Source organism: Subtercola sp. YIM 133946, assembly GCF_036553535.1.
Lineage (GTDB): Bacteria > Actinomycetota > Actinomycetes > Actinomycetales > Microbacteriaceae > Subtercola.
On the sequence record NZ_JAZHPE010000011.1, the window covers coordinates 1 to 55,849 of the forward strand.

Here is a 55,849-nt window from a genome sequence, read left to right on the forward strand (position 1 = left end):
AGTCGGTTTCGATACGCGTGACGCTGCGCGTCGCGCTACTCAACCGGCGGGGGTAGCGCAGTCGGTTTCGATACGCGTGACGCTGCGCGTCGCGCTACTCAACCAGCGGGGGTATGGCCGCCGCCGGTCGAGTAGCAGCGCAGCTGCGTATCGAGACCAGCGCAGCGGAGACGTCAGGCGCTGCGAGCCGCGCGTCGCGCAGCCAGCTCGTCCATGGGGTCTGCGACGTCGGTGCCCAGTTCGACCAGGCTCGACTCGACCTCGCGCAGCACTTTTCCGACGGCGATGCCGAACACGCCCTGCCCGCGGCTGACCAGGTCGATGACCTCGTCGTTCGAGGTGCAGAGGTAGACGCTGGCGCCGTCGCTCATCAGCGTGGTCTGGGCGAGGTCGGTGACCCCTGACTCGCGAAGCTGGTCGATGGCGGTGCGGATCTGCTGCAATGAGATGCCCGTGTCGAGCAGGCGCTTGACGAGCTTCAGAACGAGGATGTCGCGAAAACCGTAGAGCCGCTGCGAGCCCGATCCGGCCGCGCCGCGAACGGTCGGCTCGACGAGCCCGGTGCGGGCCCAGTAGTCGAGCTGGCGGTAGGTGATGCCGGCAGCGCGTGCCGCGACCGCGCCGCGGTAGCCGGCGGCGTCGTCGAGCTCGGGCATACCGTCGGTGAAGAGCAGACCCTGGTCGAAACGAGCTTGCTCGTCGTGCACACGCTCATTCATCGGATTTCAGCCCTTCTGGTTCGGCGCGCGGCCGAAGTTCTACAACTCTGCCCACGCTACCGAGGTGAGCAGTCACGATCAATCACATTCGCCCAAGTGCCCCCGGCGTGTCGTCACAACCGCCGGCAGATCGTGCGCCGGCGGGCGTTCTTCTACCCTACGGTGCCAAGGTGCCCAGTGCCGACCGGATGAGGCTGGCCCGCACCACTTCGAGCTGCGCGGCAATCTCGGCGGCCCGTTCGGCCACCTGCGCACGGCTCGACACCGAGTTGCGCCGGGCGACCGGAAGCAGCGCGCTCTCGATCAGCCCCACCTCACGCTCGGCCGCCGCACGAAAGCCGCGCAGGTGCCGCGGTTCGATGCCGACCTTCTGCAACTCCACCAGCGAGGTGAGCACCGCCATGGCGTCGTCGCCGTAGACATCGGATGCCGCGATCAGCGATGCGCTGATGGCGTCGTTGAGCAAACCGGCGCCCGCGCGCGCCCCGCGCAGCAGATCGTCGCGCGAATAGCGCCGTGCCCCGCTCAGCATCGACGGCGAACCCGAGATGAAGGCCCCGGGCATGACGGGGTTCAGCCCGGCGTCGACCTCGACGAGGTACTGCTTGATGACGTTCAGGGGCAGGTAGCAGTCGCGCTGCAGGGCGAGCACGAGACGCAGCCGCTCGACGTCGTCGTGCGAGAACTTGCGGTAACCCGACTGCGTGCGGGCGGGTGTGACCAGGCCGCGCTCTTCGAGGAAGCGCAGTTTCGAGGGGCTGACCTCGGTGAACTCGGGCTGCAGAATCGACAGCACCTGGCCGATGCTGAGCAGCGAGGCGGCCTGGCGTGCGCTGGAGTCGGCGCCCGAGGCAGACGGCGCTGAAGCCGACGCGCCCGACGCAGATGACGCTGACGAAGACGACGCTGAAGCAGAGGATGCAGAACGGGAGTGCGGGGCGCGGGCTGACGAGGCCGCCACTAGACAGACACCCTACAGTTCGGCGTTCGCCGCCACGTCGCGACGTGACGGGTAGAAGGTGAGCCGGAACTTGCCGACCTGTATCTCTGAACCGTCGCTGAGCAGGGCATCGTCGACCCGCACACCGTCGAAGTAGGTTCCGTTCAGCGAGTGCAGGTCTCGCACGACGAAGGTCTTGCCCACTCGCGCGAACTCGGCGTGGCGCCGAGAGACGGTGACGTCGTCGAGAAAGATGTCGGCGTCGGGGTGACGGCCCACGGTGGCGGTCATGGTGTCGAGCAGGAACCGGGCGCCGGCGTTGGGGCCACGGCGAACGATCAGCAGCGCCGAGCCCGACGGCAGGGCCGCGATCGCGTCGATCTCCTCGGTCGAGACGCCGCCCTCGAGGGCCGCGAGCTGGGCCGCGAACTCACCGGTCAGGTTGACGGTCGTGTCGTTGTTGGCATCGAAGGGGGGCGTGTCGAACGGCCGGGCGTGTGACCCGCCCTGCGTCACTCCAGCGTTATCGTCTGACATTGTCGACCTCCTTACCTCCCCCAGCGTAGCCGATTCGGCAGGCGCGAAAACCAGCCTTGTGGGTAACTCCCACGATACGATTTGCGCTATGAACCCCCTGTTCTGGTGCCTCGTCGTGTTCGGGGCGATCTGTGTCGTCGTGTGGGTGTTGTCGGTGCTGACGAACGAGCATTCCTGGGTCGATCGCATCTGGTCGGTGGTGCCGGTCGTGTACGCGTGGATCTTCGCCGGCGCCGCAGGGCTGAACGACGCTCGCCTCGACGTCGTCGCCGTGCTGATCACCCTGTGGGGCATCCGTCTGACCTTCAACTTCGCACGCAAGGGCGGGTACCGGCCCGGTGGCGAAGACTACCGCTGGCAGGTGCTGCGCTCGCGCATGCCCGGCTGGCAGTTCCAGCTCTTCAACGTGTTCTTCATCACGATCTACCAGAACATCATCCTGTTGCTGATCACGCTGCCGATGCTCACCATGTGGCAGAACCAGCGGCCCTTCTCGGCGCTCGACGTGGTCGCCGCCCTCGTGTTCGTCGCGTTTCTCGCCGGCGAGACCACGGCCGACCAGCAGCAGTGGAACTTCCACTCCTGGAAGCGGGCCGAGACGGCGGCGGGCCGTGAGCCCGATCCCCGCTTTCTGCAGACGGGGCTCTTCTCGGTGTCGCGTCACCCGAACTTCTTCTTCGAGCAGGCCCAGTGGTGGGTGGTGTTCTTCTTCGGCGCCATCGCCGCGGCATCGGTGCTGCAGTGGACCGTGCTCGGCGCGGTTCTGCTCAGCACCCTCTTCATCGGCTCGACGGTGTTCACCGAGAGCATCTCGAAGTCGAAGTACCCCGAGTACGCCGACTACCAGGCGCGCACGTCGGCGCTTGTGCCCTGGTTCGCGAAGCGCGGTGCGGCGGCACGAACGGCCTGAGCCCGCGCGGTAGCGTCGGGGGGTGACTTTTGATCGCTACGGTTCAGATGTGCTCGCCGACTTCTCCCGGCGGCCGGTTCGCCGCGAGGTGCCGAAGATGGAGGCCGTGACCGACCTCGTCGTCGAAGAGGTGGGCAGCGACTTCTGCGGCTCTGTGGTGGGCGTCGACGGCAAGCTGGTGCAGCTCGAAGACCGGCACGGCAGACGGCGCACCTTCGCGCTCGGCGGCGGGTTCCTCTACGAGGGCACGCCCGTCGTTCTGGTGGCGCCCAGCGCGAGCCGGGCATCCGCGGGCCCGGCCCGCACGGCCTCGGGGTCGGCGAAGGCGCCGGATGCCCGTGCCAGGGTCGCCCGGGCGAGCCGCATCTTCGTCGAGGGGCGGCACGACGCCGAGCTCGTCGAGAAGGTCTGGGGTGACGACCTGCGCGAGGAGGGGGTGGTCGTGGAGTACCTCGAGGGCGTCGACCATCTCGACGCGGTGCTGCGCGACTTCGCTCCGACCCGCGAGCGGAGGGTGGGCGTACTGGTCGATCACCTCGTGGCGGGGTCGAAGGAGAGCCGCATCGCGCAGCAGGTGATGGCGGGCAGCTACTCGGGGGCCGTGCTGATCGTCGGGCATCCGTATGTCGACGTGTGGCAGTCGGTGAAGCCCGCACGGCTCGGCATCGAGGCCTGGCCCGTGGTTCCCCGCAGCATGGAGTGGAAGCACGGCATCTGCGAGGCGTTCGGCTGGCCGCACGACGATCAGACCGACATCGCGAACGCCTGGAAGCGCATTCTGGGGCGAGTGCGCAGCTACACCGACCTCGAACCCGAGCTGCTCGGCCGGGTGGAGCAGCTCATCGACTTCGTGACGGGCGACGCGGCGGCCGGTCGATAATGGTCAGCATGACTTCACCTGTGCTGCTGCTTCTGCGTGACCCCTCTGGCGCAACCGGCCACGACGCCGTAGCCGCCGACCAGCCCGTGGCCCTGGCCACCGACCTCGGCATCACCCGGGGCGACGGCATCTTCGAGACCATCACGGTGGTCGACGGCATTCCGCAGGCGCTGGATGCCCACCTCACCCGCCTCGCCCACTCTGCCGCGCTGCTCGAGTTGCCCCGGCCGCACGAACCCGCCTGGCGCGAGGCGGTGTTCGCAGCCATCGACGCACACGACGAGGTGGCGGAGGCGTTCATCAAGCTGGTGTACAGCCGTGGCATCGAGGGCTCCGGCGTACCGACCGGCTGGGTGTGGCTGCAGCCGAGCGCCGACTTCACCCGCGAACGCACCGAGGGCATCGACGTGGTGCTGCTCGACCGGGGTTACGCCAGCACCATCGCGACGACTGCACCCTGGCTGCTGCAGGGGGCGAAGACGCTCTCGTACGCCCTCAATCGGGCCGCCATTCGCGAGGCCGCCCGGCGTGGGGCCGACGATGCGCTGTTCGTGAGCACCGACGGCTACCTGCTGGAGGGCCCCACCGCGAACGTGCTGCTGCGGCTCGACGGCCGCATCGTGACACCGAAGACCGACCTGGGGATTCTGGCCGGCACCACCCAGCAGAGCATCTTCGAGATCGCGCAGGTGAACGGCTACCCCACCTCGTACGAGCTGCTCACGCCGGCAGACCTGATGCGGGCCGATGCCGCGTGGCTGGTGTCGAGCGTGCGCAACGCGGCGCCGATCCGGTCGGTCGACGGGGTGGCTCGAGCCATCGACGCAGAGCTGACGCAGTCGATCAACGCCGGGCTCGCGGCTCGCACGGCCTGATGGCCGGGCGGGGCGGGCCGGGCGAGGGGGTCGGCCCCGCATCCGTCGATGGGCGGGGCGGGCCGGGCGAAGGGGTCGGCCCGGCATCCGTCGCCGGGCGGGCTATGGGGCCGGCATCCGTCGCCGGGCGACGGCTGTACTCGATCGCCGACCACGCGGCGACGCTCGTGTTCGCGGTGGAGGGTGCCAGCGCGGGGGTCGTGGCCGGGCTCGACGTGCTGGGCATCCTCGTCGTCGGGTTCTGCACCGCACTCGCCGGCGGCATTCTGCGCGACGTGCTGCTGGGCGAGGCCCCGCCGGCCGCGTTCCGGTCGCCGTCGCGCATCGTGGTGGCGCTGGCGGGCGATGCGTTCACGTGCCTGGTCGCGGGCGAGCTGGGCAGCGTGCCGGTCGGGGTGCTCGGCGCGTTCGACGCGGCCGGGTTGGCCCTGTTCGCGGTGACGGGGGCGCAGAAGGCTCTGGAACACCGGTCGAACGGGCTCGTCGTAGTGATTCTGGGCACGATGACCGCGGTCGGGGGTGGCGTCGTGCGCGACATACTGCTGAATCGGGTGCCCATCGTGCTGAGCAGCGACCTGTACGCGACGGCCGCGGCCGCCGGGGCACTGGTGGTGTACATCGCGACGCGGGCGAGGTTGACGCCGGTACTGGCGATGACGGCCGGATTCGTGGTGTGCTTCGTGCTGCGGGTGCTGGCTCTGGCATACGGATGGCAGCTACCGTCGTTTCGGTAGCTGCCATCCACTCGTGCGGGTGTTTCTGTGGGCTGCCTGATTCGGGTCAGGCAGCCCAGGCCGGCTCTGATCAGGCGGCGGGGCCTGCGACCAGCGTGACGGAGACCGACTGGGTGGCTCCGGTCGCGTCGGTGTAGCCGATGGTGACCGAGTCACCGGGGGCGAACGCCTTGAGGGCCGTCGTCAGCGCGGTGCCCGAGGCGATCGCGGTGCCGTTCACCGAGGTGATGGTGTCGCCGGCGACGAGACCGGCCGAGGCGGCCGGGGTGCCGTCGATCACGCCGGCCACAGCTGCGCCCGCCGTGCTGCCGGTGCCGCCCTGCGTTCCCAGGCCGCTGTCGGCGCTGCCGACCTCGATGCCGAGGAACGCCGGCAGACCGATGACGATCGAGTCGCTCGCGTTGCCCGCCAGAATCTGCTTGGCGATGTCTAGTGCGGTGTTGATCGGAATCGCGAAGCCGGTGACGTCGCTGGTGCCGCTCGAGGCGGCCGTGTCGATACCGACGACCTCGCCGTCGGAGTCGAGCAGCGGGCCGCCCGAGTCGCCGGCCTCGATGTCGGCCGAGATCTGGATCATTCCGCTGAGGGTCTCGCTCGCAGCGCTGCCCTCGGCCTCGGTGGTGACCGACTGGTTGAGCGCGTCGACGGTGCCGGCCGCAGCCGACAGGCTGCCGGTGCCGCCCGCGTTGCCCACACCGGTGACGGCGTCGCCCGCGGCGACGGTGTCGGAGGTGTCGAGCTTCGCGGTGGTGAGACCGGATGCCCCGTCGAGCTTCAGCACGGCGACGTCGTCTGTGGCGTCGGTGCCCACCACGGTCGCTGTGTAGGTCTTGCCCGTCGAAGCGACCGTCACGCTGATGCTGGTGGATCCTTCGACGACGTGGTTGTTGGTGAGGATCTCGCCGTCGGAGGTGAGCACGATGCCCGTGCCCGCGGCTGCCGCGTTCTCGTACTGCAGCTGGGTGTTGATGAGCACGATGCCGACAGACTGGGCATCCGTCGCCGCCGTCGCCGCGGAGGTGCCTGTGCCGCTGCCGGTCGAACCGGACTGGCCCGAACCGGACTGGCCCGAACCGCTGCCGTAGCCGTAGCCGCCGTAACCGAAGCCGTTGCCCGAGCCGGTGGAGCCGCTGGAGCCGCTGCCCGAGCCGTAGCCGTTGCTCGTACCGCCGTTGGTGGTGCCGGAGGTTCCGCTGTCGACGACCGAGCTCTTCGATGAGAGGGCGTTCAACGCGTAGGGGATGCCGGTGGCCATCGTGGCGCCGACACTGGCGCCGCCGACGAGCAGAGCTGCGGCGGCAGCGCCGAGAATCACGAACGTGCGGGGGCGCCAGATGCGGTCGGTGTGGGTGTGCGTGGGGGTGGGAGTGTGCGTAGAGGTGGGGTGCTGGGCGGTGACCTGCACCGGCGCGATGGTCTGGGGAGCCTCGGGCTGGGGGGCCGAAGCGTCGTGGGCCTGAGGTGCGTCAGGCTGCGGGGCCGCGGCGGTCTGCTCCGGCGACGGCTGGTCTGCGGGCTGTGGGGTTTCCATGTCTTCCTCTCGACGCCCGAAGTGGGCTGAGACAAGACAACGCCCCGAACTTATGAGCAAGCTATGTATGCGTCTTCTATTGTCTGGGAGTCACCTTGACGCCCGCTGAGCATTATTCGCCCCTTGATCGGCAACCCTCTCCCCAGGGCCCCGGCTGTCAAGTTATCCCCTCTCATTTGAACCCGCAGCCAAGGCCGTTAGGCTGGAAGGAGGGCAGACGACAACTCGCACCCGCTGAATTATCGAAGCCACGAGGAGCACCATGACTGACGACTCGACTCCAGAACGCGACGAAGCCCTCGACACCGACGCTGTCGCCGCGGCCCGAACCGACGTCATCGAGACGGCCGACGGCTCGGCGCCCGAGACCGAGGTCATCGGCATCGCACCGACATCGACGGCCGACGACCAGGCGACCGAGACCGACGTCGAGATCGGGGTGGTCGACCTCGCCGAGACCGACGTCGAGATCGGGGTGGTCGACCTCGCCGAGACGGATTCGGCCGCGACGGGTGCAGCCGCGACGGATGCGGATGCGGATGCGACGGATGCGGATGGGGATGCGGCCGCGACCGCCGCACCTGCGGCCGAGAGCGGGCCTGCGGCGGGCACGGGCGGTGCGGCATCCACCGGCTACGTGCTGACGCGTCGCGATCGCACCGCGGTGAAGCTCGTCGATTGGGCCGTTCGCTACGGTACGGCAGAGTTCCAGGCCATCTACCGGCCGGTGAGCGACGAGCTGTTCACGCACCACTTCATTGACCCCACCGCGAAGCCCGCGTTCGTTCCGCCGGCACTCGTGAGCGTGCAGGCGCTCGACGCCGAGAGCGACCCGCTCGAGGTCATCCGTTCGCACCTCGCACTCGTGATCGACGATCGCCAGGCCCGCGACAAGGCCCGGCTCGAGGCACAGGCCCACTTCGAGCAGGCGTCGCGCACCCTCGCCGAGGTGCAGGCCCGCGCCGACCAGCTGCAGGCCGACCTCACCGACACCACCGAGCGGTTGCGTGTCGCCGACGCCGAGATCGTCGCGCTCACTGACCGGCTCGAGGCCGAGGTGTCGGGGCTGCACTCGAGCTACACGGCCCAGATCGACGAGTTGCGCGCCCAGCTCGAGACCGACACCGCCAGCCAGCGCGCTGCCCACGAGGCCGAGATCGAGCGCCTCCAGTCGCAGCACGCCGTCGAAGCGGCCGCGCTCGTCGCCGCGCACGAGTCGACCGTGGGTGACCTGTCGTCGGGTCGAGATGCGGCGCTCAGCGACGCCGAGGCCCGGCACGCTGCCGAGCTCGCCGACATCGAGGCCCGGTACGCCGAGAGCCAGGATGCCCTGAAAGCCGTCCACGACCAGCGGCTGTCTGCACTGGGGCTCGAACTGGCGGCCGCGCTGGCCGCCGCCGAGGTGACGACGCACGAGCTCAAGGAGGCACGCCTCGAGGCCGGATCGCTGACGGCTCAGCGCGACCGCGCCATCGCCGAGGGGTCAGAGACGCGCAACCTCCTCGAGCAGGAGATCGCCGAATACGAGGAGTCGCAGCTCGACCTGGTGGCCCAGCTCGAGCTCGCCCAGGCCACCCTCGACGAGATCGAAGACGTGGCCACCGCCCAGCTCGTCGACGAGTCGGAGACCAGCGACTACGCCATCGGCGCGAACGACGCGGCCGTGCTGGTGCTGAACTCGCTCTACGGCGACGACGCGGACGCGGAGGCGGACGGCACCGACGCAGAGGCTGACGTCGCCGACGGCCCCTCGGGCGAGGGGGCCGGGGGTCTGCCGATTGCCGCCGGTGGTGCGGGTGCCGACGGTCTCGTGGCCACCGACGGCGGAGCAGGCGCCGACGAGGGCGACGCAGACGGTGACGGTGACGCTGAGGGCGACCAGCCCGACGGCGCACAGGCCGACAGCATCGAAGAGGGCGATGACGATAGCGGCAACGACGATGACGGCACCGACGACGAGGCGCCCGCCATCGACGGCACATCGCGTGCCGCCGGCGACGGCGCCACAGGCGCCGACGCCGAGTTCGAGGCGGCGCTCGAGGAAGACGTCGACGTCGACATCGATTTCGCGAAGCAGTTCGGCGCAGACGCCGAGGCTCGCCGCGCCTGATGCCCGCCACGCCCGCGCCGCCCGCGCCGCCTGCAGGCCCCGCTCTGCGCGGACGGCTGCACGCCGAGCACCATGGCTGAAGTCAACAGCGCCCGCGTCGACAGCTGGGCGTGGGCGGTTCGGCAGTTCAAGACACGGTCGGCCGCCACCACGGCCTGCCGGGCGGGCCACGTGCGTCTGAACGGCGAGAAGGTGAAGGCCGCGGCACCGCTGCACATCGGCGACGAAGTGCGCATCAGGCAGGGGGGCTTCGACCGCATCCTCGTCGTCGAAAAGCTCGTTGTGAAGCGGGTCGGTGCGACCGTGGCGGCACAGTGCTTCCGCGACCTGACTCCCCCGCCACCTCCCCGCGAGACCGTGCCGCAGGTGGCCGTTCGCGACCGGGGTGCGGGGCGCCCGACTAAACGCGAACGGCGAGACGTCGACCGCCTGCGCGGCCGCTGACTCCATCGAACGCTTCCGCCACAACCGCCGGGCCGGCATCCACCTCAGCCGAGAGCGCCGGGCGGGAATGCGTCACCGAACGGGCGCGGGCGATGCACTCGAGAACGCGGGCGCGCAGGGCGTTCGAGCGGGCGGCGAAGGCGCGTTGGCGGGCAGCGTACTCGACCTTTCCGGCTCGGGTCTCGATTGCGACCGGGGTGAGGCCGAACTCGGAGACGTCGTACGGCGACGCCTGCATGTCGAGCTGACGGATGTCGCGGGCGAGCTCGAACGAGTCGAGCAGCAGGTCGCCCGGCACCAGCGGGCCGAGCTTGATGGCCCACTTGTAGACATCCATGCCGGCGTGCAGGCAGCCGGCCTGCTCGGTGAACTCCTGGTTCTCGCGCGACGGGCTCATCGTGTTCAGGCCGACGGCGTCACGGGTGAAGAACCGGAACGCATCGAAGTGCGAGCAGGCGATGTGGTTCGCCTCGACCACCCGGTCGGTCTCATCAGCACTCAGGCGCAGGCCGAGGGCCTCGTGCCGCACCTCGCCGGGGGCGAGTCTGTAGACCATGGCCCACTCGTGCAGCCCGAAGCAGCCGAACTGCGCGGGGCGGGCGGCCGTCGAGCCGAGCAGACGCTCGATGAAGCCGATGGTCGAGCCGCGGGCATCCAGCATCCCGGCCGCGTCGACCAGGCTCGCGCCCGCATCGTCGGTGCGGTACCACTTGTAGATCGCGCGGTCGAGGGCGGCGGCATGCTCGAGGGCGACGCCCGCCCCCGGATGCCACCGCCGAAGCAGCGACGGTTTGTAGGGGTAGTAGGTGAAGAGAAAATCGTCGACCGCGTGCGTCTCGCCCGTGAGCCGGCGGCCGCGCCAGGCGGCGGTGAGAGCATCCGCGCGCTGCTGGTGGGCGCGCTCGAGTTCGGCCCACTCGGCGGCGGGAATGCGGATGATCGTCACCCTTCGAGCCTACGTGCCCGCGGCCGCACGCGCGTCTGCCTTGTCGAGCGGGGGTTTCGCGGGGTGCGCGACGCCGGCACCCCGATGCACGCGTCGCTCGTCGAACCGCCGTCTCAGGGCACGCGCAGTTCGCGCAGGGGCTCACGGGTGCTCGCGATCAGGGCCGGTGCAACGGATGCCGCCAGGGCGGTGAGCACCGAGAGCGGGGCGACGGCCGCGATGAACGAGACGGTGGGCAGCGGGTCGCCCGTCGCGAGCAGCGTGATCGCGGCGCCCAGGCAGCCGACGGCAGAACCGGCGGTGCCGAGCACCGCCACCTGCGCCAGCAGCAGCGCCACGATGAGCGACCGGGAGGCGCCGAGCGCGCGGCGGCGGCCGAAGTCGCGGCGGCGCAGCAGCACGAGGCCGTAGAGCACAGCCGCCACTGCCACTCCGCCGACGCCGAACACGAGCAGGGTGAACGATCGGCTGAACTCCCCCAGCTGCGCCTGCACCGAGCCGCGCAACGCGGTCAGGGCGGCACTGGTCGTGACCGTCACCCCGTCGCGACTCGTCACCCCGAGCACCGACGTGACGAGGGCGGCCACCGCCTCGACCTGCGCGCTCGACGTCGCGACCACGACCAGCACGCTGACGGGGTGCGGTGCGCTGCCGGCGGCAGGGGTAGGCACGTCATCGGTTCGCTCCGGAACGAGTACCACCGGATCGAGAAAGCGGAGGTAGTCGGGGAGAGCACGCACGCCGAGAACGTCGTAGGCCGCGCCGGTGGCGACCGATGCCACCGCACCGATGCCGTCGGCGAGGCCGAGTGCGCGGCCGGCCGCGGGCGACGCGCTGGCCGGGGCGTCGCCGCCGGCGGCGGTGGGTGGGGTGCCGGAGGCGACCGGCAGGGAGTACTCGGCGCGCAGCGAAACGCGCTGGCCCCCGGGGAAGGCGGCGTTGACGACGTCGTCTGCGGGCCCGAAGGCGGTCGCCGAGGCAACCCCACCGGAGTGTGCGAGGCGGTCGAGCACGGTGGTGTCGAGCCCAGACGAGGCCGGCGCCCGCACGATGACCGAGCGTGTGGCGGCGCTGTCGATGCTGGCGACGATGGCGTTCTGGGCGCCGACCGTGCGTCCGGTGGTGAGCAGCACGACAGCACAGAGCACCGCGACCACCGTCACCGTCAGCACCGACGCCACCCGCGCCGCGACCGCGGAAGCCACCGCCTCCCGCACGACCGCCCGCACCACACCCACGAACGCCGCCGTCTCCCGCACAACTGCGCGCCCCGCACCCGCTGACGCCGCCGTCTCCCGCACAACCGCGCGCGGCGGGCCGCCCGGCGCCGCGCCGCCCGTGTCTGTGCGTGCGCTCACAGGGCGAGCTCGCGATCGCACTGCGACACCAGCGCCAGATCGTGGGTGGCGATGAGTACGCACGCGCCGGCCTCTGCCCGCTCGCGGAATGCACCCAGCACGATGGCCGCCGACTCCCGGTCGAGGTTGCCGGTCGGCTCGTCGGCCAGTATCAGTCGAGGGTCGTTCATCAGCGCGCGGCAGAGGGCGATGCGCTGCGCCTGTCCACCCGAGATCTGGCCGGGCCGGGACTCCGCCCGCCGCTCGACACCGAACCGCTCGACGAGCGCCCGCGCGCGCGTCAGCGACCGCCGACGGTCGACCCCGCGGTACAGGCTGGTCTCGACCACGTTGTCGAGGATGCTGCGCGTGGGGTCGAGTGCGGCATCCTGAAACACGAAGCCGAGCCGGGTGGCGCGCAGCCTGGCACGCTGGGCATCGTTCAGGATGCCCGTGGGTTCGCCCTCGAACAGCACCTGCCCGGCGAGGGGCCGCACCAGCAGCCCGAGCAGGTAGAGCAGCGTCGACTTGCCGCGCCCCGACGGTCCGGTCAGCGCGACGAGCTCGCCCGGCTCGAACAGCGCCGTGAACCCGTCGATGATCGGAGAGGCGCGCTCGTACGCGAACCGCAGCCCGACCGCCTCGAGCACGGGCACGTTCGCCGGGTTCGCGGCGTTCGCCGAAGCAGCTCGCAGCGCCGGGCCGCCCGAGGTGACGCCGCTGCGGGCCCGGTGACCGGCCCCGGTCTGTGCCGCATTCGCGCCTGCGCGTCGAGTCACTGGGTCAGCGGAGGGGTGGTCGCGGCGTGCCAGGTCGGCCGCTGCCGCCGTCGCTTCCGCGTCTGCGCGGCGCGTCATGGAGCGATCGCAGGGGTCGTCGCGGCAGGCCCGGTGACGACGGATGCCGCATCACCCTGCCCCGCATCGATGGCCACACGCACCACCAGCCCGGGATCGATACCCGACACGACCGCGAGGCCCTGCGACGCAGTCGTCACGCGCACGGCATGCTCGCTGCCGCCGGCGTCGATGACGATGACGGTCTGATCGGCCGTCGAGCGGAGGGCAGCGGAGGGGACGACGGTTCCGTGCGCCGTCTCGACGGTGACCACGCGGGAGACGAACAGCGTCTGGCCCACCACCGGCACTGCGTCGCAGTCGGCGGCGCAGATCGGCCCCGCCTGAGCACCGTTCGCCGAGCCGGGCGGCTGAGCGGGCGCGGCGGCATCGGAGGGCGGGGTCGCGTCGGTCGGCGCCGGGACGAGCGCGACGACGACGGTGCCCGAGGTGCTCTCCGCGCGGCCGGCCGTGACGGCCTGCCAGGTGTCGCCGGAGCCGTCGTCGATCAGCACGCGGGTGCCCGTCGAAACCAGCGCCGACTGGTCGGTGCTCACGGGCAGGGTGAACACCGGCGACTCCCCGAGCCACTGCAGCACCGGCTCGCCGCCCGCGAGCGTGGCGCCCCGTGTCACGACGTCTGGCTTGAGAGCCAGCCGCGCCGGCAGCCGCGGAACGAAGATGACGTCGCCGAACGCGACGGTGGCGTTGGCACCTTCAGCGGAGGCGCTGGCACCTTCGGCGCCGGCATCCTCGCCGAGCGAGCGCTGCCACGCCGAGATGGCGGCCACCGTCGACGCACCGACGTGGCCGTCGGCGTCGCCCCCGTCGCCCGAGTCAGCCGCGCCACGCGCGCCGCCCGAGTCGCCCGCGCCACCCGCGCCACCCGAGTCGCCCGCTGCGCCCGCGTCACCCCCGTAGAACCCCAGCCGCGCGAGCATACGCTGCAGCTGCGCCACGTCGGCGCCCGAGTCGCCCGGCCCGATCGCCCGGTACGCCGGAACATCACCCTCTGCCACCACGACCGGCCGCTGGTTCACGGAGTAGAGGCGTGCACCCTCGTCGACCAGCTGCCCCGGGCCGAGGTCGACCGAGGTGACCACGCCGGCCGCTTCGTTCGTTCCAACGGCCTGCAGGTTCCACTGCGCGGCGACGTTCAGCGTGAGATGCGCCCCCACATCGCCCTCCACCGCCGTGACCAGCGTGAAGTCGTCTGACACGGACACGCCGGCGGCCGGCGACAGGATGACCGTCAAGGCCCACCCCGCTCCGGCCACCAGCACGACCGCCGCCGCGATGACCCGCGCGGCGGCGCCCCCGGGCATCCGTCTGAATCGGTGCGTCACTGCCCCACAGACCCCGCGCGCCGGATGATCGAGGCGAGCACCCACACCGTCTCGCTCTCAAGCCGGCCGACCTCGTCGAGCACGCGCTGGTCGAAGCGGCCGAGACGTACACCCGCCTCGGCGCAGGCCAGTATCAACGCGTCAGAGCCGCGCAGCCGGCCGCGCGACTCGGCCGCCCGCGCTTGCGCGAGCGTCTCGAAGGGCCCGTTCGGCATGGGTCAGAACGACCCGTTCGCGCACGAGAAGGCGTGGCCGGTCTCGGTGCCGGAGGGGTAGCTGATCTGCATGGTCACGACCCCGTTGCCGTACGAGAACCGGTGGAAGCCCGACCCGAAGGTCTGGCTGCCCCACGCGACGGCGTTCGCCTGGTGGTAGTGCACGCTCGTCGCGTTCACGTAGGCGGTCGAGGCCGCCGCGGGGCCACCGAAGCCGCACACCTGCGAGCCGATGTCGGTGGAGTTCGCCGAGGCGCCCAGGGCGCTGGTGAGCACCAGCCCGGAGGCCAGCACCGCAGCCGCGACCGACGAGGGGAGGAGTTTCATAGTGCATCCTTTCGCACCCCCCGAGCGCATTGACCTGAAGCCGTTTCAGTGGGATCGTTAGAGGTGATGAATCCTCACTATATGCCTCACGTTTTCAGACCACAACCCGCTGCGCCTCGTGTCGCGAGACTGCGCCCGGGGGCGCTGCCCCGGCCACCGAGGCTGTGGTCGGCGCTGCTCGGCGTGGTGCTCGCGACCGTCGTTCTGGCGGGGTGCGCTGCCACGTCGGCTCCGGATGGCCGGGGCGCCGACCCCGCTGCGAACCAACCTGCGCTCAGCCAGTCCCCCGTCGTCGACGCGCTCTACCGCTGCATCACCGCGCGCGGCTGGCAGGTCACGCTCACCGACGACGGCGCCATCCAGGCGACGAGCGACACGATTCCGGCGGAGCAGTACCAGCTCTACCTCGCCGACACGTGGGCCTGCAACGACCGGGTGAAGGCCGAGTTTCCGGTCGACGACAACCAGAAGCACCTGCTCTACCGGGCCGAGCTTGCTGAGCGGGCATGCCTTCAGGCCCAGGGCTATCAGGTCGACGAGCCGCCCAGCGAGCAGCAGTTCGTCGACGACTACGACAGCGCGCCATGGTCGGCGATGGCGTCGAGCGAGCTGGCGGCCCTCAGCCAGACCATGTCAGACGACGACTGGCGAGCCATCAACGAGGCCTGCCCGCAGCCGGTTCCAGGGGCACTGCACTGAGCCCGTCGTCAGTCGACGCCCAGTCGCACGCCACCTGGCCGAGCAGACGCCCTCGTGCGGCCCCACGGCACGGGTCAGCTGCTCTTGAGCGCGACGCCCTTCGCGTTCAGGAAGTCGATGTGGTCGTGCGTGCAGGTGTCGTCGAACGGCGCGAAGTTCGTCACAGAGGTCGACCCGCGGCACTCGGCCTGGCCGAGTCCGCTGCCGGGCGGTACGAGCGGGTCGAGCAGCGCGATCAGCTTGAGCGAATCCGAGTCGGCGCCGGTGAGCCCGTGGCCGTTCAGAATGTAGAAGTCGACCGCGTGGCCGCCGCCGTCGGTGTAGTGCGCAGACGCCGTTCCGGCGCCCTCGATCTGGCCCGTGCACTTGCGGTTGATGTCGCTGATGCCGACCTTGTCGAAGTTGTCGACGGCCACCTTGATGGCCTGCAGCACCCGATAGTCGACGCCGCAGCCGGGCACCACGATGCCCTGCGCGAGGTACTGGATCTCGACGATGTGGTTCGGCACCGAACCGACCAGCTTGCCCGAGGCGACGTCTGCCATCAGCTCTGAAGCGAGGGCCTGCACGGTGGGCGAGACGGTCGTTCCGGTCGTCGAGTCCATCGAGGCGATGTCGCCCGTGCTGGTGTAGCCGTCGCGCGGGGCGTCCTGGATCGCGCCGCTCGAGACCGTCAGGCTCTGGATGCCAATCTCGGCCGAGGCGGAGGAGTTCGAGTTGCCCAGCAGCCCCAGGTCGGAGTTGGCGTAGGCGGGGAGTGCGAAGGTGGCGACGAGTCCGGCTGTCGCGACCATGACGACCGTGTTCACGATGGTGCGCTTGCGGCTCTGCGGATGCGTGGATGCGCTGCGCCTTCGGCGCGCCGGAAGCACTCGGCGCTTGCCGGGGGCGGCGATCGACGAACTGGCGGCGCGCGGCTCGGGCCGGGCATCCGCTGCGGTGCGTGCGAACGACAGCGTGCCGACCGTGACCATGGGCGCCTCGTTCAGCGGGGCGCGCTCGAACGGTCGGTCGATCGCGACGACGTCGTCTGCCTCGGCGTCCCGCCCGGCGATGGCCGGATTGGCGGCGGCCGTCATGGCGGCGGCGGTCATGGCGGCCTCGTGCTGCGCATCAGACCGGGTCGGGATGATCGTGAGGGCGTCGGTGATCGGCTCGTCGTCGTAGGCGAACTGCTCGGCCAGGCTCGGCTCGTCGATCACGACAGACGCGGCGACAGCGGTGGTCGACTCGACGGCAGCGGCCGGTTCGGCGACGGCGACGAGCCCGGGGCCATCGGTGGGCTCGGGCGCATCGACGGACTCGGGCGCATCGACGAGCTCGGCAGAGGGCGAGACGCCCTCGGCAATGGCAGGCTCCGCCGTCTCGGGCTTCGCCGCACCGGCAGCCATCGCGGCGATCTGCTGGGCGAACAGTGAGGTCGACACGGTTCGCGGCGGGCGCTGGGCGGGAACGGAGGTCGGGGCGAGCTGCTCGGAGGCGGTCGACGAGGCAGCCAGGGCGGCGGCGAGCTCGCGCTCCCGGCGCTGGCGGCGGGTCTCGACTGCGGGATGAACGTCGGCGACCGACTCGCGCTGTCGCAGTTCACGACGGCTGATCGATTCGAGCGACACGGGCACCGAGAACGACACGGGCGCCTCATGCGCCGCGGGTGAGGACGACGGGCGGACCGACGACCGTCGCGGCGACGAGCCCGAGGACTCGCCGACTGAGTCAGCTGCGGCCTTCGATGTTCCGGGGTTCGGGCGGGGGTTCCCGGCGCCTGCTGCGCCTGGTTCTCGGCTCGAATCCGTCACGTGTCGTAGTCCTCCAGCACCGATCGGGTGCTCGCAGGCGCAGCGTCTTTCACTGGCCCGCACGTCGGGTTGGGGTTCACCCGACAACGCGTCTCGCTCTTCGGGTGAACAAGGCGACTTGTCGAGGTTATCCGTTCGTTACCAATTTGTCACATCCATGCCTAAACATTCAGGCTTTTCTGTGGTGACGTTGCAAGCGCGTGCAGGGTGAACGCACGACGAACAGATTCCGTCGATCAGACGAACTGGATGCCCGCCTGCAGCCGCGACCGCAGATCGAAGATGCGGTCGATGTTGACACCCTCAGAACCGCCGAGCCCCGACCGCAACAGCTGGGGCAGCACCGACCGGCGGATGACCACAGCACCGGCCTGCCGGCCCCGCTCGACCTGCTCGAAGGGCTGCGCCAGGTCGTCGTCGGGCACCACCACCACGATCGCCGTGAACCGCACGCCGAGCGCCCGACCCAGCGCCCGTGCGTTCGCGCCGAGCGTGCGCAGCGGCTCGTCGTCACCGATGGCGGCGGCGCCGGTGAGCTCACCCTTCGACACCCGCACCGGGCTCCCCCAGTCGTGCGACTGCAGGGCGAACAGCCCGGCCGGCCCTAGCACCACGTGGTCGATGTTGCCGCCCGTCTTTGCCACCGCGACGTTGTTCCACACCGTGAAGCCCATGCCGAGGGTCGACACGATGCGCGCCGTCTCCTCCTCGGCCATCGCTTTCGCCAGCCAGCGCCTGATCTCCTGTGGCGCCGAGCGCACAAGCGCGGGGTCGTACGGGTCTTTCAGCTCGACACCACGCCCCACCCACTCCCGCATCAGCGTCAGGTAGTGCTCCCGCTCTTCGCCGCCGGGGTGGCCGTACGAGCGGGCCTTCGGCGAGGTACCCGCCGCACCCTGGCCCGCGGATGCCCGGCCACCGGCCGCGTAGCTCGAGGCCCGGGCATCCGGAGCCGCACCCCGCACTCCCGACCCCGCATCGTAGGCGGCACGGTCGGCGGGGGTGCCCACCTGCTCCCACGCCTCCTGCACGGCATGGAACGCCTCAGGCGTACCACCCGTGTCGGGGTGCGCCTCGCGCAGGCGCTGGCGGTAGGCGCGGCGCAGCTCGTCTTCGGTCGACGACGGGCTGACCCCGAGCACCTCGTAGGGCGACGCCGCGGCGAAACTGCCGTTCATGCTCTCTCGTGTCTCGCTTTCGACGGGTGTGGCGCAACCGGTCGGCCGGCGCTCACAGAGATCTGTGTCGCAACGATAGCCGCCCAAGCTTGAAACATGACGAATGCCGTACTGCGGGGCCCCGGCATCACGGTCGGGCGACCGCGACACCGAACCGCAGCCCCGCGGCCGTGATGAAGTCGACGATGGCAGGGTCGGCCCGCACCTCGTAGTCGATGCCGGCCGGTATCCAGAGCAGCGTACTCACGAGTGACTCGACGGTGTCGGCGCCGATGGGCCAGCGCGTGGCGGGCGCAGTGGCCGCGACCCCGCGGGCGCCCCCACCGCCGGCACGCGTGGCGGGCGCGGGATCCCCCGTGAATTCCGTCGCGTCGCGGGCCCACGGGCCGAGCAGCTCGGCGAACCGCGCCGGGGAGACCTGCAGGATGACCTCTGCGTGGTATCGCCGCCGCAACGCCTGCGTGTTCGCATCGACGAAGGTCGCTGCATCCGGCACCGGCAGTGAGCGCTGCGCGAAGTGCACCCGCGTGCCGAAGAGCGACGACAACCGGTCGACGCGGAAGGTGCGCCAGTCGTCGCGCTGCAGATCCCACGCCACGAGAAACCAGCTTCGCCGGGCGGCCACGAGCGAGTGCGGCTCGACCACCCGGGCACTCTCGGTGCCGTCGCCGGCGGTGTACGCGAAGCGGATGCGCTCGCGGTCGCGGCAGGCGAGGGCGAGCTGGCCGAGCAGCTCCCCCGCCACCGGAGCACCGCGCGGCGTCTCGGGGCTGATGGTGGCCGCGAGTGCGTTCACTCGCTCACGCACCGCCGAGGGAAGCACCTGCTCGAACTTCGCGAGCGCCGTCTGCGTCGTGAGGGCTCCGTCGACCAGACCCTGCGCCGCGGCGAGGCGCAGCCCGATCGCCATGGTCACCGCCTCGTCGTTGGTCAGCAGCAGCGGCGGCAACTGCGATCCCGCCTCGAGCCGGTAGCCGCCCTGGGCGCCGCGCTCGGCGACGACGCGGTAGCCCAGCTCGCGCAGCCGTTCGATGTCGCGCCGCAGGGTGCGCCCGGTGACGCCGAGCCGCAGGGCGAGCTCGGGGCCGGCCCACTGCCGGTGCGTCTGCAGCAGGGTGAGCAGCTCGAGGGTGCGGGAGGTGGTCTCGGCCATGTCTCCAGTATGCGTTCAATCAGGACACGATTCGACCTGATTGACTCCTACGCTCGTCAGCAGAACTACTCCACACCTCACCCTGAATCGAAAGAAGCCGCTCATGCAATTCAGAATCGAACTCATCCTCGTGCCCGTCACCGATGTCGACCGGGCCAAAGCCTTCTACGTCGACCAGGTCGGCTTCACCGCCGACTTCGATTCGCGGGTCAACGAGCACGTGCGCTTCGTGCAGCTCACCCCCGAAGGGTCGGCGTGTTCGATCGCGTTCGGCGAGGGCGTCAGCGAGATGCAGCCCGGCACGCTCGACGCCATCCAGGTCGTCGTCGACAGTGCAGCGGATGCCCACCGGCACCTCACCGAACACGGTGTCGAGGCGACCGAACCCGACCTCCAGCCCTGGGGAACCTTCGTCACGTTCGCCGACCCCGACGGCAACCGCTGGATTCTGCAGGAGCTCCCGAAGCGCTGACCCGGTTCAGGCGAGCAGCCCCGCGACGATGCCGATACCCTCGGCGAAGCGCTCGGGGTGCGGCCCCGAGAAGTTCAGGCGCACGAACGATCCCGGAGGCTCGGCCGGAAACCACTCCGACCCCGGCGCCATCGTCACGCCGGCAGCGAGGCTTCGGGCGACGAGGTCACGAACATCCACTCGGTCGTCGAAGCGCAGCCAGAGATTGAGGCCGCCCTTCGGCAGGTGGGTCAGCGTCTCTGGCCCGAGCTGGGCCACGATCGCGCCCGCCAGCGCATCACGCCGCGCGCCGAGGCTCACCCGCAGTCGGGCGAGGTGTCGCCTCCAGCCCGGGTCGGTGACGACATCGAGCGCGGCCGCCTGCAGGGCTCCGCTGACGTAGAGGTCGGTGACGGTGCGATCGACCTGGATGCGCGCCAGGGCCGGACCACGCGCGATCACCGCACCGACGCGCAGCGACGGCGACACGCTCTTGCTCAGCGACCGCACGTACACCACGTGCCCGTCGGTGTCGTCAGCGACGAGCGGCCGCGGGTCGGCGTCGATGCCGAAGTCGTGCGCCCAGTCGTCTTCGATCAGAAACACGTCGCGCGAGCGCACCACAGCGAGAATGGCGGCGCGCTCGGCCGCCGACCAGAGTGCGCCCGTCGGGTTGGCGAAGTGCGGCTGCGCGTAGAAGAGCCGCGCGCCCGACGTCGCGATCGCGTCGTCGAGGGCGACGGCATCCGGAGCCGCCCCACCCCGTGCCACCGGAACGATGACGAGGCCGGCCTGGTGCGCCGCGGCGATGGCACCCCAGTACGTCGGCGACTCCATCACGATCGCGTCGCCCGGCTGGGCCAGCGCCCTGAAGATCGAGGCCAGCGCGCTCTGGCTGCCCGGAACGACGATGACGTCGTCGGCCGAGACGCCGGATGCCCGGGCGGGCGCATTGGCGTCGATCTCGCTCGCGAACCACGCCCGCAGGTCGGGCAGGCCGCCGATCAACGGGCGGTCGACGCTCGCGCCGCCGCGGGCCGCGCGGGCCAGGGCCGCACGCACGAGGCGCATCGGCAGCAGCTCTTCGCTCGGGTAGGCGCTGTGCATGACGATCGGGCTGTTCGCCTCGAGGGCCATCGCGGTTCCGACCGCCTGCATGCTGGTGCGGGCGGCGCCGAGAGCGGTGGTCTGCCAGGAGAAGTCGGAGCGGCCGAGCTGACGCCGCGCAGAGATGAACGAGCCGGTACCCGGCCGCGTCTCGATGAGGCCGTCGCGAACGAGTCGCTGTACGACCCGTTGCACGGTGAGCGGACTGACCGAGAACCGCGCCACGAGCGAGCGGGTGGAGGGCAATCTGGCGCCGGCCGGTCCGGCGGCGATGCGGCCGCGCAGCTCGCGCTCGATGGCCGACTCGGTGCTATCGTGGCCCATGAAAGATGAGAGTAGCGCTATCGCCGAGCCCCGTCTACCGATATCGAGTCCGGAGGCGAACATCGGGTCGGCGCAGGGTGAGCGGCCGGCCGGCCGGCCACAGCGCACTGCATCGGCCGGCCGCACGCGGCGTCCCGTCTCCGCCGGTCTCGTCTTCGGCTTTCTCGGGGTGCTGTCGTTCTCGTTCACCCTGCCGTTCACCCGAGTCGTCGTGGGTGAGCTCGATCCGCTGTTCGTGGGGGCCGGTCGGGCGGTCGTCGCGGCGGCGTTGTCGATCATCGTGCTGCTGGTCATCCGCCCCCGTCTGCCCCGTGGCCGGCAGTGGCTGCGCCTGCTGGTGGTGGCGGCGGGCGTCGTCGCCGGCTTTCCGCTGCTGACCAGCTTCGCCATGCAGAGCGCGCCCGCGGCGCACGGCGCCGTCGTGATCGGCGTGCTGCCCGCAGCGACGGCGGTCGTGGCTGTGCTGCGCGGCGGCGAGCGCCCGAGCCGCGCCTTCTGGCTGGCGAGCATCGCCGGGCTCGGCGCCGTGGTCGTGTTCGTCGCGGTCAGCGGCGGCGGCCTCACCGGCCTGCACCCGTCTGACCTGCTGCTTCTCGCGGCGGTCGTTCTGGCTGCCATCGGATACGCCGAGGGGGCGCTGCTCGCCCGCGAGCTCGGTTCGTGGCAGATCATCTGCTGGGCGCTTGTGATCGGGCTGCCCGTGATGCTGCCGCTTGCGCTCGTCGGAGCATCACATGGCCCCCTGACGGCCGGCCCCGGGGCCTGGCTGGCTCTCGCCTACGTCAGCATCGTCAGCCAGTTCATCGGATTCTTCGTCTGGTACCGGGGGCTCGCCATCGGCCCGATCGCCACAATCAGCCAGGTTCAGCTGCTGCAGCCGGTGCTCACCATCGTGTGGGCCGCGCTGCTCTTCGGCGAGGGTCTCGACCCCGTCGTGGTCATCGCGGCGACCGTTGTCGTGGTGTGCGCCGGCAGCGCCGTTCGGGCGCGGGTGTCGAAGCACGCTCCCGCGATTGTCAACCCCGTCGCAGGAGAAAATGCCCCGGCGTAGCGTCGAAGCATGACCGATTCAGAGACCACTCCGACCACCACCCATGCCGAAGACATCGCCACGCTCGACAAGCTGGTTCGGGCGTCGCGCGTCGCGCTGCTGACCACCGTCACGGGGTCGGGCGAGTTGCACTCCCGCCCGCTCGCCGTGCAAGACAACGGGTTCGACGGCGACCTCTATTTCTTCACGCAAGACCCGAGTCCGAAGACGGCGAACATCCGCGACAACCCCCACGTCAACGTCTCGATGGAGTCGGGCAAGGGGTTCGTGTCGATCGCCGGAACGGCGAGCATCGTGCGCGACGCGGCCAAGATCGACGAGCTGTGGAACACCCACGCCGAGGCCTGGTTTCCCGAGGGCCGCGAAGACCCGACCGTGGCACTGCTCAAGGTCGAGGCGTCATCGGCCGAATACTGGGCGACCGACGAACCGAAGGCTCTGACACTGTTCAAGGTGGCCAAGGCCGCCGTCACAGGGGGCCAGCCCGACGTCGGCGAGAGCCACACCGTCGAGCTCTGATGACCGATCGCACCCGCCGCAGCACGGCCCAGCCCGACACCGGCACCGCCCGTCTGCGTAAAGAGCGTACGACCGCGCACACGCCGGCCCGTATCACGCGCCTCGAGCCGAACGAAGTGTTCGTCTTCGGCTCGAACGCGGGCGGGATGCACGGCGGCGGTGCGGCCCGCACCGCGTACGAGAAGTTCGGTGCGGTGTGGGGCCAGGCCAATGGGCTGCAGGGTCAGAGTTACGGCATCGACACGATGAGCGGACTGCGGGTGCTGGCATCAGAGGTCTCGGGCTTTCTCGGCTTCGCGCGCGAGCATCCGCACCTCACCTTTCTCGTCACCGAGATCGGCTGCGGCATCGCCGGCTACCGCCCGAAGCAGATCGCCCCGTTCTTCGCCGACGTGCCGCCCAACGTCGTGCTGCCGGCCACCTTCGACCGCTGACCGGCGGGCTACTCGGCGAAGACCGACGCCGAGCTCTCGGCGAGCAGCTGCTGCACGCGCGGCACAACCTGGGTGCCGTAGAGCTCGATGTTCTTCATCATGCTCTCGTGCGAGAGGGTGCCGGCGCCGTACTTGAGGTCGAAGCGGTTCACGCCGAGCGTCTCGATGTTGCGGGCCATCTTCTGCGCGACGGTCTCGGGCGAGCCCACGTACAGCGCACCCTCGACGCTCGCCTCGGCGTCGAACTGCAGGCGGGTGAGGGGCGGCCAGCCGCGGCTCGCACCGATGCGGGCGTGCATCGCCTGGTAGTGCGGAAAGAACTCGTTGCGTGCCTCGTCGTCGGTGTCGGCCACGAAGCCGGGCGAGTGCACGCCGATCGCCTCGACCGGATGCCCGAACTGCGCCATCGCGCGCTGATACAGGTCGACGTAGGGAGCGAACCGGCTCGGTGAGCCGCCGATGATCGCGAGCATCATGGGCAGGCCGTACCTGGCGCTGCGCACCACCGACTCGGGGCTGCCGCCGACGCCGACCCACGTGCGCAGCGCACCGCTCTCGGTGGTGGGAAAGACGCGCTGGTCGGCGAGCGGCGCCCTGGTCGACCCGTTCCACGTCACCGGCTGCTCGGCGCGCAGGGCTGCGAACAGCTCGAGTTTCTCTTCGAACAGCGTCTCGTAGTCAGACAGGTCGTAGCCGAACAACGGGAACGACTCGGTGAACGAGCCGCGCCCGAGAATGACCTCGGCACGCCCGTTCGATACGGCGTCGAGCGTCGCGAACCGCTGGAACACACGCACCGGGTCGTCAGAACTCAGCACGGTGACCGCCGAACCGAGGTGGATGCCCGTGGTGCGCGCCGCGATGGCAGCCAGCACCACGTCGGGGGCCGACACAGCGAAGTCTTCTCGGTGGTGCTCCCCCACGCCGAAGAAGCTCAGCCCGACCTGGTCGGCCAGCACGCCCTCGTCGACGACGTTGCGAATGACCTGGGCTTGCGAGACGGGGGCGCCGTCGGGTGTCGCCGTCACGTCGCCGAACGTGTCGAGCCCGAACTCGATGGTGCGGGTGGGTGAGTCGTGTTCTGGCATGACAACCTCTTTCAGATCGAGCTTCTATGCGTTTGCATAAGCTACAACCTCGGCTGCTCTCCAGTATTCCCCGCTTCCTATCCTCCGCACACCGTCAGGGTGCTGCTGGCGTATACGCGATGCCGTCTGTCGAGATACGCTCCGCGTTGGCCTTCACCTTGTCGAGCGCCGCCAGCTCCTGGTCGAGGTTCTGCTGCAACAGTGCCGCCACATCTCCGGCACCCCGAGCATGTGCATTCGTCACCAAGACCTCGTAGACCGCCACCTCGTAGTGCTCGGTCTCGAGCGCACCCGCCAGTAGCACCGCGTCAACAATGCTCGGGTCGGTCTTCTTGACCGAGGCGGTCGCCTCTTTTGCGAGCCCCTTGGTGGTGGGCGACGGGGCCTCCACGATCTCTTCGCCCAGCAGGGCGAAGCACCTCCTGAGGTTCTCGATCTGCCCCCGCGTCTCTTCGGCGTGCGCGCTGAACGACTGCTTCAGCTCTGGCCGCGAGGTTGTCGCTTCCAGTTCGGCGAGCATGGCGAGGGTGTCGTTCTCCATCGTCAGTGCCGCCCCGAGTTTGAAGCTGAAGATCTCTTCGGGGGTGGTGAAGTGTTCGAACATCGTCTGTCTCTCTTCGTCTTCGTCTAATGTGCCGTGACTGCGTTCACGCTGTTCTGTTATGAGACTCGCTGTCGCGGTGCCCGCCGTCTAGGGCTTGCACGCAAGAGGTGCAATGCCTACACCGAGCCGCTGCCATCGAGTTTGCGAAACAGCCGGGTCGCTCAGGGTTTGTCGGGCAGGGGCTGCTTAGGCTCTGTCTCGATGACAACCCAGACTCCGCCCCATCAGCACCGCGTACTGACCCCCGAACAGCGCCGGCGTCGCCGCCGACGCCAGGTCGCCACGCGCTGGGCGGTCATCGGGGTCGTGCTGGTGCTGCTGGTCGCCGGCGGCTATGTCGTCTACAACTACCAGCGCTTCGTGAACGGCATCACGCACATCGACGCCATACCCGGCGGCAGCACGAACAACAAAGACCAGAACATCCTGCTCGTCGGCGACGACCACCGCCCCGACAATGCCACCCCCGAACAGCTCGCCCAGCTCGGCACCCAAGACGACGGCGGCGGCACGAGCACCGACACGATGATCATCGTGCACCTGCCGGCCGACGGCAGCTCGGCCACGATGATCTCGCTGCCGCGCGACTCGTGGGTCGACATTCCGGGCTTCGGTCAAGACAAGCTCAACGCCGCCTTCACGTACGGCACCGAGAACGGCGGGGGCGACGCCGGCGGTGCGCAGCTGCTGATCACGACCATCCAGAACCTCACCGGGCTGACGATCGACCACTTCGTGCGCGTCTCGCTGCTCGGTTTCTACAACGTGGTCGACGCGCTCGGCCCCGTGCAGGTGTGCCTGAACGAGGCCGTCGACGACCCGTTCTCGGCGGTGAACCTGCCCGCCGGGGTCTCGACGCTCAACGCCTCTGAGGCCCTGTCGTTCGTGCGGCAGCGGCACGGCCTGCCGAACGGCGACCTCGACCGCGAGGTGCGCCAGCAGTACTTCCTGTCGGTCGAGGCGCGGCAGATCCTGTCGGCCGGAACGCTGCTCAACCCGGGCAAGCTCGCCAGCGTGCTCGACGCCATCAGTTCGTCGATCGAGACCGACTCGGGGCTCAACATCATCGACTTGGCCACCCAGATGCGCGGGCTGAACGCCGACAACATCCACTCGGCGACCATTCCCATCAGCGGCACCCCGACCATCACCGTCGACGGAAACGACGTCTCGATCGTGCAGGTCGACACCGCCGCCATGCCGGGCTTCATCGCCCAGGTGCTCGGAACCTCGACGCCCGCGCCGGCCGCCTCCCCCTCGGCCTACGACAGCGCGACGGCCTCGCCCGTCGGCGAGGTGACGGTGACAGTGCTGAACGGCAGCGACTCCGACGGCGTGGCGGCCTCGAACACCGACGCGCTCAGCGGCTTCGGCTTCAAGACGGGCACGCCCGACTCGACCGACTCGACGAGCACCACGACCATCCAGTACCCCGCAGGCAACGAGGGCCACGCCAAGGCCGTCGCCGCCTACTTCCCCGGTGCCACGCTCGAGGTCGCCGACGTCGCCGACGTCACGGTCATCCTCGGCACCGACGGCATCAGTGCCGTCGACCCGAACGCTGCGCCGACGGATGCCCCCGCCTCCCCCGCCGACACGTCGACGCCGGCCGCGACCGACTCACCCACCACCTCGTACGCGCAGGGCGCCTGCATCAACTGACCCGGCGGTCTCAGCCCATCCCGGCGACGTAGGGCCGCAGCCCGACAGCCAGGTCTACGCACACGGCCAGCAGAACGTCGAGCCGACCGGCCGGCGGCGGCTCGCGCAACACCAGTCGGGTGCCGAGCACGGCGAGCTTCAGGGCCCCGCCGGTGTCGCCCACGAAATCAGACCAGTCGTCGAGCGCGAGCCCCGCGCCGAGCAGCCCGTCGAACGACAGCCGCCATCCGCTCGAGGCCCTGATCACGTCGAGCCGGCCGGCCTCGGCGCCGTCGGGGGTGCGGATGACCAGCCGGAACGCGTCGGCTGTGCGCACCGCCTCGGGGTCGCCGTCGATCACGTACAGCGGCTCACCCCGCGCGTCGAACACCGTCGACGTCGCACCCCGCTCGACCCGGGCCACGAGCTCGCCGGCCGTCGGAGCGCCCCCCGCGCCCGGAGCGTCCCGCGTGATCGCGGTCGGCACCCCGCTCGACGACGCCACCACGAACGACGAACCCGCCCGCGTGACGAGTGTGTGGCGCCCGCGCCCGCCGTTGGCGAAGCCGAACAGCACCCCGAGCTTCGAAGCGAACCCGTCGGCCCCGCCCTGCCTCGCCACCGCCAGTGGCTCGCCCGGACCGTCGACGAACGTCATCACCAGCCCGTTCGTCGCGCGCCGGGTGATTCGGCCTTCGACCTGCACCGTCGAGCGTCTGCCCACATCCATTCTCAGAGCATATCGTCTCTCTGAGCATTCGTCAGCTTCGTGCCACTGGCACGTCGAAGGCGTTCGGGCGCATGATGGGTGTGTTCCACTGACTCTCGACGATGAGGCACTCGATGACGCTGATGGCTTCTCTGGCTGAAGAACTCGCCGGCGAGTTCCGCATGACGCCGCTGCTCGAAAAGATCCTGGCCAACGCCGTGCGACTGCTCGGCTGCCAGAGCGGCTCGATCTGCACGATCGACCACGAGGCGCAGACCTACCGCAAAGAGGTCGACCTCGACGTGCACTGCCAGGCCGGGCACGTGTTCCGTCTCGACGAGGGCGTGACGGGCGCGGTCATCCGTGCCGGCCGGTTCGTCAGCTTCGACTCGTACTCGTCGGTTTCGAATGGGCACATCAGCCGCGACGACGTGCGCTTCGACAGCCCGGTCGTCGGCGTGCCGATCACGGTGAGCGAAGGCATCATCGGCGCCTTCGTGGTGTTCGGCGAGCCCGGGCATCCGTTCACCGGGGCCGACGCCGAACTGCTCGAACTCTTCGCCACCCACGCCTCGGTCGCCATCGTCAACTCGCGGGTGTACTCGGCCGACCTCGACCGCGCGATCGCCGAGGCGCTCGGCAGCAGGCGGCAGCCCGACCGCATGCCGGTGCGCCTGACCGCCCGCGAGAAGGAGGTGCGCAACCTCGTGGTCAAGGGCCTGCCCGACAAGCAGATCGCCACCCTGCTCGCCATCTCGGCAAAGACGGTCGAGAAGCACGTGGGCGCGATTCTGCACAAGTGCGGGGTGACGAACCGCACCGCACTGGCCGCCATGGCGCACTCGGAGGCGACGGCCCATGGGGGAAATCCCGCATAGCCACGGGCGGGGCGACTGCATAGATTCACTTCTGAGGTGGAGGAGATGCCGTGCCTGTCGTGTCGCTCAAAGAGATTGTCGATCGTGCCTTCGCCGAACGGTACGGGGTGCCGGCCATCAACATCGTCAACGACCTCACGCTCGAGGGTGTGCTCACCGGCGCGGTGAACAGCAACTCTCCGGTGATCGTGCAGACGTCGGTGAAGACCGTGCGGGCCATCGGCGCCCCGGTGCTGTTCGCCATGTGGCAGGCCATGACCGAGGGCATCAGTGTGCCGGTCACCCTGCACCTCGACCACTGCCCGTACCGTGACGTCATCAGCGAGTGCCTCGAGCTCGGCTGGAACTCTGTGCTCTTCGACGCCTCGCAGCTTCCGGTCGAAGAGAACCAGCGGCAGACCATCGAGGTCGTCGCGGAAGCGCGGCGCTATGGAGCCCACGTCGAGGGCGAGATCGAGTCGATCACCGGCGTCGAAGACGGCGTGGGGTCTGACACCGAGTCGAAGCGGCAATCACTCGAGGTGTCGTTGCGCTTCATCGAGGCCACCGGCATCGACGTCTTCGCCCCGGCCATCGGCAACGCGCACGGCGTGTACAAGACCGAGCCCACGCTCGACTTCGACCGGGTCTCAGAGATCGTCGCCGCGCATCCCATTCCCATCGCCCTGCACGGCGGCAGCGGCATGACCGACGACCAGTTCCACGACCTCATCGCCCGCGGCTGCGCCAAGGTGAACATCTCCACCTCGCTGAAGATGGTCTTCATGCAGTCGACGCTCGCCAGCCTGACGCGCTCTGAAGAGACGTCGAAGTGGGATCCGCCGACGCTGTTCGCCGATGTCTCCCGCGACGTCGTCGCGCTCACCTCCTCGCTCGCCGACACCTTCGGTTCTGCCGGCAAGGCCTGGTGAGCGGATGCCCGCCCTCATCTTCGACTGCGACGGAGTGCTCGCCGACACCGAACGCGACGGGCACCTCGTCGCGTTCAACCAGATGTTCGACGAGTTCGGGCTGCCCGTGCACTGGACGGTGGCCGACTACGCCGAGAAGGTGCTGATCGGGGGCGGCAAAGAGCGGCTCGCCAGCCTGCTCACGCCCGAGTTCGTCGCACGGGCCGGACTGCCGGCCGATCCCGACGCGCAGGCCGCTGAGGTGGCACGGTGGCACAAGCGCAAGACCGAGCTCTACACGGCGCTGATCGCCTCGGGTGCGCTGCCCGCCCGGCAGGGGGTCGAACGCATCGCCGTCGAGGCCGCCGCCCACGGGTACACGCTCGCGGTCGCGTCGACGTCGGCCGAACCGTCGGTGCGCGCGGTGCTCGAGCACGCGGTGGGCGCTGAGCGGGCATCCACGTTCCACGTGTTCGCGGGCGACATCGTGGCGGCGAAGAAGCCCGCGCCCGACATCTACCTGGCCGCGCTCGAGGCGCTCGACCTGCGGCCCGACGAGGCCGTGGTGATCGAGGACAGCAACAACGGGCTGCGGGCGGCCCTGGCCGCCGGACTGAACACCATCGTCACCGTGAGCAGCCTCACCGTCGACGAAGACTTCACCGGCGCTGCCCTCGTCGTGAGCTCGCTCGGTGATCCGGGCGCCGACGGGTTCGCGGTGCTCGCCGACCCCGACAACATCCGCCCGCAGGGGTTCGTGACGATCGACGCGATCGACGCCGTGCTCGCGCAGACCGCCCCGGCCGCACCCACCGCCCCGGCCGCACCCGCTGCCCCGGCCGCTCCCGCCGCCCCATCCACAGGAGGTTCAGATGACCGATGACGACCTGGCCCGCACCGAGTTCGTCGTGCGAACGATCGCCGAAGAGTCGGTGGCGCAGGAGAAGTACTTCGGTGAACTCGACGCGGTGGTCGGCGACGGCGACTTCGGCTATTCGCTCGCCCGCGGTTTCGAGTTCGTGCTGGCCGACTTCGACACGATCGACCGCACCGACTCGGGCACCTTTCTGAGCCGTGTCGCGGTCATGATCACCAGTCACATCGGCGGCACATCGGGGCCCATCTGGGGCACCGCTTTTCTGCGGGCGGGCGGCAGCCTGAAGGGCAACGACGACATCTCGGGGGCTGACGCGGTCGCGGCACTGCGCGCCGCGGTCGAGGGCATCAAGAAACGCGGTCAGTCAGACCTCGGTGACAAGACCCTGCTCGACGCGCTCGTTCCCGCCATCGACACGCTCGAGGCCTCTCTCGAGGCCGGCGACGACGCAGCAGTGGCCGTGCGCAAGATGGCCACGGCCGCACGCGAGGCGGCCGAGGCCACCAGCACGCTCGAGGCCCGCCGGGGCCGCGCCAGCTACACCGGCGAGCGCAGCATCGGGTCGGTCGACGCCGGCGCGATGGGCCTCGCGGTGCTGGCCGAGAAGCTGGCCGACACCTGGCCGGCCGACTGACCCAGCCACGCCTGATCTGTTCATCCCGTTCCGTCCACCCCGACCGCCACCCCCTCACAACGACGTGGAGACACACAATGAAGAAGTTCATCAACGACCCCAAGCAGTTCGTTCCCGAGATGCTCGAGGGAATCGCGCTGGCCAACCCCGACACGCTGAAGTACGTTCCGGCGTACAACCTGATTCACCGGGCCGACGCACCGAACAACGACAAGGTCACCATCATCCAGGGCTCGGGTTCGGGGCATGAGCCCGCGCACGTGATGACGGTGGGCAGAGGGATGCTCGACGGGGCCTGCCCCGGTGACGTGTTCGCCGCGCCCCCGCTCGACTTCATCACCGAGACCGTGAAGCTGCTCGCCTCAGACAAGGGCGTTCTGCTGCTGGTGAACAACTACACCGGCGACCGCATGGCGTTCGAGATGGCCGAAGAGGTGGCCGAGGCCGACGGCGTGAAGGTCAAGACGCTGTTCATCGACGACGACGTCGCGGTCAAAGACTCCACCTACACCGTGGGTCGTCGGGGCGTGGCCGGCAACTTCTTCGTCATGAAGGCCGTCGGTGCCGCCGCCGAGAAGGGCGCCGACCTCGTCGAGCTCGTTCGCATCGGCGAGAAGGTCAACTCCGTCACCCGCACCATGGGCATCGCGCTGACCGCCTGCACACCGCCAGCCAAGGGCGAGCCGCTGTTCGAGCTCGGCGACGACGAGATCGAGATCGGCGTGGGCATCCACGGTGAGCCGGGGCGGCGGCGGGCCAAGTGGATGCCCGCGAACGACATCGCCGACGTGCTGCTCGACGCGATCCTCCCCGACCTGCCCTTCGAGAGCGGCGACCGCGTGGCCGTCATGGTCAACGGACTGGGCGGCACGCCGATCAGCGAGCTGTACCTGTTGTACGGCATCATCCACAAGAAGCTCGACGAGAAGGGCATCTCGGTCGGCCGCAACTACGTCGGCGATTACTGCACGTCTCTCGACATGGCCGGGGCCTCCCTGACCCTGGTCAGACTCGACGAAGAGATCGAAGGGCTGCTCGCCGAACCGGCCGAGATCGCCATCAGGGTCTTCTGAACCCATCGTGTGGGCCCATGCGCTGAGAGCAGTCGGGCCCACACGATGCGCGACGAAGGCTACTCGGAGACGTCGTGGCGCCAGGCGGCGGGGCCCTGCGAGCCGGCGCGGTACTCCTCGAGGGGCACATCGTTCTTGTGCCACGCGTTCAGCACCGGCGCGACGATGCGCCAGCACGTCTCGGCCACGTCACCGCGAATCGAGAGCGTCGGGTCGTTGCCCAGCACGCCGCGCATCACCTCGCCATAGGCGGTCACTGGGCTCAGCTCGAGTTCGGTGCCGAGGTCGTGCCGCTCGAGCCCGAACGGATCGCCGTCGCCGTTCATCGTGAGTTCGAGCGAGAGCGACGACGGCCGAAGACCGATCACGATGCGCTCGGGCGACTCCACCCCCGTGAGCCCGCGCGGCACGAAGCCCACCGGCCGCAGCGTCAGGATGACCTGCTTCACCGGCTCGCCGATGGCCTTGCCGCTGCGCAGCACGAAGGGAACCCCGGCCCAGCGCCGGGTGTTCACCTCCACGACCATCTCGGCGAGCGTCTCGGTCTCGCGTGCCGGGTCGACGCCCTCCTCCTTGGCGTAGGCGGGCAGCTTGCGGTCTCCGATCGTTCCGGCCGTGTAGCGCGCCCGGCGGCTGGGTGCGTCGGTGCCGGGCAGCACCGGCGCGCCCGACCACACCGAGGTGGCGCGCAGCACCTGGGCCGTCGCGGCACGGAAGTCGACCGGGTCGATGCTCGTCGGCGCCTCCATCGCGACGATCGACAGCACCTGCAGCAGGTGCGACTGCAGCATGTCGGTCAGCGCGCCCGAGTGGTCGTAGTAGCCGGCTCGCCCCTCGAGCCCGAGGTTCTCGTCGTAGATGATCTCGACCTTCTCGACGTTGTCGGCATTCCACACCGGTTCGATGAGCCGGTTGACGAACCGCAGGCCCAGCATGTTCAGCACCGTCGCCATGCCCAGAAAGTGGTCGACCCGGTGAATCTGCTCTTCGGGCACCAGCTTGAGCAGGTGCCGGTTGAGGGTGGCGGCGCTGCGGGCATCCGACCCGAACGGCTTCTCGAGCGCCAGAACGGTGCCGGCAGGCAGGTCGACCCCGGCGAGCGCTGTGATCACCTCGGCGACGATGGCGGGCGGCAGGGCGAAGTAGATGACGAGGTCGCCCTCGACGCTGCCGAGCAGGGTCTCGAGGTCGGTTCGCGAAGTGGGGTCGGCGACGATGTAACGAGCGCCGTCGACGAGCGCGGTCGCCGCCGCACCGGTGGCCTTCACGCCGCCGAGCGCGGCGCGCACCGACTTCTGCCACTCGGCGTCTGACTTCTCAGACCGGCCGGATCCGATGATGCGCAGCCCGTCGACGAGCGCCTGGTCGCTTGCCACGCCACTGGCCACCAGACTGCCCAGGCCCGGCAGCAGCAGCCGCTCGGTCAGGTCACCGCTTGCACCGAGAATGAGCAGAGTCTTGTTCGCCGTCATGCTTCGAGCGTAGCCCGCCGGGGCAGAATCGCACCCGGCTCGGTGACCGCCCTTGACAACTGTTCGCGTGTGTTAAGCAACGGGTGTCGATCGGCGTAATGTTGCCTCGGAATTTGTTCTCCTGAGAATCACTTGAGGTAATCATGAGCATCACTGTCGACTCTTCCCAGACCCTGTCGAGCGAGCAGCAGCCGAACGCATACGAGCCGAACACCGACTACGACGCGACCGCCTTCCGCACCGTCTTCGAGCACACCTTCACGTTCGCCTCTGCGGTGGAGCGCAACATCCACCGGTTCGCCAACCGCAAGGCGATCAGCGATCCGACGAGCGGCCGGTCGTACACGTACCGCGAGCTGGGCGACGTGACCGGAGCGCTCGTGGCCGGTCTGGCCGCGAACGGCATCGGCGTGGGCGACGTGGTGGCGTACCAGCTCATGAATCGGCCCGAGTTCGCCTTTCTCTACGTGGCCGCCCAGGGGCTGCGCGCGGTGAGTTCACCGATGAACTTCCGCCTCGCCCCGGCCGAGACCGCGCACATCCTGAACGACTCGCAGCCGGCGATCTTCGTCTACGAGACGTGGGCGACGGCCGACGTGACCGCCGCGCTCGGTCTGGCGGAGTTCGAGCCGCGGATGCTGGTCGCGGTGGGCGACGGCGACATCGTGCCCGGCTCGCTGCGGTTCGACGACCTGCTGGTCGAGGGCGCCCCGAGCTTTCGCGCGCCGGCCGACGCCACCGTGTGGGATGAGACGAGCCGCCTCTACACCTCCGGCACCACCGGCATGCCGAAGGCGGTGCCACTGACCAGCCTGAACGAGGTTCTGACGGCCCACGACGCGATCATCCACTTTCCCCTCGGGCCGACCGACAAGACGATGAACATGTCGCCGTGGTTCCATCGCGGCGGCAACTACTGCGCCGGCCCCAACTCCATCTTCTACGTGGGCGCCGAGGCCGTGTGCCTGCAGCAGTTCACCCCCGACGCGGTGCTCGACGCGGTCGAGCAGTACAAGCTCACCTATGTCATCGGCGCCCCCACCAACCTCGAGCGGCTCGCCGACACGCAGGAGGCGAGCCCGCGCGACCTCAGCTCGCTGAGCGGCATCGTCACCATGGGTGCCCCGCTCGACCGCGCTGCCGCCCTGCGCTACCAGCGTGTGCTCACCAGGCGCATCGCCAACGGCTACGGCACCACAGAGGCGTTCTGGAACACCTACCTGCGCCCCGAAGACCTGCCCGACGCCGCCGGCGCCGCGGGCCGGGCCTGCCTCGACGACGATGTGGCCGTGGTCAAGGTCTACGCCGACAAGCTCGCAGCCCCCGACGACTTCGCGTCGAAAGACACGCACGAGATCGGCGAGGTCATCATGCGCACGGTGAAGAGCGGCTACGCCTACCGCAACAACCCCGAGGAGGAGGCCGAGAAGTTCCACGACGGCTGGATCTACCCGGGCGACCTCGCCAGCTGGGACGAGAACGAGATCGTCACCATCATCGGCCGCAAAGACGACATGATCATCTCCGGCGGCGAGAACGTGCATCCGGTTCAGGTCGAAGAGGTGCTGGCCGGGCATCCCGATGTCGCCGACAGCATCGTGGTCGGCCTGCCTGACGAGCAGTGGGGCGAAGTGGTCGTGGCGTACATCCAGCCGCGAGAGGGGCGGATGCTCGACCACCCTGCCGCGGCGAAGCAGCTCGAAGACTTCACCCGCGAGAGCGTCTCGCTCGCGGGCTACAAGCGCCCTCGCCGGTACGCCTTCGTGACGGAGCTGCCGTACACGGCCACCGGAAAGAAGCAGCACTTCGTGATGAAGAAGCAGGCCCCCGCCGACAGTGCGGCCGGAAGGTTCGTCACTCCGTGACGGAGGCGACCGGAACGTCAGACGCCGCCCCCGCCTCGCCGCACCGGCACGGGGTCGGCTTTCGTTCGGAGCGCGGGCCGCTGCTCATCGCGCTCATGCTCGCCACCGGGCTGGTGGCGATCGATGCCACGATCCTCGCCACCTCGGTGCCGTCGATCGTGGGCGACCTCGGTGACTTCTCGCAGTTTCCGTGGCTGTTCTCGATCTACCTGCTCGCGCAGGCGGTGTCGGTGCCGGTGTACGCGAAACTCAGCGACACGGTCGGGCGCAAGCCGATCATCCTGCTCGGCATCGGGCTCTTTCTCGCCGGGTCGATTCTGTGCGGGCTGGCGTGGAGCATGCCCGCGCTCATCGTCTTCCGCGTGATCCAGGGCCTCGGCGCGGGCGCGGTTCAGCCCATGGCGGTCACGATCGCCGGCGACATCTACACGGTCGAAGAGCGGGCCAAGGTGCAGGGCTACCTGGCCAGCGTCTGGGCCATCGCCTCGGTGGCCGGGCCCCTGCTGGGCGGCCTGTTCTCGGAGTTCGTGTCGTGGCGCTGGATCTTCTTCGTGAACATTCCGCTCTGCATCATCGCCGGCTGGATGATCATGCAGCGCTTCCACGAGAAGATCGAGAAGCGCAAGCACCGCATCGACTATGCGGGGTCGGTGGTCTTGACCGTCGCCATGAGCCTGCTCATCCTGGCGGTGCTCGAGGGCGGCCAGGCGTGGGCGTGGAACTCCATCTACAGCGTCGGCGCCTTCGTCGTGGGCGGCCTGCTGCTCGTCGCCTTCGTGTTCGTCGAGCGGCACGCGGCCGAACCGGTGCTGCCGTTGTGGGTGTTCTCCCGCCGGCTGCTGCTGACGACCACGCTCATCTCGCTGGGCGTCGGAGCGATTCTGCTCGGCGTGACCTCGTTCGTGCCCACCTATCTCGAGGGGGCGATCAGCATCACGCCGCTCGTCTCGGGCCTGGCGGTAGCGGCGATCACGCTGGGCTGGCCACTCTCGGCCGCCCAGTCGGGCAGGCTCTATCTGCGCATCGGGTTCAAACGCACCATTCTGATCGGCCTCGTGATCGCTGTGGCGGGGTCGCTCGCGCTGGCGCTGGCCGCCCCGAACCCGAACCTCGTGGTGGTCACGGCGAGCTGTTTCGTCATCGGCCTGGGCCTCGGCCTCGTCGCGACTCCGGGGCTCATCGCCGCCCAGTCGAGCGTGCCCTGGGAGGAGCGCGGCGTCGTCACGGGCACCAACTTCTTCGCCCGCTCGATCGGCAGCGCGGTCGGCGTCGCCATCTTCGGCGCCATCGCGAACGGCATCTACGCCGCGCATCCGAACGGTCAGAACGACCCCGCGACGATCGCCCTCGCCTCGGGCAGTGCGTTCATCGCGGTGCTGGTCTGCGCCCTGGCCACGGTCGGTGCTGCGGCCGCGATGCCGGATGCCCGGCTGCAGTCAGACGGCCGCGTGGCCCGCGGCAGCTGACTCCGCGCACCGGTTCAGCGCTCCTTCGGCGCATCCGCGCCCCTTCGGCGCATCCGCGCCCCTTCGAAGTACCGCGGTTACGCCGAACCACCGCAGTTACGCCGAACCACCGCGGGTAACGGTCACAGTTCGTCGTCGTCTTCGTGCGCGTCGAGAGAACGGTCTCCCGTGTCTGAATCGGACTTCTCCTGCTCGCGCCTGCTCGACACCATCGACATCAGAAAGAGCAGCCACAGCAGCGCGAAGATGATCAGCGCCGCCACCAGATCGCTCCAGCGGAACGGGAACACCCGCCCGTCGATCGACAGCACCAGCACGGTCTCGATCACTGCGAATGCTCCGAAGAACGCCGCCATGACGCCGCGTGTGATGTGGAACCGGCCACTGCGCCGGTGCAGCTCGGTGCGTCGCAGCTCGACCATCAGGGCGAGCAGCAGCACTGGCAGAATCTGTGCCAGCGCGGTGGCCGTCGCCACATCGAACAGCGAGATCCTCATGCCCCGATCGTAGCTCGTAGAGCCCGCGCTCCCCTGACGACGCCGCCTGTCGCCGACACCCTGTTCGCGCGGCCGACTGGGGGCACCGCCGGGCGACAGGGCTATCGCCTGCTCACTCCTCCGGAATGGTGAAGATGCGCTCAGGCGGTCTGACGGCGTCGGGATCGGGGCCGCCCCGCACGCCCTGGTCGAGCGCATCGATCGAGGCGAGTTCGGCATCCGTCAGCGAGAATTCGAACACGTCGAAGTTCTCGGCGATGCGTTCGGGGCGCACCGACTTCGGAATCGCGCTGCGACCCTGCTGCAGGTGCCAGCGGATCATCACCTGCGCGTTCGTCTTGCCGTGTGCCTCGGCGATCGCACCGATCACCGGGTCACTCAGCGGGCTCTGCACCGCGTTGTCGTTGAACCCGGGGTAGAACGTGATGCCGCCGATCGGCGACCAGGCCTGGGTGATGATGCCGTGATCTGTGTCTGCCTGCTCGTTCGCGCGCTGCCGGTAGTAGGGGTGCAATTCGATCTGGTTGACGGCGGGCACGACCGTGGTGTTCTCGAAGAGGCGATCGAGATGCGCCGGGGTGAAGTTGCTGACCCCGATCGCCCGCACCTTGCCGTCTGCGAGCAGGGTCTCGAGTGCGCGATAGGCGGCGATGGTGGTGTCGAACACCCAGGGAGCCGGCTGGTGCAGAATCAGCAGGTTGATCTGCTCGACGCCGAGCTTTCGGGCGGCCACGTCGAACGCGTGCAGGGTCTCGTCATAGCCGTACTGGCTGATGAACACCTTGGTCTCGATGAAGACCTCGTCGCGGTCGACTCCGGACGACCGGATCCCCTCGCCCACCTGGCGCTCGTTGAAATAGGCGGCTGCCGTGTCGATGTGCCGGTACCCGGTTCTGAGGGCAGCCTCGACGGCAGCGACCGTGTCGGCTGGGGAGCTCTGGAAGACGCCGAGCCCGAGCGCCGGCATCTGCACGCCGTTGTTGAGGGTGAGGATTTCGTTCATACTCCGACGCTAGTGCTGCTGCGCGAAGCCAGGGAGTGACTGCCGGTACCTCCCAGTGCCTCAGCGAGACGGCGTGTCACCACCCCGGGGTGACGCGATCGGCGGGCGCGGCGGGGTCGGGTTCGCGGGCGCGGCTCACGGGGCGAGTCGGCGCGCGTGGGGAGGCGCGTCGGCGGGCCGGAGGTCAGGGGGCGAGTCGGCGGGCGGCCGCGAGGCCTTCGGCGGTGGCGCGCACGGCGTCGACACCGCGGGCATCCTTCGCTCCGCCGACGACCTCGAACTGCATTCCCGACGCCTCCAGCGCGGCGACCAGGTCGTCGTTCCGCTCCTGTCCGGCGCAGACGATCACCGTGTCGGCGCGGATGCTCTGCCGCACTCCCTCGACGTCGACCACCTCGACCGCGGTAGGGGTGATGCGTTCGTAGCGCACGCCGCCGATCATCCGCACCCCCGCCTCTCTCAGCCTGCCCACGGCGACCCATCGCGAACTGATGCCGATGCCGTCGCCGAACCGGCCCGCGCGCCGCAACACCGTCACGAGCTCTCCGGCGCGCGGAACGGGCCGCCCACGCAGGGGGGCGAGGTTGCGCTGCGGTGGCGCCGTCGACGTGGCGTGTTCGGCCGACGGCAGAAGCTCGGCCGACGGGGCATGCTGCGCCGGCGTCGGTCGCTCTGCCTCGAGCCACTGTCGGGCGGCGGCGCTCGAGGTGCCGACCAGGGCCGGCGACGGCACGAGGTGGTGCACCCGAGCAAATTCCGGCGCACGGTCGGCCTCAGCGGCCGGCTCGGTGAGCCACGCCGCCACGTCGACCCCGATGCCTCCCCCGCCGATGATCGCCACCGGCCCGGCCGGCACCCCGTGGCGCAGAGCGTGCTCGTACGAGACGACGTGCGGCAGAGCACCGCCGGGCACGTCGATCTCGCGCGGACGCACCCCGCTCGCCACGATGACCGCGTCGAACGCCGCGCCTACCAGGTCGCGCGGGGTCGCCGGCGCCCCGAAGCGCAGGGTCGCTCTCCGCGCCCGGAGCTCGGCGAGAGCGGCCCGGGGGGTGGCCGCGTAGTCTTCTTTGCCCGGGATGCGCGCCGCCAGCCCGAACTGCCCGCCCGGCGCGTCGGCCGCCTCGAACAGCGTCACCTGGTGGCCGCGCCGTGCGGCATCCACTGCCGCCGCCAGCCCGGCGGGCCCGCCCCCGACCACGGCGAGCCGCACCGGACGGCGCGTCAACGCGAGCGCCCGCACGCTCTCGTACCCCGCCCGCGGATTCACCAGGCACGACACGTGCTGCCCCACCAGCGAGCGGTCGATGCAGGCCTGGTTGCAGCCGATGCACGTGTTCACCGCGTCGAACTCCCCGGCCCGGCTGCGCGCCACGATCGACGGGTCGGCCAGGAACGGCCGCGCCAAAGCGACGGCGTCGACCAGCCCGCCGGCCAGCACTCGTTCGACGTCACGCAGGTCGGTCATCCGGTTGCTCGCGATCACGGCCACGTGCCGCCCCGCAGCGCCCGCACCGACACCGCCGCCGACGGATGCCCGCACCACCGCCGCGATGCGCTCGGCGTACGGCAGCCAGGCCCCGTGCGGCACCGACGCCTGCACGGTCGGAACCCGCGACTCGTGCCACCCCACCCCCACACTGATGGCGTCGGCGCCGCCCGCCACCAGCTCCCGCACCAGCGCGTCGACCTCGTCGGGCGTCGACGACCCCGGCATCAGGTCGTCTCCCGACACCCGCACCCCCACCGGCACACCGACGGCCGCACCCACCGGCACACCGACGGCCGCACCCACCGCCGCACCTCTGGCCGCATCCCCGCCATCCGCCGCGCGTCGATCGACGGATTCACCGGGCTCGTCGGCGCGCCCACCCCGAGAAGCCCGCTCCTCGACTGCGGCGGCGGAGCCGACCGCCGAGCGGACGGCGGAGAGCACCTCGAGGGCGAAACGACGGCGGCGAGCGGCATCGCCGCCCCACGCGTCGTCGCGCAGGTTGGTGAGCGGTGAACAGAACTGATTGATCAGGTAGCCCTCTGACGCCATGATCTCGACGGCGTCGAACCCCAGCCGGGCCGCCGTCTGCGCCGCCCGGCCGTAGTCGCCGATCACGCGCCAGATCTCGAGCTCGGTGAGCTCCTGCGGCACCGCTCCGCGCGCTGCGCGCCACGGCACCGCTGAGGGGGCGACCTGCTGCAGCGGGTGCGCATCGGCGCCCTGCAGCCCGTCGAGCAGCGCGTACCGCCCGGCGTGGAACAGCTGCGCCGACACCAGACCACCCGCAGCGTGCACGGCGTCGACCGCGACCGCGAGCCGGGCATCCGTCGCCGCTTCGCCCAGCACAGCGTAGTCGGCTGCACCCCGCCCCTCGGGGCTGACGGCGAGCCCGCCCGTGATGATGAGCGCCGCGCCGCCCTGGATGCGCTCGCGCCAGAACGCCGCAAGCGCTGCTCCGCCGTCGTCGGCCAGCTCGAGCCCGGTGTGCATGCTGCCCATCACGACCCGGTGCGGCACCTCGACCCCACCGAGCCGCCACGGCGTGAACGTGCGCCCGAGCGGATGCCCGGCCTCAGCCCTCGACGTGGGTCTCATCCGCACCCGACGCAGCCGGCGGATACACGGCGTCGTGCAGCTCCCCCGTCGTGTCGGCCCAGAACGGCGGTGCGATGATCGTCAGACCGCCGTCGACCGTGAGCGTCTGCCCCGTGATGTACCCCGCCGTCGGCCCCAGCAGGAAGTCGATCGCCGACGCCATGTCATCGGCCGTACCCGGCCGCCCCAGCGGCAGCTTCGAGATCACCGACGACATCGGCGCCATGCCCGGCACCCGGTTGTAGAAGAAGTCGAGCGAGTCGGTGTCGATGAGGCCGCCGTTGACCGCATTCACCGTGATGTTGCGCGGTCCGAACTCCGTCGCCATGTACTTCACATACATCTCCGCCGCCGCCTTGGCCGCGCCGAGCGACGCATACGTCGGAAACGCCGCCAGCGACCCGTAGCTCGTCACGACCACGATGCGACCGCCCGACGCCGACATCATCTCGGCCGCCCGCTGCGCGCCGAGAACGAAGGAGCGCACGTTCATCGCCCAGTTGCGGTCGAGGTGGTGCAGCTTGAGCTGGGAGATCGGCTTGAACGCACTCGCTGCGGCGTTCGCCACGAACATGTCGAGCCGGCCGAACTGCTGCTGTACAGCGTCGAACATCGCGTCGATGTCGTCGGGCTCCTCGATGTTCGCCTGCACCGTCATTCCGTCGGCCCCCGCGGCCCGCACCTCGGCGAGGGTCTCTTCGGCGAGGTCGGCGTTGCTCTTGTAGTTCACCGCAACGTTCACCCCGCGGGCGGCCAGCTTCAGCGCCAGCACCTTGCCGATTCCGCGTGAGCTGCCGGTGATGAGGGCGACGGGGGCCTGCGATCTGGGTGCCATGCGGCGGTTCTCCTTCTGTTGGTGGTGCGGACGACTCCAGACGCGGCGCCGATGGTGCGGACGACTCCGTGCGCGGCGCCGGTGATGCGAACGACTCAGTACGCGGCGTTGCCGGTGAGCACGGCCCGCGCAACGACCTGTTTCTGAATCTCGTTGGTGCCCTCTTCGAAGCGCGGCGCCCGCGCGTCGCGATAGACGCGCTCGATGGTGTTGCGCTTCCAGTAGCCCTGGCCGCCGTGCACCTGCAGCGCCTTGTCGGTGACGCGCGTGATCATGTCGACCGCGATCATCTTCGACGCGCTCGACAGGATGCCCGCATTCGCCGCCCCCGCCTCGAACGCCCGCGCCGCCTCGAGCACGAGCGCCCGCGCCGCGGCGATGTCGGCGTAGTTCTCGGCCAGCATGAACTGGATGGCCTGCCGCTCGGCGATCCGCTTGCCGAACGTCTCGCGCCGGTTGGCGTACTCGACCGCCAGCTCCTGCGCCCGCTCGGCCAGCCCCACACAGCTCATGGCCACCGAGACCCGGCTCGGCAGCAGAAAGCCGCCGAGCGTCACGGCCAGTCCGTCGCCCTCATCGCCGAGCCGGGCCGACACCGGCACGGCCACATCGGTGAACCGCAGAATGGCGTGGTCGGTGCCCCGGATGCCCATCGTCTCTGAGTCGTCGATGACTTCGACGCCGGCCAGCCCGGTGTTGGGCAGCAGAAGGGCCACGAAACCGTCTTTGCCGGTCGCCCCCTCGATGCGAGCCGCCATCAGCCAGTAGTCGCACTTCACGCCGAACGTGATCAGGTGCTTCTCGCCGTTCAGAACGTAGGTGTCGCCCTCACGCCGCACGGTGCTGCGAATGTCGGCGCCCGACCCGGCGGTGGCCTCGGTGAGGGTGAACGCCACCAGAACATCGCCCGCGACCGACGGTTTGATGATGCGCTCGCGCTGCTCGTCGGTGGCGAACGGCTCCATGGCGCGCCAGGTTCCGTTGATGACGTGCACGAGCATGCGCACCGACCCGTGCGAGCGGCTGAAGATCTCTATCAGTTCGAGGTAGCGGTCGAACGGAATTCCCTGGCCCCCCAGGTGCTGGGGCGCGGCCAGCGAGAAGTAACCGCGCGCCTTCAACTCCGCGAAGAGTTCTGGTGGCACCGATCCCGTCTTCTCGATCGTGTTCGCGTACTCCTCACCCGGCCCGCGAACCCAGTCGTCGATCTCGTCTTTCAGCGCTGAAAACGACTCTTCGGTGAAACTCACTCCGGTCACTTCTCCCTGATCTTCTGTGCTTCGATCTTCTCTGATTCGGCCGACATCGCCACCAGCGCGCTGGCGCGTTCCCGCAGTACATTCTTCTGGATCTTGCCCACCGCGTTGCGCGGCAGCTCGTCGATGAACTCGAGCCGCTCGGGCCAGTAGTACTTCGAGACGCCGTTGGCCCCGAGGTAGCTCTGCACGTCGCTGAAGCTGAGCGCGGGCTCGGCAGGGGCGCCCTCGGCCCTGGCGGCAGCGGCGACCACGAAGGCGCAGGCGCGTTCGCCCAGCCGGGCATCCGGCATCGCCACGATGGCCACGTCAGACACGAGCGGATGCTGGTACAGCAGGTTCTCGATCTCGACGACCGGAATCTTCTCGCCGCCCCGGTTGATCACGTCTTTGACCCGCCCGGTGATGTGCAGAAAACCGGCCTGGTCGACCACCGCGAGATCGCCGGTGCGGTACCAGTGGTCGGCGGTGAACACGTCGTCGGTCAGGTCGGGCCGGTCGAGGTAGCCGCTGAACATCGTGGGCGAGTTCAGTTCGTAGTTGCCCTCGATGCCCCGTGGCATCTCCCGGCCCTCGTCGTCGACGATGCGAATGCGGATGCCCGGCAGCGGCCGCCCGTCACTGCCCCACGCGTCTTCGGGGCGGTCGGTCGGGGCCGCGAGCGTGCCGAGGCAGGTCTCGGTGGTGCCGAACGCGCCCAGAACAGTCGTGCCGAGCACCTCGCGGGCCTCGGCGGCCAGGGCGCGGGGCACGGCCGACCCGGTGGCCACGAACATCCGCAACGCGGCCGGGGCCGGCGCCACACCGTCTTTCACCGCGCGAACGAGGTCGTCCACGAACGCCGCGGCCGCCTGTACGAAGGTCGCCCCAGCCTGCCCGAAGGCCTGGTCGAGGGCGATCTGCGGGTTCCACACCGGCTGGATGACCACGGCGACGTTGAGCCGCCAGGCCAGCAGCATGCCGTACAGAAAGCCCGTCTGGTGCGCCAGCGGCGAGGGCACGAAGATGCGGTCGCCTGCGCCGAGTCCCGATTGCTGCACATGCAGAGCGGTTGCGACGGCCAGGGTGCGGTGCGAGTGCTGAACGCCCTTCGGCTCGCCGGTCGTGCCCGAGGTGAAGAGCAGCTGGCAGGTGTCGTCGGGCTTCGGTGAGCGCGAGCGGATCAGCTCGATGTCGGGACTCACTGCCTCGAGGGCCTGGTCGTAGTAGCGCCACGTCCAGTCGGAGGCGGCGACCTGGTCAGCCGCGGTCTCGGGAATCGGTGGCACGTCGATGGCGACGTCTGAACTGTGCCGGTCGTCGGCACGCAGCACGATCACGTGTTCGAGCGAGAGCGGACGACGATTGCTGCGCGCCTCCTCCGCCGCCTCGAGCAGCTCGAGCGACGGCCGGCGGTTGCGGAACATGTCGGGCAGAAACAGCACCTTCGCCCGAGACCGCGAGAGCGTCATCGTGGTCTCGCGCGGACCGAACACCGGCATGATCGGGGTCGCCACGGCCCCGATCTGGATCGCGCCGAGTGTGATGGCGACGAACTCGCTCCAGTTCGGCAGCTGCATGGCCACCGACTCCCCCGGCTGCACGCCGAGGTCGAGCAGCAGCGCCGACACCCGGTCGGCTTCGTCTTGCAGCTCGCGCCACGACGTGGTGAGGGGGGCGTCGCCGCCGACCTCGACGATGGCTGCGGCATCCGGCGTCTCGTCGGCCAGCCGGCGCACCTCGTCGCTGAGCACGAGCGGCTCGATCTCGGCAGCGTCGACGAGGGCCTCGGCCTGCGCAAGCACCTCGGCCTCGGCAAGCACCTCGGTCTGCGCCAGCACCTCGGCCCGCGCCAGCGCCTCAGCCGACGCCTCGAGCTCGCGCAGGGCAGCGGCCTCGGCGGTAGCCAGGCGTTCGGCTACCGAGTCGGCCTCGCCCGTTTCGGCGAGCTCGGTCTGACGCGCGTAGCCCGTCTCGGTCGCGAGCAGGTCTCGGGCCGGGGCGGCCGCCACGTCGATGTCGAGGCCGATCGAATTCATCGCCTCGAGGAAGGTCGGGTACGAGATGCGATACGCCCGCGGATAGGTCAGGCTCGACATGCCCACGGCCGTGCTCGCCGCCACGGAGAGCGACATGAGCACCCGGTGATCGTTGAAGCTCGACAGCGCCGCGCCGTGCAGCCCGTCGACCCCGGTGACCCGCAGCTCGTCGGTCTGCTGCTCGGCCCGGCCGCCCAGCCGGTTCAGCTGCAGCATCGCGGCCACGCGGTCAGACTCCTTCAGCCTGATGTGACCCACGTTGTGCAGTCGGCTGGTGCCATCGGCGAACGTCGCCATCGCCGAGAGCACCGGCAGCAGGTCGGGGATGGGCTGGCAGTCGATGTCGATGGCGTTCAGCCTGATGCCGTCGTGCCGGATGCGCACGAACCCGGTCGCCTCGTCGCGATCGAGCGGCACGCCCATGGCCGTGGCCAGGTCGAGGAAGTCGGCCTCTGGGTGGTCGGTCTCGCCGGCGCTCACCGCCGACAGCCCGCGAAAGAGCACGTCAGACGGGTGGATGGCGGCCGCCGCGATGCCGAAGGCGGCCGACCCGATGTCGGGCGGTATGCGGTAGGTCGTGGGGGTGGCGGTCTGGTTGGCCGGCACGCGATAGGTGAGCCAGTCATCCGAGTGCTCGACGACGAGCCCGAACAGGCGCATCATGCGCACGGTCAGTTCGACATAGGGCTGTTCGTTCAGCGCGCCCCCGGTGACGTGGATGGTCGTGTCGGTCTCGGCGAACGGCGCCAGCAGCAGCAGCCCGCTGAGCCACTGCGACAGCGTTCCGGCGATGCTCACGTCGCCGCCCTTCGGCCGGCGCGGCTGCACCGTGATCGGCGGGCAGTCGCGATCGCTCTCGAGCTGCACGCCCATCTGGGTCAGCGAGTCGAGCAGCGCCTTGATCGGCCGGCGGCGAAAGTACTTCATTCCGGTCAGCGTCATCGGCCGGTCGGCCAGGGCCGCGAGCCCCACCATGAAGTACAGGGTCGTGCCCGAAGACCCGACGTTCAGCAGCCCCTCGGCTCCGCGCGAGCCGTGGTCGATCACGGGCGTCGCCCGGTAGGGGCCGCCCGTGACGACGTAGTCATCGCCGACGACCTGGATGCTCGTGCCGAGTGCGCGCAGCACGCCGATCGTCCACTCCACCTGCCGTGTGCTCGACAGACCCGAGATGACGCTGGTACCCGGGGCGAGACTGGCCAGAACGAGGGCCCGGTGGGCGTGGTACTTCGAAACCGGAATGTGCAACTCACCTGCGAGAGCTGTGCTTGTTCCTCGAACGACGAGCTGCATGAGTACCCCTTCTCGCATGATTCGACCCCGGGACTGCAGGGGTCAACCGCGAGCTTCCCGAGGGGATTCGACGGCGCGAATGGAGCTTCGTTGCTCACTTACTGCGCGAGAGACGGAGCAAGCCAGGGCCGGTGTGTTCAGGTTTTCAACTTACGCCCGCCACGTTATCCCAGCAAACTGGGGGCTGCTTACTATTGCTTTTTACACAAACCGGTTCGGTTTTTTGTGCATGTCAGCCTCTCGCGCCTCCCCCGAAAATCGTTAGCACTCACTAACGTGTCGTGCATGACCGCCGCGCAGAACGCCGCCGTGACACCCGGGCCCCGGCCCGCCAATCTGCCGCTGTCGAAGCGCCCGTTCGACATCGCCTTCATCGTGATCTTCGGCCTGTTCATCATCACCTGCATCATCAGCGACTCAGTCGAAGGCCTGGGGCTCGACCAGGTCGCCGACTCGCCCAACCTGCTGGTGCAGTGGAACTACACCTACTCGTCGAACTTCGACCCGCTGTACCAGTCGCATCCGCTCTGGCTGCGCTTCATCAGCGGCACCTCGGCGTTCGTCTACGTCGGCTTCTACGTGCTGCTGATCGTCTCGCTCGTGAAAGGCTTCAACTGGATACAGCTCTACAGCGTCATCTACGCCACGATGATCATCGCCCTGACCGGCATCCCGATCTTCGGCGTCGAATTCTTCGGCCCAGTGGGTGAGCGCACCCCCGACCCGGGCGTCTTCCTGCTCTACAACGGGCCGTACATCCTCTTTCCGCTGCTGCTGCTCATCCGCATGCGCAAACCGTTGCCCTTCACACGCGTCTTCTGACGCCCTCGATTCGCTACACTCTGCACTGTGAATGCTCGACGACGCCGCTCACTCGCCGCTCCCCTCGCTGCCGCCGGTCTCACCCTGCTGGGCCTGACCCTCTGGGGCGGCCAGGCCGCCTACTCGGCCCCGAACGCCGCGCCGAGCAGCCCGCTCTCGACCGCCGCCACGTCAACCGCCGCGCCGGCCGACCTGGCGGGCAAACACTACGTCGCTCTCGGCGACTCGTACTCGGCGGGCTTCGGTCTGCAACCCTTCAGCGACTCGCCGGCGGCCGGGTGCTACCAGGCCGACGAGAACTACCCGCATCTCGCGGCGGCAGCCCTGGGGCTCGACCTCACCGACGTCACCTGCAGCGGCGCCGTCACCGCGAACATCATCGACACACCCCAGGTCACCATCGGCGACCAGGGCACGGCGCCGGTGCAGTCGCTCGCGCTGACCGACCAGACCGACGTGGTCACGGTCACCATCGGCGGCAACGACCTCGGTTTCGCCGACGTCGCCCAGTCGTGCGTGGCCCTCGACCCGGCCGGGCCGACGTTCACCGGGTTCGACACGTGCAAAGAGCGCTACGACCCCGACGGCTTCGACCTGCTCGCCGACAAGATCCACAGCACGGTGTCGCCCGCCCTCGACAACACCTTCGCTCTGATCAGGCAGAAGGCGCCCAACGCGAAGGTCATCGTCGTGGGCTACCCGACGATCTCGCCCGACGTCGAGAACACCCCGGCCGCCGGGTGCTTCAGCGATCCGCTCGGAACCGGCGAACCGCCCTTCCCGGCCAACACCTTCCCGTTCACGGCGACCGACACGCAGTACCTGCACAGCGTCGAGGCGAAGCTCGACACGGCCATCCGCGTCGCGGCCGAGGCGAACGGCGCCGGCTACATCTCGACCCTGCCCCTCACAGAGAACCACAGCGCGTGCGCCCCTGCCGCCGACGCCTATATCAACGGCATCAGCCTGATTCCGGCAGGGTCGGCGCCCGGCACACCCACTCCGTTGTCGAACATCGACGTGGCGCTCGGGGCACTGCACCCCAACGCGGCCGGAGTGGCGTTCCTCGATGCGCAGGTCGTCGAAGCCATCACGGCCGCGTTCCAGCAGCCGGGTCAGCCAGACCCCACCGCGACGCCGACACCCACTCCGCTGCCGTCGTCATCGGCAAGCGGTTCACCGTCAGCAGCTCCGGCGGGTACGGCAGGGTCCGCCAACGCGGATTCCTCCTCGGCGAAGCTGGCCGAGACCGGCCAGACCGACGTCGTCGCACTCGCAGCGACGGCCGCCGCGCTCGTGCTTGCGGGCGGTGGCGCCGCCGGCCTGGTGGTGGGTCAGCGACGGCGCTCCGCACACCGGTCGTCTTCGGGGCGCTGACCGGCTCGTGGGCGCTGACCGGCTCGTTGGCGCCGACCGGCTCGTGGGCGCTGACCGGCTCGTTGGCGCCGACCGGCTACTGGGCGCCGTAGCCGCCCACCGGGCTGAAGCCGGCGGGCAGGGCGAACGGGTCGATGACGCGGGATGACCGGTCTGAGGCAATGGTCAGGGCCGTCAGCTCCCCAGCGGCACGGGAGATGCGATCTGGCAAAGCGCTGGCGCCGCCGCCGGAGTGGGACAGCGCGCCGGCCGCCGCGTCAGAGCCGGTGCCCCAGTCGCTCGAGGCCGCATACACAGCGGTCGGAGCGACTACGGCGTGCAGGTACGTGAAGAGGGGGCGCACGGCGTAGTCCAGAGCGAGCGAGTGCCGCTCGGTTCCACCGGTCGCGGCGATCAGCACGGGCAGGTCGGTCAGGGCAGTGGGTTCGATGATGTCGACGAACGACTTGAAGAGCCCGCTGAAGCTGGTGGTGAAGATCGGCGTCACGGCGATCAGTCCGTCGGCGGAGGCCAGGGCATCCAGAGCCTTCTGAAGCTTCGGAGCAGCGAACCCCGTGAGCAGGTTGTTGGTGATGTCGTGCGCGAGGTCGCGCAGCTCCACCACCTCGACCGTCACGTCGACGCCCTTCTCGGTGAGCCGGTCGACGGTGGCCTGGGTGAGCCGGTCGGCCAGCAGGCGGGTCGATGACGGCTGGCTCAGGCCGGCCGACACCACCACGAGCGTGCGGGTCAGGCGGGCACCGCCAGGCGTGCCCGACGTGCCCGGCGCAGTGGCAGCGTTCTCTGCCATGACTACTTTCCTTCCGAGGTCAGCGAGGCCACGGTCTCGGCCGAGGCGGCGTCGGCCGAAGCGACGATGGATTCCGCCGCGGCCACTTCAGCAGCATCCCGAGCCGCGACCAGCGACGCGTGGGTGGGGCCGTCGGGCACGGTAGCCGGGCGGTTCTCGGCGAACTCGCGGCGCAACACAGGCACCACGTCTTCGCCGAGGAAGTCGAGCTGCTCGAGCACGGTCTTCAGCGGCAGGCCCGCGTGATCCATCAGGAACAGCTGGCGCTGGTAGTCGCCGAAGTAGTCGCGCATCGACGCGTAGCGATCGATGACCTGCTGCGGGCTGCCCACGGTGAGCGGGGTCTGCTCGGTGAAGTCTTCGAGCGAAGGGCCGTGCCCGTAGACGGGCGCGTTGTCGAAGTACGGCCGGAACTGGTTCACGGCATCCTGCGAGTTCTTCGCCATGAACGCCTGGCCGCCGAGGCCCACGATCGCCTGCTCGGCGGTGCCGTGGCCGTAGTGCTCGAAGCGCGAGCGGTAATAGCCGATGAGCTGCATGTAGTGCTCCTTCGGCCAGAAGATGTTGTTGGCGAAGAAGCCGTCGCCGTAGTAGGCGGCCTGCTCGGCGATCTCGGGCGAGCGGATGCTGCCGTGCCACACGAACGGAGGAACGCCGTCGAGCGGGCGGGGCGTCGACTGGAAGCCCTGCAGGGGGCTGCGGAACTTGCCCTCCCAGTTGACATAGTCTTCGCGCCACAGCCGGTGCAGCAGAGCGTAGTTCTCGATCGCGAGCGGGATGCCCTCGCGGATGTCTTTGCCGAACCACGGGTAGACCGGGCCGGTGTTGCCGCGGCCCATCATCAGGTCGACCCGGCCGTCGGCCAGGTGCTGCAGCATCGCGTAGTCTTCGGCGATCTTCACCGGGTCGTTCGTGGTGATGAGCGTGGTCGAGGTGCTGAGAAGGAGCGTGTCGGTCTTCGCGGCGATGTAGCCGAGCGTGGTGGTCGGCGACGAGGAGAAGAACGGCGGGTTGTGGTGCTCGCCGAGCGCGAAGACGTCGAGGCCGACCTCTTCGGCCTTCTGCGCGATCGTGACGATGTCTTTGATGCGCTCGTACTCGGTCGGGGTGGTGTTGTCTGTGGGGTCAGTCGTCACATCGCTGACGCTGAAGATTCCGAACTGCATGATGCCTCTTTTCTATGCGTATGCATCGATATTCGAGTCAACGAGCACTGAGCCCAAACTATTCCCGCGTAATGAGCGTTGCCCTTCAGCGTATTCCGTAACGCGTCACAGACGCATGGGAAGCTGACCACTTCTCTTTGATGCAACCCCAAGGTTGCATATTGCCATCGGACATGCAATTCTGGGGTTGCAAATCGCAATCGAGAGGATCCAACTATGAACACCACCGATAACCCGAGTGCCACCGTCGACACCGAGACGTTCAGCGTGCGACGAACGATCACAATCTCTGCCCCCATCGAGAAGGTGTGGGCGGCCATCACTCAGGCCGAGCACCTCGCCAGATGGTTTCCGCAGCAGGTGACTCTCGGCGAGGTCGCGGTGGGCTCGCGCGGCACCTTCACCTTCGAGGGGCACGGAACGGTTCCTGTGGTCATCGAAGAAGTCGATGAACCACGGATGATCGCCTACCGTTGGGGCAACGAGAGCGGTGAACCGGCCTCCGTCGGCGCCGAAGGTGCCGACCCTGATCGATCGACGGTGTTCCGCTTCTTCCTCGAGGGGGCGGCCGACGGCACCCGGCTCACAGTGATCGAGTCAGGATTCGACGCTCTCAGCGATCCCACCGCCCGCATGAACGACAACCGCGGCGGCTGGGACTCCGAGCTCGACGAGCTCGTCGCCTACCTGGAAGGCGCGTCGTGAGCCAGGGCTCAGCTGAACTGGTCGGCGTGTTCGCTGCCCTGGGCGACGAGACGCGGTGGAGCATCCTGACCGCGCTCGGCGAGGGGGATGCATCTGCTTCGGCCCTCGCCGGGCGCCTGCCGGTGAGCAGGCAGGCCATCGCGAAGCACCTCGCCACCCTCGAGCGTGTCGGCCTGGTCGACCGTGTGCGCGCCGGTCGGGAACTGCGCTACCGCGTGCTCGGCTCGCAGCTGACGTCGACGGCGCGGCGCCTCGACCGCATCGGTGCTGAGTGGGAAGCACGCCTGCAGGCCATCAAGCGCATCGCGGAGAGCCTCTGAGCACGGGCGCCGGAACGGGCACGAGGCACCAGGCTGCCGCTTCGGTGGGCGAATTTCTGTGAAACCCGACAGAAAATTCACAGGGAACAGTACCATGAGCGTGAATTCGCAGCTCGTCTGCACGCCCATCCGTCTCGCACCAGCCGCACAGAACCCCCAGAAGCTCCACCTCACATCAGGAGTACTCCGTGTCACAGAACTCTGTCACCGCCGACGGCGCATCTGATTCGCCCGACTTCGAGAACCGGTTTCCGCGCCGGCTGCTGTTCGCCACCGCCGCCGCCGGCGTCGCTACGGCGGCGGTCGCCACCTCTGCCACACCCGCGGAGGCGGCCTCGGCCACCACCGCCTGGCTGCTCGGCGGCAACACCGGCGTCACCACGAACAACTTCATCGGGCCGACGAATGACGGAGCGGCACTTATCTTCAAGGCGAAGAATGGTGCGTCAGCCGCTGTGACCGAGAAGATGAGGATGACGGCGGCCGGAAAGCTCGGGATCGGTACGTCGAGCCCGTCCGCCAAACTCGACGTGAAGACGGGTGGAGTTGCTGTCAACGGTGCGTCCACTGATACGACAGCCGCGGGCCGCGGCGTCGTCGGCTCCGCGCCGGCGGGCATCGGAGTCGAGGGCAAATCGACAGACGGTACTGGAGTGCAGGGGACGTCGACGAACTACATCGGAGTCAATGCGACCGGCGGCTACGCCGGCGTCTACGCCGTCGGAACGTCATACTCCGTCGTCGGTTCGGGCGGAACCTACGGCGGCTATTTCGCCGGCAGCTCGACAGGAGCGTACTGCACGGGCGTCACCGGAGTCGTCGGCTCGGGTTCGTCGGTCGGGGTCTCCGGCAGCGGGGCGACCGGCGTGCAGGGCTCAGGGCCGACAGGAGTGAGCGGGTCGTCGACAGACCCCAACGGCAATGCCGTCTACGGCTCCGGCGGCCAATACGCCGTGCATGGCGTCAGCGGCCGAACCGCCGGCGTTCGGGGTGACTCGAACTACGTGGGCGTGTGGGCCCAGGCTCCGACGTTCGCCCTGTACGCCGAAGCGACCGGCACCGACGGCGGCAGCTACGGCGTCTTCAGCAAGGCCACCGGCAGCGCCTACGCTGTGTTCTCGCAGGGCAACGCCCACATCAACGGCACCCTCTCGAAGGTGGCCGGGTCGTTCAAGATCGATCATCCCCTCGACCCCGACAACAAGTGGCTCTCGCACTCGTTCGTCGAGTCGCCCGACATGATGAACATCTACAACGGCAACGCGACGACCGATGGCGGCGGAAACGCGACGGTCTCGCTTCCCGCGTACTTCACCGCGCTCAACCGCGACTTCCGCTACCAGCTGACGGTGATCGGCGACTTCGCGCAGGCCGTGGTCTCGAAGGAGGTCGCGAACAACAGCTTCGCGATCAAGACCGACAAGCCGAACGTGAAGGTGTCGTGGCAGGTCACGGGAATCAGGCAGGACGCCTACGCCGCCGAGCATCCGATCGTCGTCGAGACGGCCAAAGACCCGGCCGACGTTGGTACCCGCCAGTTCGTCGCGAAGACGTCGAGGGCGAAGCTCGCCCAACCGGGCCCGGCAGCCCAGAACGACTCGATCGTGCCCGCTCCCGCGGCCGTGCCAGAGCAGCCGAAGGTGCAGGCGCCCCCGAAGGCCGCCCCCGCCCCGCAGACCGACGCCGCGACTCCCTGACGCCGGGCCGAAAGGCGCCCTGACGGCCTACGACTCGAAACGTGCGGCGGTGTCGCCGCTCAGGGCGCGGGCGATGCGGTCGGCGAAGCCGTGCGAGTGGGGCGGCAGGGCATCCACCGTGAACCAGCGGGCCTCGGTGTTCTCGCCGTCGGCCGGGTACGGGATGCCCGAGACCCACCTCATGCGAAACACCAGGTCGAGGTACTGTGCCCGGTCGCCGTTCGGGTACGTCATGGGCGGCAGCACGTGCACCCACGCCAGACGCTCGGCCACCGCCACCACGCCGGCCTCTTCGAGCACCTCGCGGGCGGCCGCGACGGCCGGCTCCTCCCCCGGGTCGATGATGCCGGTCACCGGGGTCCAGGCGCCGGTGTCGCCGCGCTTCACCATCAGCAACCGGCCGTCGTGCTCGACCACGGCGGTCACGCCGGTCAGCCAGAGCTGCTCGTGGCCGATCTTCTCGCGCAGAGCACTGATGAAGTCGGGAGTCGCCATTCCTCGAGGCTAGCGGCAGCTCGGGGGTCGACAGCTCAGGCCGCCGCGCCGCGCGCGCACCACGCACGCGCCGACACGTCGAAGGAGGTCGCGGGTAACAGCTGAGCGCAGCGATCCCGCAGGGCCGAGCGCTGCTCGTCAGAGAGCCCCGCCACGTACGACCCCGCCGGACCGACCCCGAGCAGGTACGGCTGCCACCAGTTTTCGAACGAGTCGTAGTGCCTGGTCACCGTGAGGCTCGACGACTCCACGTCGACCAGTCCGGCCTCGACGAAGAGGTCGGCCAGGTCGCCGTCGCGGGTTCCCGGCATGGTCGCCTCGCCGGGTTCGTCGGGGTCGAGGTCGTGCACGGCGCTCCAGAACGTCGCGAGGGGGCCGCGGTCACCGGCGTGGTCCCAAACGCACGCGGCGACGCGGCCGCCCGGGCGGGTGACGCGGGCCATCTCGCGAACGGCCGGTACGGCATCCGGAATCAGATGGATGACCAACTGCGCCAGCACGGCGTCGAACCGCCCCTCGGCGAACGGCAGCCGTTCGGCGCCGGCCAGTCGCACGTCGACGCCGGGCAGCCGCTCTTCGAGGGCGGCCACGAACGGTGCCGACGGATCGACCGCCGTCACCGACGAGGCTCCGAGCCGGGCGACGAGCTGCTCGGTGAGGGCCCCCGCACCGCATCCCACGTCGAGGGCGCGCTGGCCCGGGCGTACACCCGACCAGTCGGCGAACAGCGTCGCCAGCGGCTCAGAGAACCGCCCCATAAAGCTGAGATACGCGGCAGCCGAGACATCGAAGCTCATGCGACCACCGTACCGCTGCGCCGCTGCGAGCACCCGACCCGGCGCCCGGTTCGGGCCAAGAGCGCTGCAGGCGAAGGGATGCCCGGGCTAGGCTGAGAGGCATGGCCGACCCCACCCATGAACAACTCGAAGCATCGAACGAGACCGAGAAACGCCACGTCGGCGGCGAGGTGCGGTACTACCTCAGAGACGTGGGCAAGCACCTCAGGAAGCTGAACCAGCCCTTCAACTCCGACGGGCTCGAGGCGTGGTTCACCCCCGACGGAAAGTTTCACGCCCAAGGCCTGAACTCCGGCGCCGCGACCTACGGCATGCTCGGGGCGGCCGCCGCTGTCGCGATCACCTCGAACTGAGTGCACCGGCCGGGAGGGCGACGATGGGTCGCGTGGAGTCGACGGGTGCGGCTGCCGGTTCGGGCGCTGTCGGCGAGACGGTCGCGGGGTTGAGTGCACGGGCTGTCGGCGCGGCAGATGCGATGGCAGACCCGGGGGCCGGCGACGCGGCAGATGCGATGGCAGGCCCAGAGGCTGCCTGCGCGAGGGTCGCGGTCGTTGGCCCCGGCGCCATCGGCACGACGGTGGCGGCGGCGCTGCACGAGGTGGGGCGCACTCCGCTGCTGTTCGGGCGCCGGGTGCGCGAGCAGCTGGAGTTGCACGACGGCGAGCGGCGCATAGTCGTTCCGGGGCCCGTGCGGGTCGCAGCGGCGGCGGCCGACGGGCCCGTCGACGTGCTGTTCCTGGCTGTGAAGACGACGCAGGTCGAGGCCGCCGCGCCCCTGCTGCGCACGCTGGTCGGCGCAGACACGGTGGTCTGCGCACTGCAGAACGGGGTGGAGCAGCAGTCGAGCTTCGAGCGGTACGTCTCGGGCGGGGTGGTGGTGCCCTCGGTGGTGTGGTTTCCGGCACAGAGCGAGCCCGACGGATCGGTGCTGCTGCGGGGTGAGCCGCGGCTGACGCTGCCCGAGGTCGCGCAGGCCGCGGCCGTGCTCGAGGCGCTGCGGGGCACGCGGTTCACGATCGAGCTGTCGGCGGATTTCGTGTCGGTGGCCTGGCGCAAACTGCTGCAGAATGCGGCGGCCGGACTGATGGTTCTCACCGGCCGGCGCAGCGGCATGTTCGGGCGAGCCGACATCGCCCTGCTGACCGAGGCGTACGTGCGGGAGGGCCTCGAGGTGGCGCGAGCCGAAGGGGCGACGCTCGGCGATGAGGTGGTGCAGCAGATCGTCGAGTACTTCCAGAAGAACCCGGCCGACCTCGGCACCTCGATTCTCGCCGATCGGGTGGCGGGGCATCCGCTCGAATGGGATGTTCGAAATGGGGTGGTGCTGCGTCAGGGTCGGGTTCACGGCATCCCGACCCCGATCAGCGAGATCGTCGTGCCGCTGCTGGCGGCGGCCAGCGATGGCCCCGGGTGAACTGCGCCGACTGGACGACGCTCGGCCCCGCGCAGCGTGTGACGTTCGCGCTGCTCTGCGCGTTGGGCGTGTACACGGGCTGGCGCGGGTTTCGGGCACGGCGGGCGTTGCTCGGGAGCCTGACCCGGCCCGAGCGAACGCGACTCCGGATCGAGTCGGAGCCCGTGCGAGACTCATT

Annotated in this window: 55 protein-coding genes (1 of these 55 cut by a window edge); 27 read left to right on the forward strand and 28 right to left on the reverse strand. The window is 69.5% G+C overall.

The features are described from left to right. Positions 1-173 precede the first annotated feature (173 nt). The 3 genes from V3W46_RS02355 to V3W46_RS02365 all read right to left on the reverse strand — a co-directional run bounded on the left by V3W46_RS02355 (position 174) and on the right by V3W46_RS02365 (position 2,196). Positions 174-656 (reverse strand): MerR family transcriptional regulator, encoded by a 483-nt coding sequence (locus V3W46_RS02355; RefSeq protein WP_331781611.1) that lies wholly within the window; start codon positions 654-656, stop codon positions 174-176. A 220-nt stretch (positions 657-876) separates the two neighbouring features. Beyond that, entirely contained in the window at positions 877-1,533 is a 657-nt protein-coding gene (gene ftsR, locus V3W46_RS02360; RefSeq protein ID WP_331781612.1) for a transcriptional regulator FtsR, read from the reverse strand. Between the two features lie 159 nt (positions 1,534-1,692). Then, positions 1,693-2,196 (reverse strand): FHA domain-containing protein, encoded by a 504-nt coding sequence (locus V3W46_RS02365; RefSeq protein WP_331781484.1) that lies wholly within the window; start codon positions 2,194-2,196, stop codon positions 1,693-1,695. An 88-nt stretch (positions 2,197-2,284) separates the two neighbouring features. Here V3W46_RS02365 and V3W46_RS02370 point away from each other — a divergent pair, with 88 nt between their 5' ends. From V3W46_RS02370 to V3W46_RS02385, 4 genes are read left to right on the forward strand one after another with little or no spacing between them, the layout of a single operon-like run. Then, positions 2,285-3,106: a DUF1295 domain-containing protein gene (locus V3W46_RS02370; RefSeq protein WP_331781485.1), complete on the forward strand. Its 822-nt coding sequence runs from the start codon at positions 2,285-2,287 to the stop codon at positions 3,104-3,106. 22 nt (positions 3,107-3,128) lie between these two features. Further along, positions 3,129-3,986: a DUF3097 domain-containing protein gene (locus V3W46_RS02375; RefSeq protein ID WP_331781486.1), complete on the forward strand. Its 858-nt coding sequence runs from the start codon at positions 3,129-3,131 to the stop codon at positions 3,984-3,986. Positions 3,987-3,994: 8 nt separating this feature from the next. After that, the gene (locus V3W46_RS02380; protein WP_331781487.1) at positions 3,995-4,861 is read left to right on the forward strand and encodes an aminodeoxychorismate lyase; all 867 of its coding nucleotides are present in this window, start codon (positions 3,995-3,997) and stop codon (positions 4,859-4,861) included. Then, a complete protein-coding gene (locus V3W46_RS02385) occupies positions 4,861-5,595 on the forward strand; it encodes a trimeric intracellular cation channel family protein (protein ID WP_331781488.1) in 735 nt (244 codons plus the stop codon). Before V3W46_RS02380 ends, V3W46_RS02385 begins: the two co-directional genes overlap by 1 nt. 70 nt (positions 5,596-5,665) lie before the next feature. On the opposite strand, the gene V3W46_RS02390 is transcribed toward V3W46_RS02385, so the two are convergent. Continuing rightward, positions 5,666-7,126 carry a S1C family serine protease gene (locus V3W46_RS02390; protein WP_331781489.1) on the reverse strand — a complete coding sequence of 487 codons (1,461 nt, stop codon included), beginning with the start codon at positions 7,124-7,126 and terminating at the stop codon, positions 5,666-5,668. A gap of 262 nt (positions 7,127-7,388) precedes the next feature. Here V3W46_RS02390 and V3W46_RS02395 point away from each other — a divergent pair, with 262 nt between their 5' ends. Then, on the forward strand, positions 7,389-9,236 hold the full coding sequence (locus V3W46_RS02395; protein ID WP_331781490.1) for a hypothetical protein: 1,848 nt from the start codon (positions 7,389-7,391) through the stop codon (positions 9,234-9,236). Positions 9,237-9,308: 72 nt separating this feature from the next. Continuing rightward, the gene (locus V3W46_RS02400) at positions 9,309-9,680 is read left to right on the forward strand and encodes an RNA-binding S4 domain-containing protein (RefSeq protein WP_331781491.1); all 372 of its coding nucleotides are present in this window, start codon (positions 9,309-9,311) and stop codon (positions 9,678-9,680) included. On the opposite strand, the gene V3W46_RS02405 is transcribed toward V3W46_RS02400, so the two are convergent. The 6 genes from V3W46_RS02405 to V3W46_RS02430 form a co-directional block, all read right to left on the reverse strand. After that, positions 9,637-10,626, reverse strand: coding sequence for a 3-methyladenine DNA glycosylase (locus tag V3W46_RS02405; RefSeq protein ID WP_331781492.1), 990 nt, complete (start codon positions 10,624-10,626; stop codon positions 9,637-9,639). The two genes, V3W46_RS02400 and V3W46_RS02405, sit on opposite strands and share 44 nt — an antisense overlap. A 113-nt stretch (positions 10,627-10,739) precedes the next feature. Beyond that, positions 10,740-11,984, reverse strand: a complete 1,245-nt coding sequence (locus V3W46_RS02410) for an FtsX-like permease family protein (RefSeq protein ID WP_331781493.1) — start codon at positions 11,982-11,984, stop codon at positions 10,740-10,742. Next, complete coding sequence (locus V3W46_RS02415) at positions 11,981-12,742, reverse strand: ABC transporter ATP-binding protein (protein ID WP_331781494.1); 762 nt, start codon at positions 12,740-12,742, stop codon at positions 11,981-11,983. The genes V3W46_RS02410 and V3W46_RS02415 overlap by 4 nt, the downstream gene beginning before the upstream one ends. Before the next feature lie 74 nt (positions 12,743-12,816). Then, positions 12,817-14,145 (reverse strand): peptidoglycan-binding domain-containing protein, encoded by a 1,329-nt coding sequence (locus V3W46_RS02420; protein ID WP_331781495.1) that lies wholly within the window; start codon positions 14,143-14,145, stop codon positions 12,817-12,819. Then, entirely contained in the window at positions 14,142-14,360 is a 219-nt protein-coding gene (locus V3W46_RS02425; protein WP_331781496.1) for a hypothetical protein, read from the reverse strand. The genes V3W46_RS02420 and V3W46_RS02425 overlap by 4 nt, the downstream gene beginning before the upstream one ends. Before the next feature lie 3 nt (positions 14,361-14,363). After that, positions 14,364-14,687, reverse strand: a complete 324-nt coding sequence (locus V3W46_RS02430; protein ID WP_331781497.1) for a hypothetical protein — start codon at positions 14,685-14,687, stop codon at positions 14,364-14,366. A gap of 183 nt (positions 14,688-14,870) precedes the next feature. On the opposite strand from V3W46_RS02430, the gene V3W46_RS02435 reads away from it, so the two are divergent. Then, positions 14,871-15,386 (forward strand): hypothetical protein, encoded by a 516-nt coding sequence (locus tag V3W46_RS02435; protein WP_331781498.1) that lies wholly within the window; start codon positions 14,871-14,873, stop codon positions 15,384-15,386. A 74-nt stretch (positions 15,387-15,460) separates the two neighbouring features. Here the strand turns inward: V3W46_RS02435 and V3W46_RS02440 are convergent, their stop codons facing one another. The 3 genes from V3W46_RS02440 to V3W46_RS02450 all read right to left on the reverse strand — a co-directional run bounded on the left by V3W46_RS02440 (position 15,461) and on the right by V3W46_RS02450 (position 19,513). Next, a complete protein-coding gene (locus V3W46_RS02440; RefSeq protein ID WP_331781499.1) occupies positions 15,461-17,017 on the reverse strand; it encodes a hypothetical protein in 1,557 nt (518 codons plus the stop codon). Positions 17,018-17,418: 401 nt separating this feature from the next. Then, positions 17,419-18,360: a DnaJ domain-containing protein gene (locus V3W46_RS02445; RefSeq protein ID WP_331781500.1), complete on the reverse strand. Its 942-nt coding sequence runs from the start codon at positions 18,358-18,360 to the stop codon at positions 17,419-17,421. Positions 18,361-18,487: 127 nt separating this feature from the next. After that, positions 18,488-19,513: a helix-turn-helix transcriptional regulator gene (locus V3W46_RS02450; RefSeq protein WP_331781501.1), complete on the reverse strand. Its 1,026-nt coding sequence runs from the start codon at positions 19,511-19,513 to the stop codon at positions 18,488-18,490. A gap of 103 nt (positions 19,514-19,616) precedes the next feature. Between V3W46_RS02450 and V3W46_RS02455 the strand changes: the two genes are divergently transcribed. Continuing rightward, entirely contained in the window at positions 19,617-19,985 is a 369-nt protein-coding gene (locus V3W46_RS02455) for a glyoxalase superfamily protein (protein WP_331781502.1), read from the forward strand. A gap of 6 nt (positions 19,986-19,991) precedes the next feature. On the opposite strand, the gene V3W46_RS02460 is transcribed toward V3W46_RS02455, so the two are convergent. Then, on the reverse strand, positions 19,992-21,395 hold the full coding sequence (locus V3W46_RS02460; protein ID WP_331781503.1) for an aminotransferase-like domain-containing protein: 1,404 nt from the start codon (positions 21,393-21,395) through the stop codon (positions 19,992-19,994). Between V3W46_RS02460 and V3W46_RS02465 the strand changes: the two genes are divergently transcribed. The 3 genes from V3W46_RS02465 to V3W46_RS02475 are packed head-to-tail and all read left to right on the forward strand — an operon-like array spanning position 21,394 to position 23,399. Continuing rightward, the gene (locus V3W46_RS02465) at positions 21,394-22,446 is read left to right on the forward strand and encodes a DMT family transporter (RefSeq protein WP_331781504.1); all 1,053 of its coding nucleotides are present in this window, start codon (positions 21,394-21,396) and stop codon (positions 22,444-22,446) included. The two genes, V3W46_RS02460 and V3W46_RS02465, sit on opposite strands and share 2 nt — an antisense overlap. A gap of 9 nt (positions 22,447-22,455) precedes the next feature. Next, positions 22,456-22,965 (forward strand): pyridoxamine 5'-phosphate oxidase family protein, encoded by a 510-nt coding sequence (locus tag V3W46_RS02470; RefSeq protein WP_331781505.1) that lies wholly within the window; start codon positions 22,456-22,458, stop codon positions 22,963-22,965. Then, complete coding sequence (locus tag V3W46_RS02475) at positions 22,965-23,399, forward strand: A1S_2505 family phage non-structural protein (protein WP_331781506.1); 435 nt, start codon at positions 22,965-22,967, stop codon at positions 23,397-23,399. The genes V3W46_RS02470 and V3W46_RS02475 overlap by 1 nt, the downstream gene beginning before the upstream one ends. Positions 23,400-23,407: 8 nt before the next feature. Here the strand turns inward: V3W46_RS02475 and V3W46_RS02480 are convergent, their stop codons facing one another. Together V3W46_RS02480 and V3W46_RS02485 are read right to left on the reverse strand one after the other, a co-directional pair. After that, on the reverse strand, positions 23,408-24,487 hold the full coding sequence (locus V3W46_RS02480; RefSeq protein WP_331781507.1) for an LLM class flavin-dependent oxidoreductase: 1,080 nt from the start codon (positions 24,485-24,487) through the stop codon (positions 23,408-23,410). Between the two features lie 94 nt (positions 24,488-24,581). After that, the gene (locus tag V3W46_RS02485) at positions 24,582-25,091 is read right to left on the reverse strand and encodes a YciE/YciF ferroxidase family protein (RefSeq protein ID WP_331781508.1); all 510 of its coding nucleotides are present in this window, start codon (positions 25,089-25,091) and stop codon (positions 24,582-24,584) included. Between the two features lie 201 nt (positions 25,092-25,292). On the opposite strand from V3W46_RS02485, the gene V3W46_RS02490 reads away from it, so the two are divergent. Next, positions 25,293-26,753 (forward strand): LCP family protein, encoded by a 1,461-nt coding sequence (locus V3W46_RS02490; protein ID WP_331781509.1) that lies wholly within the window; start codon positions 25,293-25,295, stop codon positions 26,751-26,753. Between the two features lie 10 nt (positions 26,754-26,763). Here the strand turns inward: V3W46_RS02490 and V3W46_RS02495 are convergent, their stop codons facing one another. Next, positions 26,764-27,462, reverse strand: coding sequence for a hypothetical protein (locus tag V3W46_RS02495; protein WP_331781510.1), 699 nt, complete (start codon positions 27,460-27,462; stop codon positions 26,764-26,766). A gap of 122 nt (positions 27,463-27,584) precedes the next feature. Between V3W46_RS02495 and V3W46_RS02500 the strand changes: the two genes are divergently transcribed. From V3W46_RS02500 to dhaK, 5 genes are all read left to right on the forward strand, one after another. Next, entirely contained in the window at positions 27,585-28,319 is a 735-nt protein-coding gene (locus V3W46_RS02500; protein ID WP_331781511.1) for a GAF domain-containing protein, read from the forward strand. A 50-nt stretch (positions 28,320-28,369) separates the two neighbouring features. Further along, the gene (locus tag V3W46_RS02505; protein WP_331781512.1) at positions 28,370-29,230 is read left to right on the forward strand and encodes a class II fructose-bisphosphate aldolase; all 861 of its coding nucleotides are present in this window, start codon (positions 28,370-28,372) and stop codon (positions 29,228-29,230) included. Positions 29,231-29,234: 4 nt separating this feature from the next. Continuing rightward, a complete protein-coding gene (locus V3W46_RS02510; RefSeq protein ID WP_331781513.1) occupies positions 29,235-30,092 on the forward strand; it encodes an HAD-IA family hydrolase in 858 nt (285 codons plus the stop codon). Then, positions 30,082-30,720 (forward strand): dihydroxyacetone kinase subunit DhaL, encoded by a 639-nt coding sequence (gene dhaL / locus V3W46_RS02515; protein WP_331781514.1) that lies wholly within the window; start codon positions 30,082-30,084, stop codon positions 30,718-30,720. The genes V3W46_RS02510 and dhaL overlap by 11 nt, the downstream gene beginning before the upstream one ends. Positions 30,721-30,797: 77 nt before the next feature. Continuing rightward, positions 30,798-31,793, forward strand: a complete 996-nt coding sequence (gene dhaK / locus V3W46_RS02520) for a dihydroxyacetone kinase subunit DhaK (protein WP_331781515.1) — start codon at positions 30,798-30,800, stop codon at positions 31,791-31,793. Between the two features lie 59 nt (positions 31,794-31,852). Here the strand turns inward: dhaK and V3W46_RS02525 are convergent, their stop codons facing one another. Next, complete coding sequence (locus tag V3W46_RS02525) at positions 31,853-33,265, reverse strand: glucose-6-phosphate dehydrogenase (protein ID WP_331781516.1); 1,413 nt, start codon at positions 33,263-33,265, stop codon at positions 31,853-31,855. 143 nt (positions 33,266-33,408) lie between these two features. On the opposite strand from V3W46_RS02525, the gene V3W46_RS02530 reads away from it, so the two are divergent. Together V3W46_RS02530 and V3W46_RS02535 are read left to right on the forward strand one after the other, a co-directional pair. Next, on the forward strand, positions 33,409-35,130 hold the full coding sequence (locus V3W46_RS02530; protein ID WP_331781517.1) for a class I adenylate-forming enzyme family protein: 1,722 nt from the start codon (positions 33,409-33,411) through the stop codon (positions 35,128-35,130). Between the two features lie 95 nt (positions 35,131-35,225). After that, complete coding sequence (locus tag V3W46_RS02535; protein ID WP_331781613.1) at positions 35,226-36,596, forward strand: MFS transporter; 1,371 nt, start codon at positions 35,226-35,228, stop codon at positions 36,594-36,596. 122 nt (positions 36,597-36,718) lie between these two features. Here V3W46_RS02535 and V3W46_RS02540 read toward each other — a convergent pair whose 3' ends face one another. The 6 genes from V3W46_RS02540 to aroA all read right to left on the reverse strand — a co-directional run bounded on the left by V3W46_RS02540 (position 36,719) and on the right by aroA (position 46,088). Further along, on the reverse strand, positions 36,719-37,093 hold the full coding sequence (locus tag V3W46_RS02540) for a hypothetical protein (RefSeq protein WP_331781518.1): 375 nt from the start codon (positions 37,091-37,093) through the stop codon (positions 36,719-36,721). A gap of 112 nt (positions 37,094-37,205) precedes the next feature. Further along, a complete protein-coding gene (locus V3W46_RS02545) occupies positions 37,206-38,096 on the reverse strand; it encodes an aldo/keto reductase (RefSeq protein WP_331781519.1) in 891 nt (296 codons plus the stop codon). Positions 38,097-38,280: 184 nt separating this feature from the next. Then, positions 38,281-40,686: an FAD-dependent oxidoreductase gene (locus tag V3W46_RS02550; protein ID WP_331781520.1), complete on the reverse strand. Its 2,406-nt coding sequence runs from the start codon at positions 40,684-40,686 to the stop codon at positions 38,281-38,283. Continuing rightward, a complete protein-coding gene (locus V3W46_RS02555) occupies positions 40,664-41,521 on the reverse strand; it encodes an SDR family oxidoreductase (RefSeq protein WP_331781521.1) in 858 nt (285 codons plus the stop codon). The genes V3W46_RS02550 and V3W46_RS02555 overlap by 23 nt, the downstream gene beginning before the upstream one ends. Before the next feature lie 95 nt (positions 41,522-41,616). Next, entirely contained in the window at positions 41,617-42,771 is a 1,155-nt protein-coding gene (locus V3W46_RS02560; protein ID WP_331781522.1) for an acyl-CoA dehydrogenase family protein, read from the reverse strand. A gap of 5 nt (positions 42,772-42,776) precedes the next feature. After that, positions 42,777-46,088, reverse strand: a complete 3,312-nt coding sequence (aroA, locus tag V3W46_RS02565; protein WP_331781523.1) for a 3-phosphoshikimate 1-carboxyvinyltransferase — start codon at positions 46,086-46,088, stop codon at positions 42,777-42,779. Between the two features lie 285 nt (positions 46,089-46,373). Between aroA and V3W46_RS02570 the strand changes: the two genes are divergently transcribed. Then, a complete protein-coding gene (locus V3W46_RS02570; RefSeq protein WP_331781524.1) occupies positions 46,374-46,910 on the forward strand; it encodes an EXPERA domain-containing protein in 537 nt (178 codons plus the stop codon). A 27-nt stretch (positions 46,911-46,937) separates the two neighbouring features. Continuing rightward, positions 46,938-48,287 carry an SGNH/GDSL hydrolase family protein gene (locus V3W46_RS02575; protein ID WP_331781525.1) on the forward strand — a complete coding sequence of 450 codons (1,350 nt, stop codon included), beginning with the start codon at positions 46,938-46,940 and terminating at the stop codon, positions 48,285-48,287. 76 nt (positions 48,288-48,363) lie between these two features. On the opposite strand, the gene V3W46_RS02580 is transcribed toward V3W46_RS02575, so the two are convergent. Then, complete coding sequence (locus V3W46_RS02580; protein WP_331781526.1) at positions 48,364-49,077, reverse strand: FMN reductase; 714 nt, start codon at positions 49,075-49,077, stop codon at positions 48,364-48,366. A 2-nt stretch (positions 49,078-49,079) separates the two neighbouring features. Next, positions 49,080-50,243 carry an LLM class flavin-dependent oxidoreductase gene (locus V3W46_RS02585; RefSeq protein WP_331781527.1) on the reverse strand — a complete coding sequence of 388 codons (1,164 nt, stop codon included), beginning with the start codon at positions 50,241-50,243 and terminating at the stop codon, positions 49,080-49,082. Positions 50,244-50,459: 216 nt separating this feature from the next. Here V3W46_RS02585 and V3W46_RS02590 point away from each other — a divergent pair, with 216 nt between their 5' ends. From V3W46_RS02590 to V3W46_RS02600, 3 genes are all read left to right on the forward strand, one after another. Further along, on the forward strand, positions 50,460-50,948 hold the full coding sequence (locus tag V3W46_RS02590; protein ID WP_331781528.1) for an SRPBCC family protein: 489 nt from the start codon (positions 50,460-50,462) through the stop codon (positions 50,946-50,948). Further along, the gene (locus V3W46_RS02595) at positions 50,945-51,268 is read left to right on the forward strand and encodes an ArsR/SmtB family transcription factor (protein ID WP_331781529.1); all 324 of its coding nucleotides are present in this window, start codon (positions 50,945-50,947) and stop codon (positions 51,266-51,268) included. The genes V3W46_RS02590 and V3W46_RS02595 overlap by 4 nt, the downstream gene beginning before the upstream one ends. A gap of 188 nt (positions 51,269-51,456) precedes the next feature. Then, positions 51,457-52,965, forward strand: coding sequence for a hypothetical protein (locus V3W46_RS02600; protein WP_331781530.1), 1,509 nt, complete (start codon positions 51,457-51,459; stop codon positions 52,963-52,965). Positions 52,966-52,992: 27 nt separating this feature from the next. Here the strand turns inward: V3W46_RS02600 and V3W46_RS02605 are convergent, their stop codons facing one another. After that, positions 52,993-53,460 carry an NUDIX hydrolase gene (locus V3W46_RS02605; RefSeq protein ID WP_331781531.1) on the reverse strand — a complete coding sequence of 156 codons (468 nt, stop codon included), beginning with the start codon at positions 53,458-53,460 and terminating at the stop codon, positions 52,993-52,995. 35 nt (positions 53,461-53,495) lie between these two features. Beyond that, complete coding sequence (locus V3W46_RS02610; RefSeq protein WP_331781532.1) at positions 53,496-54,257, reverse strand: class I SAM-dependent methyltransferase; 762 nt, start codon at positions 54,255-54,257, stop codon at positions 53,496-53,498. Between the two features lie 101 nt (positions 54,258-54,358). Here V3W46_RS02610 and V3W46_RS02615 point away from each other — a divergent pair, with 101 nt between their 5' ends. From V3W46_RS02615 to V3W46_RS02625, 3 genes are all read left to right on the forward strand, one after another. Continuing rightward, a complete protein-coding gene (locus V3W46_RS02615) occupies positions 54,359-54,610 on the forward strand; it encodes a hypothetical protein (RefSeq protein WP_331781533.1) in 252 nt (83 codons plus the stop codon). Positions 54,611-54,642: 32 nt separating this feature from the next. Continuing rightward, the gene (locus V3W46_RS02620; protein WP_331781534.1) at positions 54,643-55,671 is read left to right on the forward strand and encodes an oxidoreductase; all 1,029 of its coding nucleotides are present in this window, start codon (positions 54,643-54,645) and stop codon (positions 55,669-55,671) included. Between the two features lie 164 nt (positions 55,672-55,835). Further along, positions 55,836-55,849, forward strand: the 5' portion of a protein-coding gene (locus tag V3W46_RS02625) for a hypothetical protein (RefSeq protein ID WP_331781535.1). Its footprint extends 334 nt past the window's final position; 14 of the gene's 348 nt are visible here — the first part of the coding sequence; the start codon lies at positions 55,836-55,838; its stop codon lies beyond the right edge, outside the window.

Excerpts from the sequence above, each read along its gene's own strand:
- V3W46_RS02475 (WP_331781506.1), top strand. The coding sequence starts at position 22,965 with ATGACCGATCGCACCCGCCGCAGCACGGCCCAGCCCGACACCGGCACC.
- V3W46_RS02355 (WP_331781611.1), bottom strand. The coding sequence starts at position 656 with ATGCCCGAGCTCGACGACGCCGCCGGCTACCGCGGCGCGGTCGCGGCA.
- V3W46_RS02545 (WP_331781519.1), bottom strand. The coding sequence starts at position 38,096 with ATGAACGAAATCCTCACCCTCAACAACGGCGTGCAGATGCCGGCGCTC.
- dhaK (WP_331781515.1), top strand. The coding sequence starts at position 30,798 with ATGAAGAAGTTCATCAACGACCCCAAGCAGTTCGTTCCCGAGATGCTC.
- V3W46_RS02390 (WP_331781489.1), bottom strand. The coding sequence starts at position 7,126 with ATGGAAACCCCACAGCCCGCAGACCAGCCGTCGCCGGAGCAGACCGCC.
- V3W46_RS02590 (WP_331781528.1), top strand. The coding sequence starts at position 50,460 with ATGAACACCACCGATAACCCGAGTGCCACCGTCGACACCGAGACGTTC.
- V3W46_RS02445 (WP_331781500.1), bottom strand. The coding sequence starts at position 18,360 with ATGAACGGCAGTTTCGCCGCGGCGTCGCCCTACGAGGTGCTCGGGGTC.
- V3W46_RS02555 (WP_331781521.1), bottom strand. The coding sequence starts at position 41,521 with ATGGCACCCAGATCGCAGGCCCCCGTCGCCCTCATCACCGGCAGCTCA.
- V3W46_RS02585 (WP_331781527.1), bottom strand. The coding sequence starts at position 50,243 with ATGCAGTTCGGAATCTTCAGCGTCAGCGATGTGACGACTGACCCCACA.
- V3W46_RS02395 (WP_331781490.1), top strand. The coding sequence starts at position 7,389 with ATGACTGACGACTCGACTCCAGAACGCGACGAAGCCCTCGACACCGAC.
- V3W46_RS02385 (WP_331781488.1), top strand. The coding sequence starts at position 4,861 with ATGGCCGGGCGGGGCGGGCCGGGCGAGGGGGTCGGCCCCGCATCCGTC.
- V3W46_RS02540 (WP_331781518.1), bottom strand. The coding sequence starts at position 37,093 with ATGAGGATCTCGCTGTTCGATGTGGCGACGGCCACCGCGCTGGCACAG.
- V3W46_RS02465 (WP_331781504.1), top strand. The coding sequence starts at position 21,394 with ATGAAAGATGAGAGTAGCGCTATCGCCGAGCCCCGTCTACCGATATCG.
- V3W46_RS02400 (WP_331781491.1), top strand. The coding sequence starts at position 9,309 with ATGGCTGAAGTCAACAGCGCCCGCGTCGACAGCTGGGCGTGGGCGGTT.
- V3W46_RS02615 (WP_331781533.1), top strand. The coding sequence starts at position 54,359 with ATGGCCGACCCCACCCATGAACAACTCGAAGCATCGAACGAGACCGAG.
- V3W46_RS02480 (WP_331781507.1), bottom strand. The coding sequence starts at position 24,487 with ATGCCAGAACACGACTCACCCACCCGCACCATCGAGTTCGGGCTCGAC.
- V3W46_RS02460 (WP_331781503.1), bottom strand. The coding sequence starts at position 21,395 with ATGGGCCACGATAGCACCGAGTCGGCCATCGAGCGCGAGCTGCGCGGC.
- V3W46_RS02430 (WP_331781497.1), bottom strand. The coding sequence starts at position 14,687 with ATGAAACTCCTCCCCTCGTCGGTCGCGGCTGCGGTGCTGGCCTCCGGG.
- V3W46_RS02380 (WP_331781487.1), top strand. The coding sequence starts at position 3,995 with ATGACTTCACCTGTGCTGCTGCTTCTGCGTGACCCCTCTGGCGCAACC.
- V3W46_RS02495 (WP_331781510.1), bottom strand. The coding sequence starts at position 27,462 with ATGGATGTGGGCAGACGCTCGACGGTGCAGGTCGAAGGCCGAATCACC.
- V3W46_RS02370 (WP_331781485.1), top strand. The coding sequence starts at position 2,285 with ATGAACCCCCTGTTCTGGTGCCTCGTCGTGTTCGGGGCGATCTGTGTC.
- V3W46_RS02485 (WP_331781508.1), bottom strand. The coding sequence starts at position 25,091 with ATGTTCGAACACTTCACCACCCCCGAAGAGATCTTCAGCTTCAAACTC.
- V3W46_RS02525 (WP_331781516.1), bottom strand. The coding sequence starts at position 33,265 with ATGACGGCGAACAAGACTCTGCTCATTCTCGGTGCAAGCGGTGACCTG.
- V3W46_RS02450 (WP_331781501.1), bottom strand. The coding sequence starts at position 19,513 with ATGGCCGAGACCACCTCCCGCACCCTCGAGCTGCTCACCCTGCTGCAG.
- V3W46_RS02425 (WP_331781496.1), bottom strand. The coding sequence starts at position 14,360 with ATGCCGAACGGGCCCTTCGAGACGCTCGCGCAAGCGCGGGCGGCCGAG.
- V3W46_RS02365 (WP_331781484.1), bottom strand. The coding sequence starts at position 2,196 with ATGTCAGACGATAACGCTGGAGTGACGCAGGGCGGGTCACACGCCCGG.
- dhaL (WP_331781514.1), top strand. The coding sequence starts at position 30,082 with ATGACCGATGACGACCTGGCCCGCACCGAGTTCGTCGTGCGAACGATC.
- V3W46_RS02605 (WP_331781531.1), bottom strand. The coding sequence starts at position 53,460 with ATGGCGACTCCCGACTTCATCAGTGCTCTGCGCGAGAAGATCGGCCAC.
- V3W46_RS02580 (WP_331781526.1), bottom strand. The coding sequence starts at position 49,077 with ATGGCAGAGAACGCTGCCACTGCGCCGGGCACGTCGGGCACGCCTGGC.
- V3W46_RS02470 (WP_331781505.1), top strand. The coding sequence starts at position 22,456 with ATGACCGATTCAGAGACCACTCCGACCACCACCCATGCCGAAGACATC.
- aroA (WP_331781523.1), bottom strand. The coding sequence starts at position 46,088 with ATGCAGCTCGTCGTTCGAGGAACAAGCACAGCTCTCGCAGGTGAGTTG.
- V3W46_RS02500 (WP_331781511.1), top strand. The coding sequence starts at position 27,585 with ATGGCTTCTCTGGCTGAAGAACTCGCCGGCGAGTTCCGCATGACGCCG.
- V3W46_RS02610 (WP_331781532.1), bottom strand. The coding sequence starts at position 54,257 with ATGAGCTTCGATGTCTCGGCTGCCGCGTATCTCAGCTTTATGGGGCGG.
- V3W46_RS02570 (WP_331781524.1), top strand. The coding sequence starts at position 46,374 with ATGACCGCCGCGCAGAACGCCGCCGTGACACCCGGGCCCCGGCCCGCC.
- V3W46_RS02490 (WP_331781509.1), top strand. The coding sequence starts at position 25,293 with ATGACAACCCAGACTCCGCCCCATCAGCACCGCGTACTGACCCCCGAA.
- V3W46_RS02530 (WP_331781517.1), top strand. The coding sequence starts at position 33,409 with ATGAGCATCACTGTCGACTCTTCCCAGACCCTGTCGAGCGAGCAGCAG.
- V3W46_RS02455 (WP_331781502.1), top strand. The coding sequence starts at position 19,617 with ATGCAATTCAGAATCGAACTCATCCTCGTGCCCGTCACCGATGTCGAC.
- V3W46_RS02535 (WP_331781613.1), top strand. The coding sequence starts at position 35,226 with ATGCTCGCCACCGGGCTGGTGGCGATCGATGCCACGATCCTCGCCACC.
- V3W46_RS02510 (WP_331781513.1), top strand. The coding sequence starts at position 29,235 with ATGCCCGCCCTCATCTTCGACTGCGACGGAGTGCTCGCCGACACCGAA.
- V3W46_RS02550 (WP_331781520.1), bottom strand. The coding sequence starts at position 40,686 with ATGAGACCCACGTCGAGGGCTGAGGCCGGGCATCCGCTCGGGCGCACG.